The sequence below is a fragment of the Pseudomonas fluorescens genome, from assembly GCF_004683905.1.
Lineage (GTDB): Bacteria > Pseudomonadota > Gammaproteobacteria > Pseudomonadales > Pseudomonadaceae > Aquipseudomonas > Aquipseudomonas putida_A.
Window position 1 is genome coordinate 169,192 of the sequence record NZ_CP038438.1, and the last position, 57,671, is coordinate 226,862.

General features: G+C 62.3%; 48 protein-coding genes and 1 tRNA gene (2 of these 49 only partly in view). 39 read left to right on the forward strand and 10 right to left on the reverse strand.

The window, feature by feature from the left end:
* From E4T63_RS00745 to E4T63_RS00770, 6 genes are all read left to right on the forward strand, one after another.
* On the forward strand, nucleotides 1–546 hold the 3' portion of the coding sequence (locus tag E4T63_RS00745; RefSeq protein ID WP_027611118.1) for an ABC transporter ATP-binding protein. It extends 315 nt beyond the left edge of the window; 546 of the gene's 861 nt are visible here — the last part of the coding sequence; its start codon lies beyond the left edge, outside the window; its stop codon occupies nucleotides 544–546.
* 20 nt (nucleotides 547–566) lie between these two features.
* On the forward strand, nucleotides 567–1,433 hold the full coding sequence (locus E4T63_RS00750) for an ABC transporter permease (protein ID WP_135294694.1): 867 nt from the start codon (nucleotides 567–569) through the stop codon (nucleotides 1,431–1,433).
* A gap of 176 nt (nucleotides 1,434–1,609) precedes the next feature.
* Nucleotides 1,610–2,527: a LysR family transcriptional regulator gene (locus E4T63_RS00755; protein ID WP_098966549.1), complete on the forward strand. Its 918-nt coding sequence runs from the start codon at nucleotides 1,610–1,612 to the stop codon at nucleotides 2,525–2,527.
* Between the two features lie 215 nt (nucleotides 2,528–2,742).
* Entirely contained in the window at nucleotides 2,743–4,281 is a 1,539-nt protein-coding gene (locus E4T63_RS00760) for an MFS transporter (protein ID WP_098966551.1), read from the forward strand.
* Nucleotides 4,282–4,307: 26 nt separating this feature from the next.
* Nucleotides 4,308–5,378, forward strand: coding sequence for an HlyD family secretion protein (locus E4T63_RS00765; RefSeq protein WP_098966553.1), 1,071 nt, complete (start codon nucleotides 4,308–4,310; stop codon nucleotides 5,376–5,378).
* Between the two features lie 65 nt (nucleotides 5,379–5,443).
* On the forward strand, nucleotides 5,444–6,922 hold the full coding sequence (locus E4T63_RS00770) for an efflux transporter outer membrane subunit (protein WP_432431700.1): 1,479 nt from the start codon (nucleotides 5,444–5,446) through the stop codon (nucleotides 6,920–6,922).
* A 95-nt stretch (nucleotides 6,923–7,017) separates the two neighbouring features.
* On the opposite strand, the gene E4T63_RS00775 is transcribed toward E4T63_RS00770, so the two are convergent.
* Nucleotides 7,018–7,323, reverse strand: a complete 306-nt coding sequence (locus E4T63_RS00775; RefSeq protein ID WP_098966556.1) for an XRE family transcriptional regulator — start codon at nucleotides 7,321–7,323, stop codon at nucleotides 7,018–7,020.
* Nucleotides 7,316–7,681: a type II toxin-antitoxin system RelE/ParE family toxin gene (locus E4T63_RS00780; protein WP_047290723.1), complete on the reverse strand. Its 366-nt coding sequence runs from the start codon at nucleotides 7,679–7,681 to the stop codon at nucleotides 7,316–7,318. Before E4T63_RS00780 ends, E4T63_RS00775 begins: the two co-directional genes overlap by 8 nt.
* Nucleotides 7,682–7,850: 169 nt before the next feature.
* On the opposite strand from E4T63_RS00780, the gene E4T63_RS00785 reads away from it, so the two are divergent.
* Genes E4T63_RS00785 through E4T63_RS00800 form a run of 4 tightly spaced genes read left to right on the forward strand, consistent with a single transcriptional unit; the run spans nucleotide 7,851 to nucleotide 12,549 of the window.
* Nucleotides 7,851–8,630 carry an efflux RND transporter periplasmic adaptor subunit gene (locus tag E4T63_RS00785; RefSeq protein WP_135294695.1) on the forward strand — a complete coding sequence of 260 codons (780 nt, stop codon included), beginning with the start codon at nucleotides 7,851–7,853 and terminating at the stop codon, nucleotides 8,628–8,630.
* Nucleotides 8,627–9,946, forward strand: coding sequence for an efflux RND transporter periplasmic adaptor subunit (locus E4T63_RS00790; protein WP_135294696.1), 1,320 nt, complete (start codon nucleotides 8,627–8,629; stop codon nucleotides 9,944–9,946). The genes E4T63_RS00785 and E4T63_RS00790 overlap by 4 nt, the downstream gene beginning before the upstream one ends.
* Entirely contained in the window at nucleotides 9,947–12,043 is a 2,097-nt protein-coding gene (locus E4T63_RS00795) for an efflux RND transporter periplasmic adaptor subunit (protein WP_135294697.1), read from the forward strand.
* A gap of 11 nt (nucleotides 12,044–12,054) precedes the next feature.
* Nucleotides 12,055–12,549, forward strand: a complete 495-nt coding sequence (locus tag E4T63_RS00800; RefSeq protein ID WP_098966563.1) for a GNAT family N-acetyltransferase — start codon at nucleotides 12,055–12,057, stop codon at nucleotides 12,547–12,549.
* Nucleotides 12,550–12,558: 9 nt separating this feature from the next.
* Here E4T63_RS00800 and E4T63_RS00805 read toward each other — a convergent pair whose 3' ends face one another.
* Together E4T63_RS00805 and E4T63_RS00810 are read right to left on the reverse strand one after the other, a co-directional pair.
* Nucleotides 12,559–12,870, reverse strand: coding sequence for a DUF6916 family protein (locus E4T63_RS00805; protein ID WP_135294698.1), 312 nt, complete (start codon nucleotides 12,868–12,870; stop codon nucleotides 12,559–12,561).
* Nucleotides 12,871–12,926: 56 nt separating this feature from the next.
* Nucleotides 12,927–13,514, reverse strand: coding sequence for a phage tail protein (locus E4T63_RS00810; RefSeq protein WP_098966567.1), 588 nt, complete (start codon nucleotides 13,512–13,514; stop codon nucleotides 12,927–12,929).
* 242 nt (nucleotides 13,515–13,756) lie between these two features.
* Here E4T63_RS00810 and E4T63_RS00815 point away from each other — a divergent pair, with 242 nt between their 5' ends.
* From E4T63_RS00815 to E4T63_RS00845, 7 genes are all read left to right on the forward strand, one after another.
* Nucleotides 13,757–15,352: a glycosyltransferase family 39 protein gene (locus tag E4T63_RS00815; protein WP_098966569.1), complete on the forward strand. Its 1,596-nt coding sequence runs from the start codon at nucleotides 13,757–13,759 to the stop codon at nucleotides 15,350–15,352.
* A 138-nt stretch (nucleotides 15,353–15,490) separates the two neighbouring features.
* Nucleotides 15,491–16,336 carry a sulfotransferase family protein gene (locus E4T63_RS00820; protein ID WP_135294699.1) on the forward strand — a complete coding sequence of 282 codons (846 nt, stop codon included), beginning with the start codon at nucleotides 15,491–15,493 and terminating at the stop codon, nucleotides 16,334–16,336.
* Nucleotides 16,337–16,473: 137 nt separating this feature from the next.
* Complete coding sequence (locus E4T63_RS00825; protein WP_245223447.1) at nucleotides 16,474–22,785, forward strand: Ig-like domain-containing protein; 6,312 nt, start codon at nucleotides 16,474–16,476, stop codon at nucleotides 22,783–22,785.
* A 46-nt stretch (nucleotides 22,786–22,831) separates the two neighbouring features.
* Nucleotides 22,832–24,349 carry a TolC family protein gene (locus E4T63_RS00830; protein WP_135294701.1) on the forward strand — a complete coding sequence of 506 codons (1,518 nt, stop codon included), beginning with the start codon at nucleotides 22,832–22,834 and terminating at the stop codon, nucleotides 24,347–24,349.
* A complete protein-coding gene (gene cysC, locus E4T63_RS00835) occupies nucleotides 24,333–24,938 on the forward strand; it encodes an adenylyl-sulfate kinase (protein ID WP_134785134.1) in 606 nt (201 codons plus the stop codon). Before E4T63_RS00830 ends, cysC begins: the two co-directional genes overlap by 17 nt.
* Entirely contained in the window at nucleotides 24,935–25,720 is a 786-nt protein-coding gene (locus E4T63_RS00840; RefSeq protein ID WP_135296899.1) for an aspartyl/asparaginyl beta-hydroxylase domain-containing protein, read from the forward strand. Before cysC ends, E4T63_RS00840 begins: the two co-directional genes overlap by 4 nt.
* Complete coding sequence (locus tag E4T63_RS00845) at nucleotides 25,708–26,688, forward strand: sulfotransferase family protein (RefSeq protein WP_135294702.1); 981 nt, start codon at nucleotides 25,708–25,710, stop codon at nucleotides 26,686–26,688. The genes E4T63_RS00840 and E4T63_RS00845 overlap by 13 nt, the downstream gene beginning before the upstream one ends.
* Here E4T63_RS00845 and E4T63_RS00850 read toward each other — a convergent pair.
* Both E4T63_RS00850 and E4T63_RS00855 read right to left on the reverse strand, forming a co-directional pair.
* Entirely contained in the window at nucleotides 26,654–27,412 is a 759-nt protein-coding gene (locus tag E4T63_RS00850; RefSeq protein ID WP_041070974.1) for a slipin family protein, read from the reverse strand. The two genes, E4T63_RS00845 and E4T63_RS00850, sit on opposite strands and share 35 nt — an antisense overlap.
* A 2-nt stretch (nucleotides 27,413–27,414) precedes the next feature.
* Nucleotides 27,415–27,945, reverse strand: a complete 531-nt coding sequence (locus E4T63_RS00855) for an NfeD family protein (RefSeq protein ID WP_245223416.1) — start codon at nucleotides 27,943–27,945, stop codon at nucleotides 27,415–27,417.
* Between the two features lie 175 nt (nucleotides 27,946–28,120).
* Here E4T63_RS00855 and E4T63_RS00860 point away from each other — a divergent pair, with 175 nt between their 5' ends.
* The 13 genes from E4T63_RS00860 (at nucleotide 28,121) to pgaD (ending at nucleotide 43,286) form a co-directional block, all read left to right on the forward strand.
* A complete protein-coding gene (locus E4T63_RS00860; RefSeq protein WP_098966580.1) occupies nucleotides 28,121–28,582 on the forward strand; it encodes an aminoacyl-tRNA deacylase in 462 nt (153 codons plus the stop codon).
* A 127-nt stretch (nucleotides 28,583–28,709) separates the two neighbouring features.
* Entirely contained in the window at nucleotides 28,710–28,955 is a 246-nt protein-coding gene (locus E4T63_RS00865; RefSeq protein ID WP_135294704.1) for a DUF2789 domain-containing protein, read from the forward strand.
* Nucleotides 28,956–29,113: 158 nt separating this feature from the next.
* Entirely contained in the window at nucleotides 29,114–29,542 is a 429-nt protein-coding gene (locus E4T63_RS00870; RefSeq protein WP_007961473.1) for a MarR family winged helix-turn-helix transcriptional regulator, read from the forward strand.
* Nucleotides 29,539–31,602 carry an FUSC family protein gene (locus E4T63_RS00875; protein WP_135294705.1) on the forward strand — a complete coding sequence of 688 codons (2,064 nt, stop codon included), beginning with the start codon at nucleotides 29,539–29,541 and terminating at the stop codon, nucleotides 31,600–31,602. Before E4T63_RS00870 ends, E4T63_RS00875 begins: the two co-directional genes overlap by 4 nt.
* Nucleotides 31,599–31,808 (forward strand): DUF1656 domain-containing protein, encoded by a 210-nt coding sequence (locus tag E4T63_RS00880; protein WP_098966584.1) that lies wholly within the window; start codon nucleotides 31,599–31,601, stop codon nucleotides 31,806–31,808. The genes E4T63_RS00875 and E4T63_RS00880 overlap by 4 nt, the downstream gene beginning before the upstream one ends.
* On the forward strand, nucleotides 31,805–32,692 hold the full coding sequence (locus E4T63_RS00885; protein ID WP_097086795.1) for an efflux RND transporter periplasmic adaptor subunit: 888 nt from the start codon (nucleotides 31,805–31,807) through the stop codon (nucleotides 32,690–32,692). The genes E4T63_RS00880 and E4T63_RS00885 overlap by 4 nt, the downstream gene beginning before the upstream one ends.
* A complete protein-coding gene (locus tag E4T63_RS00890) occupies nucleotides 32,689–34,131 on the forward strand; it encodes an efflux transporter outer membrane subunit (protein WP_135294706.1) in 1,443 nt (480 codons plus the stop codon). Before E4T63_RS00885 ends, E4T63_RS00890 begins: the two co-directional genes overlap by 4 nt.
* Before the next feature lie 93 nt (nucleotides 34,132–34,224).
* A complete protein-coding gene (locus tag E4T63_RS00895) occupies nucleotides 34,225–34,860 on the forward strand; it encodes a hypothetical protein (RefSeq protein WP_025113416.1) in 636 nt (211 codons plus the stop codon).
* Nucleotides 34,861–35,152: 292 nt separating this feature from the next.
* Nucleotides 35,153–36,658 (forward strand): YdgA family protein, encoded by a 1,506-nt coding sequence (locus tag E4T63_RS00900; protein ID WP_097086798.1) that lies wholly within the window; start codon nucleotides 35,153–35,155, stop codon nucleotides 36,656–36,658.
* A 247-nt stretch (nucleotides 36,659–36,905) separates the two neighbouring features.
* Nucleotides 36,906–39,389, forward strand: a complete 2,484-nt coding sequence (gene pgaA, locus E4T63_RS00905) for a poly-beta-1,6 N-acetyl-D-glucosamine export porin PgaA (RefSeq protein WP_135294707.1) — start codon at nucleotides 36,906–36,908, stop codon at nucleotides 39,387–39,389.
* A 12-nt stretch (nucleotides 39,390–39,401) separates the two neighbouring features.
* Nucleotides 39,402–41,399, forward strand: a complete 1,998-nt coding sequence (pgaB, locus tag E4T63_RS00910) for a poly-beta-1,6-N-acetyl-D-glucosamine N-deacetylase PgaB (RefSeq protein WP_135294708.1) — start codon at nucleotides 39,402–39,404, stop codon at nucleotides 41,397–41,399.
* A gap of 1 nt (nucleotide 41,400) precedes the next feature.
* The gene (pgaC, locus tag E4T63_RS00915) at nucleotides 41,401–42,756 is read left to right on the forward strand and encodes a poly-beta-1,6-N-acetyl-D-glucosamine synthase (protein ID WP_007961454.1); all 1,356 of its coding nucleotides are present in this window, start codon (nucleotides 41,401–41,403) and stop codon (nucleotides 42,754–42,756) included.
* Nucleotides 42,753–43,286 carry a poly-beta-1,6-N-acetyl-D-glucosamine biosynthesis protein PgaD gene (gene pgaD, locus E4T63_RS00920; RefSeq protein WP_135294709.1) on the forward strand — a complete coding sequence of 178 codons (534 nt, stop codon included), beginning with the start codon at nucleotides 42,753–42,755 and terminating at the stop codon, nucleotides 43,284–43,286. The genes pgaC and pgaD overlap by 4 nt, the downstream gene beginning before the upstream one ends.
* 103 nt (nucleotides 43,287–43,389) lie before the next feature.
* Here pgaD and E4T63_RS00925 read toward each other — a convergent pair whose 3' ends face one another.
* Nucleotides 43,390–44,913 (reverse strand): FAD-dependent oxidoreductase, encoded by a 1,524-nt coding sequence (locus tag E4T63_RS00925; protein WP_135294710.1) that lies wholly within the window; start codon nucleotides 44,911–44,913, stop codon nucleotides 43,390–43,392.
* 139 nt (nucleotides 44,914–45,052) lie between these two features.
* Here E4T63_RS00925 and E4T63_RS00930 point away from each other — a divergent pair, with 139 nt between their 5' ends.
* From E4T63_RS00930 to E4T63_RS00950, 5 genes are all read left to right on the forward strand, one after another.
* A complete protein-coding gene (locus E4T63_RS00930) occupies nucleotides 45,053–45,613 on the forward strand; it encodes a YbhB/YbcL family Raf kinase inhibitor-like protein (RefSeq protein ID WP_098966595.1) in 561 nt (186 codons plus the stop codon).
* Nucleotides 45,614–45,701: 88 nt separating this feature from the next.
* Nucleotides 45,702–47,387, forward strand: a complete 1,686-nt coding sequence (locus E4T63_RS00935; protein WP_135294711.1) for a vWA domain-containing protein — start codon at nucleotides 45,702–45,704, stop codon at nucleotides 47,385–47,387.
* 29 nt (nucleotides 47,388–47,416) lie between these two features.
* Entirely contained in the window at nucleotides 47,417–47,998 is a 582-nt protein-coding gene (locus tag E4T63_RS00940) for an RNA polymerase sigma factor (RefSeq protein ID WP_372241215.1), read from the forward strand.
* On the forward strand, nucleotides 47,995–48,594 hold the full coding sequence (locus E4T63_RS00945; RefSeq protein ID WP_135294712.1) for a hypothetical protein: 600 nt from the start codon (nucleotides 47,995–47,997) through the stop codon (nucleotides 48,592–48,594). Before E4T63_RS00940 ends, E4T63_RS00945 begins: the two co-directional genes overlap by 4 nt.
* A 56-nt stretch (nucleotides 48,595–48,650) precedes the next feature.
* Nucleotides 48,651–48,881, forward strand: coding sequence for a hypothetical protein (locus E4T63_RS00950; protein ID WP_007963505.1), 231 nt, complete (start codon nucleotides 48,651–48,653; stop codon nucleotides 48,879–48,881).
* A gap of 76 nt (nucleotides 48,882–48,957) precedes the next feature.
* On the opposite strand, the gene E4T63_RS00955 is transcribed toward E4T63_RS00950, so the two are convergent.
* Nucleotides 48,958–49,034: transfer RNA gene (locus E4T63_RS00955), tRNA-Arg, on the reverse strand.
* A gap of 443 nt (nucleotides 49,035–49,477) precedes the next feature.
* Here E4T63_RS00955 and gabD point away from each other — a divergent pair.
* The 3 genes from gabD to E4T63_RS00970 all read left to right on the forward strand — a co-directional run bounded on the left by gabD (nucleotide 49,478) and on the right by E4T63_RS00970 (nucleotide 53,735).
* A complete protein-coding gene (gene gabD, locus E4T63_RS00960) occupies nucleotides 49,478–50,920 on the forward strand; it encodes an NADP-dependent succinate-semialdehyde dehydrogenase (protein WP_007963502.1) in 1,443 nt (480 codons plus the stop codon).
* A gap of 185 nt (nucleotides 50,921–51,105) precedes the next feature.
* The gene (gene gabT / locus E4T63_RS00965) at nucleotides 51,106–52,383 is read left to right on the forward strand and encodes a 4-aminobutyrate--2-oxoglutarate transaminase (RefSeq protein ID WP_003220503.1); all 1,278 of its coding nucleotides are present in this window, start codon (nucleotides 51,106–51,108) and stop codon (nucleotides 52,381–52,383) included.
* Between the two features lie 140 nt (nucleotides 52,384–52,523).
* Nucleotides 52,524–53,735, forward strand: coding sequence for a response regulator (locus E4T63_RS00970; RefSeq protein WP_135294713.1), 1,212 nt, complete (start codon nucleotides 52,524–52,526; stop codon nucleotides 53,733–53,735).
* Nucleotides 53,736–53,874: 139 nt separating this feature from the next.
* Here the strand turns inward: E4T63_RS00970 and E4T63_RS00975 are convergent, their stop codons facing one another.
* Both E4T63_RS00975 and desA read right to left on the reverse strand, forming a co-directional pair.
* Nucleotides 53,875–54,864, reverse strand: coding sequence for a GGDEF domain-containing protein (locus E4T63_RS00975; RefSeq protein WP_135294714.1), 990 nt, complete (start codon nucleotides 54,862–54,864; stop codon nucleotides 53,875–53,877).
* A 247-nt stretch (nucleotides 54,865–55,111) separates the two neighbouring features.
* A complete protein-coding gene (gene desA, locus E4T63_RS00980; RefSeq protein ID WP_135294715.1) occupies nucleotides 55,112–56,296 on the reverse strand; it encodes a delta-9 fatty acid desaturase DesA in 1,185 nt (394 codons plus the stop codon).
* A 146-nt stretch (nucleotides 56,297–56,442) separates the two neighbouring features.
* On the opposite strand from desA, the gene dibA reads away from it, so the two are divergent.
* Nucleotides 56,443–57,671, forward strand: the 5' portion of a protein-coding gene (gene dibA, locus E4T63_RS00985) for a phosphodiesterase DibA (RefSeq protein ID WP_135294716.1). It continues 691 nt past the right edge of the window; only the first 1,229 of its 1,920 coding nucleotides appear in the window; the start codon lies at nucleotides 56,443–56,445; its stop codon lies off the right edge, out of view.

Here is a 57,671-nt window from a genome sequence, read left to right on the forward strand (position 1 = left end):
CCGCCGTGGAAAACCGTGAAACAGAACGTGATGTTTCCGCTGCTGGCCTCGCGAACCTTGAACAAAAAAGACGCCGAAGAACGTGCACTGCACTACCTGGAAAAAGTCGGACTGGCGGCATTCGCCGACGCCTATCCCCACACTTTGTCCGGCGGCATGAAGGCACGGGTGGCGATTGCCCGCGCGCTGGCGATGCAGCCGAAAATCCTTCTGATGGACGAGCCGTTCGCCGCGCTGGACGCCCTGACCCGGCGCAAGATGCAGGAAGAATTGCTGCTGCTCTGGGAAGAGGTGCGCTTCACCTTGCTGTTCGTCACCCACTCGATCGAAGAGGCGCTGGTGGTCGGCAATCGCATCCTGCTGCTGTCGCCACATCCGGGGCGGGTGCGCGCTGAAGTGCACAGCCATCAATACGATCTGCAAAGCCTCGGCGGCGTGGCGTTTCAGGAATCGGCGCGGCGCATTCACCGTTTGCTGTTCGATGAGGGCCAGTCGCCGGAAACCGAGCGTGACCATGACTTCAACGACATTCGTATCGCTTATTGAGCGTTCTGGAGGATTGCCCGATGAGCCAGCCATCGTCTCTACGACAAGAGTTTGAAACCGTCCTTGAACCACTGACCAGCGTGCCGCTCGAGCGCGAACTGCCGCTGGGCCAACGCCTGTGGCAACAGGGCTGGTTGCGTAAGAGTGTGATCCTGATTCTGCTGGCGATTCTCTGGGAAGTGATCGCCCGGGTGCAGAACAACGACCTGCTGCTGCCAGGTTTTCTGCAGACCAGTCACGCGCTGTACGACGGCCTGCTCAGCGGTGAGTTGCTGGGCAAGGTGTGGATATCGCTGGTGGTGCTGATCAAGGGTTACCTGATCGGCATCGTGCTGGCGTTCGCCCTGACCACGCTGGCGGTGTCGACCCAGTTTGGCCGGGATCTGCTGAGCACCCTGACCTCGATGTTCAACCCGCTGCCAGCGATTGCCTTGCTGCCACTGGCGTTGCTCTGGTTCGGGCTGGGGCAGAACAGCCTGATTTTCGTGCTGGTGCATTCGGTGTTGTGGGCGCTGGCGCTGAACACTTACGCAGGCTTTCTCGGGGTCTCGGAAACCCAGCGCATGGCCGGGCGCAACTATGGGCTGAAGGGCATGCGTTTTGTGCTGTTCATCCTGATTCCGGCTGCGCTGCCGTCGATCCTCGCCGGGCTGAAAATCGGCTGGGCGTTTGCCTGGCGCACGCTGATCGCCGCCGAACTGGTGTTCGGCGCTACCAGTGGCAAGGGCGGGTTGGGTTGGTACATCTTCCAGAACCGCAATGAGCTGTACACCGACAAGGTGTTCGCCGGGTTGGCGGTGGTGATTCTGATCGGGTTGTTGGTGGAGAATCTGGTGTTCGATACGCTGGAGCGGGTGACGGTGAAGCGTTGGGGCATGCAGCGCTGAGATTTGTGTTGGCAGGACCGGCGCCTTCGCGAGCAAGCCCGCTCCCACATTTTGAAATGCGTTCCCCTGTGGGAGCGGGCTTGCTCGCGAAGGCTTCCTTTCAGCCGCCGTCAAATTTGAAGGATGTTTGCTAGCATTGCACCCAGATCAATCCAGATCAGCCAAGAGTGCTCAGCATGCAACTCCCGGACATGAACCTTCTGGTCGCCCTCGACGCCTTGCTCGACGAGGGCAGTGTGGTCGGCGCCGCGCGGCGGATGAACCTCAGCCCCGCCGCCATGAGCCGCACTCTGACGCGGATCCGCGAGGCGATCGGCGATCCGATCCTGGTACGCGCCGGTCGCGGCCTGGTGCCAACCCCCAAAGCCCTCGAATTGCGCGAGCAGGTGCGCGATGTCGTCGAGCAAGCGGCGCTGCTGTTTCGCTCCGCCGACAGCGTGGATCTGGGCACCCTGCGCCGGCGCTTCAGCATTCGCGCCAACGACTTTTTCATTGGCGTATATGGCGGCAAGCTGTTCGATACCCTCGACCAGCAGGCGCCACACTGCGAGTTGCGCTTCGTCCCCGAGGGCGATGGCGACGACGAAGCGCTGCGCGAAGGTCGGATTGATCTGAGTGTCAGCAACACCCGTCCGGTAACCCCGGAAGTCAAAGTGCAGAACCTGTTCTCCACGCATTTCGTCGGTCTGGTGCGTGAGGATCATCCGTTGCTCGACGGCGAAGTCACCGCCGAGCGCTATGCCGGCTACTCGCATATCAGCATGTCGCGCCGTGGCATTGCTCGCGGCCCCATCGACACCGCGTTGAACGCCCTGGGTCTGGAGCGGCGGGTGGCGGTGATCGCTCCGAGTTTCCACGCGGCGATGTTTGCCTTGCCCGATTCCGACCTGATCCTGCCGGTGCCCAAGGAAGCGTTGCTCAGCGTGCGCCGACTGGGCCTGAAACTGCGTTCGTTCAATCTGCCGATACCGTTGCCGACGCTGATGCTGACCCAGGCCTGGCACCCGCGCTTCGACAAGGACCCGGCGCACCGCTGGCTGCGTGAAACGCTCAAGGCGTGTTGTGACGAGACGTGGCTGGCCGCGCAGCCCTGACACCGAATCAATGTGGGAGGGGGGCTTGCTCCCGAAGGCGTCGTGTCAGGCAATGCATAGGGTGAATGACCCACCGCTTTCGCGAGCAAGCCCGCTCCCACATTGGATATTCATTGCTGCACTGAGCGCACTTATAACCTGCCAATAAGTCAATTTTCGTCAGCAGTAAGCCTTACTAAAATGCTCCGGTATTTTTCCTTCCGGAGTGTGTATCCATGACATCCCTGTCGGTTCCGGCGCCCATTGCTGCGGCCAGTCCGGCGACGGCGGCTGCGCCACCGGTGTTCGGGGCGCGAATCATCGCCGGCCTGGTTGGTGTGCTGCTGGCGGTGCTGGTCTCGGGCCTCAACGAAATGGTGACCAAAGTCGCACTGGCCGACATTCGGGGCGCGCTGAACATCGGTTATGACGAAGGCACCTGGCTGGTGTCCTGCTACGCCGCGACCTCGGTCGCCGCGATGGCATTCGCCCCTTGGTGCTCGGTGACCTTCTCACTGCGTCGTTTTACCCTCTGCGCGATCAGCGTCTTTACGCTGCTCGGCGTGCTGTGCCCATTCGCCCCGAATTACGAAAGCCTGCTGCTGATGCGCACCCTGCAAGGTCTGGCCGGCGGCGCGTTGCCGCCGATGCTGATGACCGTCGCCCTGCGTTTTCTGCCGGCCAACTTCAAGCTCTATGGTTTGGCCGGTTATGCGTTGACGGCGACGTTCGGCCCAGGACTCGGCACGCCGCTGGCCGGGCTGTGGAGTGAGTATGTCGGCTGGCAATGGACGTTCTGGCAAATCATCGTGCCGTGCCTGATCGCCATGGCGATGGTGGCCTGGGGGATTCCGCAGGATCCGCTGCGCCTGGAGCGCCTCAAGACCTTCAACTGGAAGGGCCTGCTGCTGGGCTTCCCGGCGATCTGCATGCTGGTGATCGGCTTGCTCCAGGGCAATCGGCTGGACTGGTTCGAGTCGAGCCTGATCTGCGGTTTGCTCGGCGCCGGTTCGCTGTTGCTGGTGGCGTTTCTGATCAATGAATGGTCGCAGCCGATTCCGTTTTTCAAGTTGCAGATGCTCGGCATCCGCAACTTGTCGTTCGCGCTGATGACCCTGGCCGGGGTGCTGGTGGTGTTGCAGGCGGTGGTGCTGATTCCGTCGAGCTACCTGGCGCAGGTCCAGGGTTATCGCCCGGTGCAGACCGCGCCGATCATGCTGATCGCCGCGTTGCCGCAGTTGATCGCGCTGCCGCTAGTGGCGGCGCTGTGCAACTTGCGTTGGGTCGATTGCCGCTGGGTGCTCGGCATCGGTTTGAGCATGTTGACCCTGTCCTGCCTGGGCGGCTCGCTGCTGACTTCGGAGTGGATCCGCGACAATTTCTACGTCCTGCAATGGCTGCAGATTTTCGGTCAGCCAATGTCGGTGCTGCCGCTGTTGATGCTCTCGACCGGCAGCATCCAGCCGCAGGACGGGCCGTTCGCCTCCGCATGGTTCAACACGGTGAAAGGCCTGGCGGCGGTGATCGCCACCGGAGTCATTGAGGCGCTGACCACCGCGCGCCTGCATTTCCACTCGACCATGTTGATCGACAACCTCGGCAACTCACCGCTGGCCGATCGCAGCGACCCGGGGCTCGCCCATCGCCTGCATGAACAGGCCGTGGTGCTGACTTCCTCTGATCTCTATGTGTGCATGGCCGGCGTCGCGGTGGCGCTGATCCTGCTGATTTTCTGGCTGCCGACGCGGATCTTTCCGCCCCGTGCGCCGACCTGATTGCTTCACTGATACCGAAGGTTTTTATGACGACTCAAGCAAAGCAAAAACTCGCGGTGGCCGTGGCGGCCGCACTGGCGGTCGGCGTGTTGCTGTACCTGGCGGTGCCGGGACTGTTCGGCAAGCGCACCCAGCAAAACACCAACGATGCGTTTGTTTCCGCCGACTTCACCCTGGTGGTGCCGCGCGTGGCCGGATTCATCAAGGAAGTGCTGGTGGAAGACAACCAGCAGGTCAAGGCCGGGCAGTTGCTGGCGCTGATCGATGATCGCGATTTGCGCGCCGCCGCTGAAGCGGCCGATGCGCAAACTTTGGTCGCCCGCGCTCAGCTGCAAAACGCCAAGGCGACGCTGGAGCGGCAGACCTCGGTGATTGCTCAGGCGCAGGCCTCGGTGGTTTCGGCCAAGGCAGAAATGGCCTTCGCCCAGCAGGAACTCAATCGCTACAACCACCTCGCCGGTGTAGGTGCCGGCACGGTGCAGAACGCGCAACAGGCCCGCACGCGTATTGATCAGGCAACCGCTCGGCTCGATACCGCCAGCGCGAAGCTCGCGGCTGAACGCAAGCAGGTCGAGATTCTCACGGCGCAGCGCGATGCCGCCGAGGGCAATCTGAAGCACGCGCAAGCGGCGCTGGAAATCGCCAGTTTCGAGTTGTCCTACACCCGGATCACCGCGCCGCAGGACGGCATGATCGGCGAGCGTGCTGTGCGCGTCGGCGCTTATGTCACGCCGGGCAGCAAGCTGCTGGCGGTGGTGCCGTTGCAGCAGGCGTATGTAGTCGCCAATTTTCAAGAAACCCAACTGACGGACGTGCAGCCGGGCCAGCACGTGCAGGTGCGCGTCGACAGCCTTGGTGGCGAGGCCTTGAGCGGTCGCGTCGAAAGCATCGCCCCGGCGACGGGCGTGACATTCGCCGCTGTGAAGCCGGACAACGCCACCGGTAATTTCACCAAGGTTGTACAACGGATTCCGGTGAAAATCGTGCTTGAGCCGGGTCAGCCGTTGGCCGAGCGTTTGCGTGTGGGCATGTCGGTGGAGGCGAGTATCGATACTCGCCGTTCGGCGTCGGCGGAACGTGAGGTGACGCAGCGATGAACAGTTTTGATAGAACTGACGCCTTCGCGAGCAAGCCCGCTCCCACCGGGGGAACGCATTACCCAATGTGGGAGCGGGCTTGCTCGCGAAGAGGCCAGTGGCAGCAACTCACCCTCGGTGCATTGCTCGCTATTGGCCTCAGCGCCTGCACCGTCGGCCCGGACTTCCGCAAGCCCGAAGCCACAAAGATCGCCGACTGGGCCAAACCCGCCAAATCCGCCCCCAGCCAAGCCGTCAGCGAACCGCTGAACGAACGCTGGTGGGAGGTTTTCCACGACCCGCAACTCTCAGCCCTGACCCAGCGGGCGATGAACAGCAACCTCGATCTGCAACTGGCCAGCAGCCGCTTGCAACAAAGCCGTGCCGCGCGACAAGTGATCACCGCGGATCGCTACCCGAACACCGCCGCTACCGGCAGCTACGCGCGTAAACGCAACAGTGGCGAAGGCCTGAATGACCCGTCCGGGCACAACGGCGATTCCGCCTTCAACCTGTGGGACGCCGGTTTCTCCGCGTCCTGGGAACTGGATTTCTGGGGCCGCGTGCGCCGTGAAACCGAAGCCGCCGATGCCAACCTCGAAGTCGCCGAAAACGACCGTCGCGGTGTGCTTCTGGCGGTGCTCGCCGACACCGCGCAGAACTACATCCAGCTGCGCGGTGTGCAGAACACTCGCGCGGTCACCGAGCAGAACCTCGACGTCGCCCGGCACAGCCTCAAACTGTCGCAGCTGCGCCTGAGCGATGGTGTGGCAACCGATCTGGACGTCGCCGAAGCCGCCGCGCAGGTTTCCGCCATCGAATCGCGCCTGCCGGCCCTCGAGCAGCGTCAGTCGCAATTGATCAACGCGATCAGCCTGCTGATGGGCGAACCGCCGCAGGCCCTGGCCAAGGAGTTATCCACAGACGGCGCGGTGCCGCAGTCACCGCTGCAAGTCGCCATCGGCCTGCCGTCGCAGCTGGCCGAACGCCGGCCGGACATCCGGCAGGCCGAGGCGCGCCTGCATGCCGCCACCGCCAACATCGGCGTGGCCAAGGGCGATTTTTATCCGCGCATCACCCTGTCCGGCAACCTCGGCTCGCAAGCGATGCAACTGAGCGACTTCGGCTCCTGGGGCTCGCGCGCGTTCGGTATCGGCCCGCAATTCAGCCTGCCGCTGTTCGACGGCGGACGCCTGCGCGGCATGTTGCAACTGCGCGAGGCCCAGCAACAGGAAGCGGCCATCGCCTACCAGCAGACCGTGCTGCGCGCCTGGCATGAAATCGACGACCAGTTGACCGCCTACAACGCCAGCCAGCGTCGCCGCGACAGCCTCGCCGAAGCCGTGCGGCAGAACCAGATCGCCCTGCGCACCGCACAACAGCAGTACGTCGAAGGCGTGGTCGATTTCGTCAACGTCCTCACCGTTCAAGGCGCGTTGCTGGCGACTCAGGAGCAGTGGGTGGAGAGCTCGACCGGGGTGTCGCTGGCGATGGTCGGGTTGTACAAGGCGCTGGGTGGGGGATGGGAGGCGGTGTATCCGGTGGGGGAGGTGGCGCGGCGCTGAGATTGCGCCTGAGGGAGCAAATCGGCGAATTCGATTGGCCACTATACGGCTATTGCACAGTGGAAGATTCACAGGTTGAAGCGGGTTATGGCTGTTCAGCCTGCGAAATTTTCGATTTTGATTTGCCCGTCGGGAAAGGTCGCGATGATTTCAAGTTCGCCACCCATTGCCCGGATATAGTTGCGCAGCGTGCTGATGTACATATCGGTACGGCGCTCCATTTTCGAGATGGCCGCTTGGTTGACGTGCAGCATTTCAGCCAGCGTGGCCTGGCTCAAGGCCTTGGCTTGTCGCAGTTCGTTAAGCGGCATTTCCTTGATGTGTTGTTCGTAGATCGAATCGGCAAGCGCCCGTGCTTCGGGTGTCATGCGTGCTTCGAGGTCGGCGAATTTCTTAGCCATTGTTGCAACCCTCTTTGCGCAATGTTTCGAGATGCTCATCGTACAGTCGATCGGCGAGCGGGACGTTGAGTTCATACCAGCGGTCCTGACCGGTTTTATCTCCACCGATCAAAAGCAACGCGCAGCGTCTTGGATCAAACGCATAGAGCACGCGATACGGTCGCCCGCCATGCTGGACGCGCAATTCCCGTAAATGACCATGCCGCGCGCCATTGATTGCACTGCTATGCGGAAAACGCAGGCCTGGGCCGAATTGCCCAAGCAGTTTGACGCTTGCCGCCACAGAACTCTGCTCGCTCTCAGTCAGTTCTTCCCACCAGTTGCCGAACTCGTCGGTGTATTCGATATCCCAATTCATGGGCACTAATATGAGTGTTATGGAATATTCCATCAAAGTCATATTTTCGATGGGTTGACCATAGCGCTTCGGTCGGATTACAGCAAGCGTAACGGCACAGTGATGGCCTTTCGCTTGACGCTAATCCCCGCTGTCGTAGACTCCGCTCATCCGTCAGGGAGTAGCGGTTATGCAGCGTTTGCGCGGTTGGGTTATCGGATTGACCTTTGTCACGTGTGCAGTTCAGGCGCAAACGCCCGGGCCAGACGATCCGCTGCTGGATAACGCAGCGCCTGCGGCAACCACGGCGAGCAGTGAGGCGCGGGGGGTGTTGCGGGCGCGGGATCAGGCGGTGCTGGCCAGCGAGCTGTCGGGGCGGATTGTCGAGTTGCCGTTCAGCGAGGGCGAGTCGTTCAAGAAAGGCGATGTGCTGGCGCGCTTCGACTGCTCGGCGTATCAGGCTCAGCTCAATGCTGCGCAGGCGGCCAATCGCGGTGCCGGTGAGGAGTTGGCGCACAACCGGCAGTTGGCCGCGCTCAATTCCGTCGGGCGTTTCGAAGTGGCGCGGGCCGAGGCCAAGGTCAGCGAAACCCAGGCGCAATCTCAGGTTTATCAGATTCAGGTCAAACGCTGCAGCGTGGTCGCGCCATTCGACGGGCAAGTGGTCGAGCGCAAGGTCCAGCGTTTCGAAAGCGTGGCGGCCGGCGCGCCGCTGCTGGACGTGGTGGACAACCGCACCCTGGAGATCCACTTGTTGGTGCCGTCGCGCTGGATGGCCAGGCTTAAACCCGGCCAGACCTTCAGCTTTGTCCCCGACGAAACCGGCCAGCCGCTCGATGCGACGGTCAAACGCCTCGGTGCGCGCATCGACGAAGGCAGCCAGACACTGTTGCTGGTCGCCACACTTCCCGAAGCCAAGGGCTTGCTCGCCGGCATGAGCGGCACGGCGCACTTTGCGGAGCTTAAATGAACGCCCCGGTAGCCGGCGCTGCCGAGCAGGTGTTCGCGCGGTTCCTTGACCTCGAACGCCAGACCCGCGCCGCCCGCGATGCCTCGCAACTGGCCTACAGTCTGGTCAATGACGGCCAGTCGTTGTTCGGCTTTCGTCATGCAGCGCTGCTGATCGCCGGCAAGGTACAGGCGGTGACCGGCGTCAGCGCGGTGGAGCCGAATGCGCCGTTCGTGGCGTTTGTCGAGCAAGCCGTGGCGCAGTTGTTCCAGCAGGATGTGCTGAAGCAGGCGCGGGTGATTACCCCGCAACTGCTTGCCGAGTCGATTCAGGCCGACTGGCGCTCGCTGTCGGCGGCGCAGGTGTTCTGGCTGCCGCTGATCGACCGCCAGGGCGAGGTGTTCGGCGGTCTGTGGCTGGCCCGCGATGTGCCGTGGAATCCTTCCGAACAAGTGCTGCTGTCGCAACTGGGCGACACCTACAGTCACGCCTGGCTGGCGCTGCAGCCGCGCAAACCGTGGCGCCTGCGCTGGACGCGCAAGCGTCAGGTGGCGTTGGTGGCGTTGCTGTTGCTCGGGTTGCTGATCCCGGTGCGCCAGTCGGTATTGGCTCCGGCGGAGGTGGTGCCGCAGGGCGGGCGCGTGGTCGCGGCGCCGCTGGACGGGGTGATCGCCGAGTTTCTGGTCAAGCCCAATCAACCGGTGAAAACCGGCGACCTGTTGCTGCGGTTTGAAAGCACCACCCTCAAGGCCCAGGCCGATGTGGCCGAGCGTGCCTTGGGCGTGGCGGAAGCGGAACTGAAATCCAACTCGCAACGTTCATTTGCCGATGCCGAATCCAGTGCCAGGGTCGATTTGCTCGCCGCCCGTGCCGAGCAAAAACGCGCCGAGCGCGATTACGCCCGCGAGTTGCTGGCGCGCAGCGAAGTGCGCGCGGAGCGTGACGGCATTGCAGTGTTCGCCGATGCCGAGCGCCTGACCGGCAGACCGGTGCAGACCGGCGAGCGGTTGATGGAAATCGCCGACCCGAATCAGGCCGAACTGCGCATCGAGCTGGCGGTGGGCGACGCGATTGCGCTGGCGCCGGGTGCCGAAGTTGCGCTGTTTCTCGACAGCGATCCGTTGCAGCGCCACCTCGCCACGCTGGAGCGCTCGGCTTACGAGGCGCAACCGACGGCGGGCGGGCAACTGGCTTATCGACTGGATGCCAATTTTGCTGATGCGCCACCGCGTATCGGCCTGCGCGGCACGGCAAAAATTTTCGGTGATCGCGCCCCGCTGGCCTTGTACCTGCTGCGCCGCCCTCTGGCCGGTCTGCGCCAGAGCGTGGGCCTGTAAATGAATCTGCCGAGCCTGCGTGCCGACCTGCAACTGTCGCCCGCGGCGCCGGCACTGGACGGTTCACCGCGCTGGACCCTGGCCGATCCGGTGCGCGGTCGCTATTTCAAACTCGGCACAGCGGCGATGCGTCTGCTGCGCCATTGGTCGCTGGGCGATGCCGAACAGGTGCTGCGCGCCGCCAACCGCGAACCGGGCTTGCCGCTGGACGTTGTCGAGCTGGAGCAACTGCTGACATTTCTGCGGGGGCATGATCTGATCAGCGCCCTCGACGATCAGCAGCGTGTCAGTTACTCGCTCAAGGCCCTCGCGCAACGCCAGAGCCTGTGGAAAATCCTGCTGCATCAATACCTGTTTTTCCGTATTCCGCTGTGGCGCCCGGACGCCTTTCTCAACCGCGCCTGGCCCTGGCTGGAGCGCTTCGGCCCGCGGGTGTTGCGCTACGGTTTGCCGCTGACGCTGGGTCTGGGAGTGTTTCTGGTGTCGCGGGACTGGCAGCGCTTTGTCGGTACTTTCCCGCACCTGTTCAGCCTTGGCGGCGCATTGGCGTTCGGCGTTGCGTTGTTCTTTGCCAAGCTGTGCCACGAGTTCGGCCATGCATTCATGGCCAAGCGTGCCGGGTGTCGGGTGCAGAGCATGGGCGTGGCGTTCATGGTCTTGCTGCCGATGTTTTACACCGATGTCAGCGATGCCTGGCGGGTCAACGATCGGCGTGCGCGGCTGCTGATCGGTGCCGGTGGGGTGCTCGCGGAACTGCTGCTGGCGTGCATCGCGCTGCTGGCCTGGTCGCTGTTGCCCGATGGCCCCGGGCGCACGGCAGCGTTCATGCTCGCCAGCGCCACGTGGATCACTACGCTGGTGGTCAACCTCAACCCGTTCATGCGTTTTGATGGCTATTTTCTGCTCAGTGATCTGTGGGAGGTCGACAATCTTCAGGGGCGAGCCTTTGCCCTGTGTCGCTGGCGGTTACGCGAATTTTTGTTCGGCTATGGCGCTCCGGCGCCGGAGCCTTGGTCGCCGAAGATGCAACGGCGTTTGCTGATCTGGGGGTATGGCTCGTGGTTGTGGCGCGCGGCGTTGTTTTTCGGGATCGCGCTGGCGGTCTATCACCTGTTCTTCAAGGTGTTGGGGATTTTCCTCATGCTGGTGGAACTGGTCTGGTTCATCTTCCTGCCAATCATGAATGAGTGGCGCCAGTGGTGGAGCCGCCGCGAACAGGCCCACGGTGCGCGTGTGCTGCTCAGCAGCCTGGCTGTGCTTGGTCTGCTGCTGGTGCTGATTGTGCCGTGGCGCAGCGCGGTGGAACTGCCGACGATGCTTGAGAGCGGCCGGGCCAGTGCGTTGCATGCGCCGGTGGCGGCGCGGGTCAAATCAGTCAAGGTCGCGGATGGCCAGAAAGTCGCTCAGGGCGATGTGCTGATCGAACTGGAGTCGCCGGACCTCGATTCGCAACAGGCCATCGTCCGTCGGGAAATCCAGATCCAGCAATTGCTGATGCGCCGACAGGCCGGTCGCAGCGAAACCGCTGCCGACGCCAGTATCATCGAGCAACGCCTCGCCGAAGCCGTGGCGCAATATCGTGGTCTGAGCGCTCGACGCGAGCGCCTGCTGTTGCGCGCGCCCCATGCCGGCACTGTGCGTGATCTGCTGCCGAATCTGACGCCGGGGCGCTGGCTGTCGAGCAAGGATGCGCTGGCGCGGGTGGTCGAGGATGGTTTGCGCCTGCGCGGCTATATCGCCGAGGCCGAGTTGTGGCGGGTCAAACCGGGTGCAACCGGGCGGTTCATCGCCGATGATCCGATGCATCCGGCGATCAGCGTAAAACTGGATGAAATCGATACCAATGGCGTGGCCTATGTCGATCAGGAGGCGCTGACCTCCGATCATCACGGGCCGATTGCCGTGCGCCGTGATCAACAGCAACGAGCCGAGCCTGTACAGGCGCAATATGGCGCGCGATTGACAACGCTGGATCAGCCACCAGCCCCGGTTCAGCCGTTGCGCGGTGTGGTGGTGTTGCAGGGCAGGGGCGAGTCGGTACTCGGCGTGGCCTGGCGCCGGCTGGCGGCGCTGGGGGTCAGGGAAAGCGGTTTCTAGGGAGCGTGAACATGGCGAGCAACGCAGATGTGACGGCAGACGGATTGGTGGTGCGACCTGCGCGGGCCACCGACGAGCCGTTTTTGCACCACCTCTATCAGTCGGCGCGCCCGGATCTGCAATGGATCGACGGCGAGCAGGAAGTGGTGCAGCAAGTGATCGCCCAGCAATTCCAGGTGCAGGAACAGGGCGTGGGTGAAAACCATCCCAACGCCATGCACTACGTCGTGGAAAAACTCGGCACGGCCATCGGTGCACTGAGCACCGACTTCGGCCCCAATGAAATCCGCGTGTTATACATCGCCTTCATCCCCCAGGCGCGGGGCAAGGGTTACGGCCGCGCGGTGTTGCAAGGCGTGCAAAAGGCTGCGCAGCAGGTCCGTTGCCCGGTGGCAACGGTGGTCTGGGCCAACAACCCCCACGCGCGGCAACACTACCTGGCGTTGGGATTTGCGGTGGAGGAGCGTAATCCGGCGGCGGAGCGGCTGGTGTGGTATCCGCAATGAGGCGGGATTTCAGTTGAAGGAAATACAGAAATAACCCAGTTGCGGATCCCGCCCCATTGCTGGCACTCGTGACACGAAAATATCCTCCACTCGCCCCAGTTCCGGCAGTTCCAGTGCGCACAGGCCGTCGACGAACCCGGTCGGCACCAGACTGTTGAATTCGAGGCAGAACGGCATGCGCTCGCTGTAGCGCGTCTTCGCGGCGGGGACTTCGTCGAGGTACTCGATGTGGATCGGCAGCGCCGTGCCATCCGGCAGGTGCAGCGTGTGTTGCTGGCCCAGCAATGCCTGGACGTGTTGGATCTTAACCGTTTGCAACATGGTCTGACTCCAGTGAAGAGAAAAACGGTCGGGGGCCCGAGGCCCCCGACAGTGGTTCAGTTGCGCGAAGGGAACAGCCCGTTCAGGGCAATGCTGAAGTTGACGACCAGAGAGGGGTTGACGATGGGCAACGGCTGACTGCCGCCCGTGGAGGAAATGTCCCCGGTGACAGTCGTGGTCAGGCCTTTGATGGGAACCGGCGTGGCACCTTGGGCATCGGAATAGATGTTCGCCGAGCCAGGGCCGCCGCCGGACGCGCCGATGTACGAGTTGGTGGCGGTCGGCACGGTCGCCGGATTGCTTGCAGGCACAGCCAGTTGCAGGGCGGTGTTGGCAGAAAGGCCGGTCATCGCGTGGGTGTGGTTAGGCATGTTGGCGATCGTGGCCGTGACGTTTTCCGTGCCATACACCTGACCGATGACACGCGGCGTAAGCCCCTGTCCGTTACCCTGTGCCACGGGTACGCGACCTTGCAGGTCAGGCAACTGAAAATTGGTCGTGCCGTTGCCGCCGTAGAAGGTGCCCAGCAAAGCGAACAATGCCTGGTATTGCGAGATGCTCAGGATTTGTCCGTTGCACAAGGCCCAGCCACTGGGGGCGAAGTTGAAGGCGAACGGTTGAATCGTACCCATAAAGACTTCCATGGTTCCTCATCCTTCTGTTATGTGGTCGGCGCGCCGCGCGTTAGCCTTGGTTGCAGGACAGGCACAGATGCTGTGCTGACGCCTTGCGTTTGCGCGGGCAGGTCACGCCAAGCGGTAGCGTAGACCCGGATCGGCGGACTTGCCGGACGTCGTCGTGGCCGCGCGTCGACTTCGACTCTGGCCTACAGTGTGCGCAATGAATGGCGCTGGTTTTTACTCGGTAAATCTGTAAGGGAAGGTTGATGGAAGCGCGTCGCGAGACTCCGCTGGGGGATACCCAGGACCCGTTTGCCGCACCGAATGCCGGTGTCCGGCGTTTATGGCGCTGGGCTCGCCGGCAGTGGCTGATACCGATTCTGTTGTTGGCGACGGTGGTGCGTTTTTATGACCTGAACGCCGCCGCGATCTGGGGCGACGAAGGCTCAAGCCTGTTGCTGGCGAACTATTCGCTGAGTGGTATCTGGGAGCACGCGGCGTTCGACGTGCATCCGCCGTTGTATTTCATGCTGCTGCACGGCTGGATCGGGTTGTTCGGCGACACGATTCTGTCGATCCGCAGCCTCAGCGCGCTGGCCGGCATCGCCACGGTCGGGCTGGGTGTGTGCCTGGTCGATCGCCTGGCCACTCGTCGCGCCGCAATCATTGCCGGGGTGCTGCTGGCGTTGCTGCCGACGGCGGTGCGCTACAGCCAGGAAGTGCGCATGTACTCGCTGCTCGGCCTGCTCCTGATCGGTTCCACACTGGCGCTGATTTGTTGGGTCAGGCGTCCGCAGCGCCACCGGTATCTGCTGATCTATGCATTGCTGATGAGCGCCGCGTTGTATACCCACTACTTCGCCGTGCTGGCGGCGCTGAGCCATTGGCTGTATCTGGGGCTGATTCGCCTGCTGCCTGGCTATCGCCTGCGGCATATCCAGCGCAAGGACTGGTGGCTGGCCAATCTGGCCATCGTTGTGCTCTACCTGCCGTGGTTGCCGAACCTGCTTGATCTGACGCAACACATGGAAGAACTCAAGGTCGGTGGCGATGTGGGCTGGGAAGATCCAGTGACCCTGTCCTCGCTGCCGTCGATGATCTGGCTCTGGTTGATCCAGGACGAGGGCGAGCATCTGCCATTGCTGCTGTTCTGCGGCGTACCGCTGGCTCTGCTGGCGCTGGCGGGCGTGGCCGTGGCCCGCGACCGCAGCGTGAACCATGGCAGCGTTTTGCTGGCGCTTTACACCGGTGTGCCGTTGTTGCTGGTGTTCGCGGTGTCCTTCATCAGTCCGGTGTTCATCGAGCGTTACCTGACAGCCTATGCGCTGGGATTGCCGATGCTGGCGGCGCTGGCCATCGACCGGTTGTACCGCCGCGCTCGTGTGCTGGCAGTGGCGGTTCTGGTGTCATGGGTCGGGGTTGAGCTGGTGGGCGTAAACACCAACGCCACGGTCGACCCGCACGATCAGTTCAATGTCATGGTCGATTACATCAACCGGCATTTCGTCAGCGGTGACCGGATCGTCACCAGCGACATGCTCTGGTATCTCAGTTACGTCTACTACAACCGCACTGACGCTCAGGTGCGCCTGTTTACCCCGCCCGCCGCCGATGGTCGTTCGACGCGCCCGAATCACTACGGTTTCGGCACCCTGGTGTCTGAGGAGGTCTATCTGGATCGACTCGACGACCTGCCCAAGGGCAGTGCTCGCGTCTGGTTGATCGGTGATCTGGATGTGGACGTGCCCGATCCGTTCCGACCCTTGCCGAAGAACTGGCAGTTGCGTGATCAGACCCATGCCGGCGGCGCGAATGCGCGACTTTTTTCGTTGACCACCGATAACGGGACAGCGATGCAATGACTTAAACGGTTCACCTTTTCTTTGGCGATAAAAACAGATCTTCATAGTCCGTTTTGCTCTGTTTTGATATCAAAACACTACTAGTCGAAAGGGTATTGTTGGACTACGCTCGTCGGACAAAAGGACTTACAAAGTAGGGTGAAGGGATTGCAGCAGTTCCACTTTATCTCCGGCTTGCCGCGCTCAGGCTCTACCCTGCTTTCTGCGATTCTTCTGCAGAACCCGCGCTTTCATGCCGGCATGACCAGTCCGGTCGGCGCACTCTTCTCCGGTGTCCTTGAACAGTGCGGCGCCGGCAGCGAATTCGGCGCGGTGATCGACACCGAAATGCGCCGGCGCCTGCTGCGCGGGCTGTTCGATTCCTACTATGCCGACAAGGCTGACAAACCGGTGGTGTTCGACACCAACCGGCAGTGGAGTTCGCGCCTGCCGGCGATCAGCGATCTGTTCCCTAAAGCCAAAGTCATTGCCTGCGTGCGCAACGTCGCCTGGGTGATGGACAGCCTGGAACGGTTGTACCGCGCCAATCCTTATGAAAACACCAAGCTGTTCGGCGATGCTGTCGAACGCAACACGGTCTACAGCCGCTGCGAAACCCTGGCCCAGCGCAATCGTCTGGTTGGTTTTGCCTGGGCAGCGCTCAAAGAAGCCTATTACGGCGAGCACGCCGATTCGCTGCTGATCGTCGATTACGACTTGTTGACCCAGGCCCCGGAGCGGGTGCTGCGGCTGGTCTACGACTTCATTGGCGAACCCTGGTTCGAGCACGATTTCGAACACCTGGCCTATGACGCGCCGGAGTTCGACCAGGCCCTGGGTGTGGCCGGCCTGCACAAGGTCAAACCCAAGGTCGCCCTGCAGTCCCGACGCACGATTCTGCCGCCGGACCTGTTCAAGCAATACGCCGATCTGTCCTTTTGGCTCGATGGCTCAGCCAGCGCTGCCAATGTGATTCGTATGAAGTCCGACGCCGCGATCAGTTGATCGCGGCGTTTTTCATTGATGCGTTTACAACTGTTCGAGTCCGGGTGAGCAACATGTGGTGGAGCAAGCAAAAGTCGCGGGTAACCGAAGGCCAACGGACGCTGGCTGCGCCGCTGATCATGTCGCTGGAACCGCGCATGCTGTTCGACGGCGCTGTCGCGGCCACCGTGGCCGATACCGCTGCGGCCCAGCCCGACAGCCACCCCACTGCCGATGCAGCGAAGGCGCCCACGGCCGATCATCCGTCGGTCAGCAAGGACACCCACGGCCAGGCCGATGCCACGCCGGCTGCCAGCCCTGTCGCCGTACCGGGCCAGAGCGTGGTGTTCGTCGATGCCCGGGTCAAGGATGCCGACAGCCTGCTCAAAGGCGTTGCTCCCGGCGCGCAGGTGGTCAAGCTCGATGCCAGCAAGGACGGCTTGCAGCAGATCGCTGATTACCTCGACCAGCATTCGGGTGTCAGCTCGGTGCAGATCATCGCTCACGGCAACGCCGGTGACCTGTGGCTCGGCAACAGCTATCTGTCGGCGGACAACGTCGCGCAACGCAGTGCGGTGCTGGCGGAAATCGGCAAGGACATGAACGTCGGCGGCGACATTCTCATTTACGGCTGCTACACCGCCGAAGGTGACCGCGGCCTGAGTTTCGTCGACTCGCTGGCACAATTGACCGGCCGCGATGTGGCCGCCTCGAACAACCGCACCGGGGTGGGCGGCGACTGGGATCTGGAAATCGCCACGGGCAGGATCGAGAGCGCCAACGTGCTGTCGACCCTGTCGATGAGCGAGTACCAGTGGGGCCTCGCCACCTGGACTGCCACCAACAATGCGAACACCGGGGTCGGCTCGCTGCGCGCAGCGCTGGCGTCGGCGCAGAACGGCGACATCGTGACCTTCAGCAGCGGCATGACGGTGCAGCTCACCTCGGAATTGCTGATCAACAAGAACATCACCGTTGATGGCGACCTGAACAACGACGGGGTGGCGGACGTCACCCTCGATGGCCAGTACCGGACGCGGGTGGTGGAAATCACCTCCAGCAGCACGGTGACACTCGATGGTCTGGTCATTACTCGCGGATTGGTCTCGGGCAATGGCGGAAATGGCGGCTATGGCGCAACCGGGGCCATGGGCGGGGGGATTTTCAACGCCGGCGTCCTGACCTTGAACAACGTTTCGGTCACCGGTAACGCGGCGGCCGGTGGTGGCGGTGGTGGGGGGGTCACGGGAGCCAACTACGGCGGCGGCGGTGGCGGTGGCGGCGGCCTCGGTGGTCAGGGCGGCGGCCATGGCGGTACGGCCGGGCCGGGCACCGGGACGTTGGGCGGCCAGGCCGGCAGTGGTGGCGTCGGTGGCTACGGCGGTGGCTACGACGCCACGCACATGGGCGGCCGCGGCGGCTCCACCGTCGGCGGTGCCGGCGGCGTGGGCGTGTCCTATTACAGCAACGGCGGCAATGGCGGCACCGCGAACAACGGCACCATTTCGATTGGCGGCGGCGGTGGCGGCTCCGGCTGGGACAAGGTGGGCGGCGTCGGCGGCAATGCGGCCGGCGGCATTTACAACGCCTCCACCGGCACCCTGAAAATTGTCGGCACCTCGGTCATCAGCAACAACCTCGGTGCGGGCGGCGGTGGCGGCGGTGGTAGCGGCCAGGGCAGCAACAACCTGAACGGCGGCGACGGCGGACGGGGTGTCGGTGCGATCTGGAACCAGGGCGGCACGGTACTGATCACCGCCGCCAACTTCAGCGCCATCAGCGGCAACGCGGCCGGCAGCGGCGCCGGCGGCGCAGAACTGGGCGGCGGCGTGACGGGCTCTGTACCGTTGGCCTTCGCGGCGATCTACAACAATGGCGGCACACTCAATACCGCTTATGTGGAACCACCCACCGCAACCATCGTGATGTCGGACACGGCGTTGAAAATCGGCGAAACCTCGCTGGTGACCATCACCTTCAGCCGCGCGGTCACCGGTTTCACCAACGCCGACCTGACCATTGCCAACGGTACGCTGACAGCGGTCAGCAGCAGCGACGGTGGCCTGACCTGGACCGCGACCTTCACTCCGACCAACAACATCACCGACGCCACCAACCTGATCACCCTCGATAACACCGGGGTCAATGCGATCAGCGACGGCGTGGCGGGCGTCGGCACGACCAGTTCCGTCAACTATGCGATCGACACCGTGCGGCCGACCGTGACCATCGTGATGGCCGACACGGCGTTGAAGATCGGCGACACGTCGCTGGTGACCTTTACCTTCAGCGAAGCGGTCACCGGTTTCACCAACGCCGACCTGACCATCGCGAATGGCACACTGTCAGCAGTCAGCAGCAGTGACGGTGGAATCACCTGGACCGGAACGTTCACCCCGACCGCCAGCATCACCGATACCACCAACCTGATCACTCTGGACAACACTGGTATCGCCGACCTCGCCGGCAACGCCGGCAGCGGCACGACTGATTCGGCCAACTACGTGATCGATACCGTGCGGCCAACCGCGACCATTGTCGTGGCCGACAGCAATCTGGCAGCGGGTGAAACCTCGCTGGTGACCATCACCTTCAGCGAAGCGGTCAGCGGCTTCACCACCGCCGACCTGACGGTGGCCAACGGCACCCTGAGCGGTCTGAGCAGCAGCGACGGCGGCATCACCTGGACCGCCACGCTCACCCCGACCACCAACATCACCGACACCACCAACCTGGTCACCCTGGACAACACCGGGGTCGTCGATCTGGCCGGCAATGCCGGCAGCGGCACCACCAATTCCAACAACTACGCCATCGACACTGCGCGGCCGACCGCGACCATCGTGGTGGCCGACAACAACCTGCGGATCGGCGAAACCTCGCTGGTGACCATCACCTTCAGCGAAGCCGTGACCGGCTTCACCAATGCCGACCTGACCATTGCCAACGGCACGTTGTCGGCGCTCAGCAGCAGCGATGGCGGCATCACCTGGACGGCGACCTTCACGCCGACTGCCAGCATCACTGATGCGACCAATCTGATCACGCTGAACAATACCGGCATCGCTGACCTGAACGGCAACGCCGGCAGCGGCACCACCGACTCCAACAATTACGCCATCGACACCGTGCGCCCGACCGCGACCATCGTGGTGGCTGACAACGCTCTGAAAATCGGCGAAACCTCGCTGGTGACCATTACTTTCAGCGAAGCGGTGTCCGGTTTCACCAACGCCGACCTGACCATTGCCAACGGCACGCTGAGCGCAGTCAGCAGCAGCGACGGCGGCATCACCTGGACCGCGACGTTCACTCCGAGCGCCAGCGTCACCGATACCACCAACCTGATTACCCTGGACAACACCGGCATTGCCGACCTGGCGGGCAACGCCGGTAGCGGCACCACCGACTCCAACAACTACGCCATTGACACCCAGCGCCCGACCGCAACCATCGTGGTCGCCGACAGCAACCTTACGGCCGGCGAAACCTCGTTGGTGACCATCACGTTCAGCGAAGCGGTGAGCGGTTTCACCAACGCCGACCTGACCATCGCCAATGGCACGTTGACGGCGGTGAGTAGCAGCGATGGCGGCATCACCTGGACGGCAACATTCACGCCGAACGTGGGCATCAACGACGCAAGCAACCTGATCACGCTGGCCAATACCGGTATCGCCGACCTGGCGGGCAACGCCGGCAGCGGCACGACCAACTCCAACAACTACACCATCGACACCGTGGTGCCGACCGCGACCATCATCGTGGCGGACTCCAGTCTGAAGATCGGCGAGTCCTCACTGGTGACCATCACCTTCAGCGAAGCGGTGACCGGTTTCAGCAATGCCGACCTGACGATAGCCAACGGCACATTGTCGGCAGTCAGCAGCAGCGACGGTGGCATCACCTGGACAGCGACCTTCACGCCGACCAGCAACATCACCGACGCCACCAACCTGATCACCCTGGACAACGCCGGCGTACAGAACCTGTCGGGCAATGCCGGCAGCGGCACCACCGATTCCAACAATTACTCGATCGACACTCAGCGCCCGACCGCCACCATCGTGGTGGCTGACACCGCGCTCGGCGTCGGCCAGAGCAGTCTGGTGACCATCACCTTCAGCGAAGCGGTGACCGGTTTCACCAACGCCGACCTGACCATCGCCAACGGCACGCTGAGTGCGGTGAGCAGCAGCGACGGCGGCCTCACCTGGACGGCGACGTTCACGCCGGCGGCGGGGATCACCGACACCACCAACCTGATCACCCTGGACAACACCGGCATCGCCGATCTGGCGGGCAACGTCGGCAGCGGTACCACCGATTCCAACAACTATGCGGTCGACAGTCAGCGTCCGACGGCGACCATTGTCATGACCGACAGCGATCTGCGTCCCGGTGAAACCGCGCAGGTGACCATCACCTTCAGTGAGGCCGTGACCGGATTCGACAACTCCGATCTGAGCGTCGCCAACGGCACCCTGAGCAATGTTTCGTCTAGCGACGGCGGCATTACCTGGACGGCCACGTTCACGCCGAACATCGGTATCACCGACCTCACCAACCTGATTGTCCTGAACAACACCGGCATCACCGACCTGGCCGGAAACACCGGCACCGGCACCACCAGTTCGGCCAACTATCAGATCCAGACTCAGGTGCCGACCGCCACCATCGTGGTTGCCGACACGTCGCTCAGGGCCGGGGAAACCTCGCTGGTGACCATCACCTTCAGCGAAGCGGTCAGCGGTTTTGACAACAGCGACCTGACCATCGCCAACGGCACGTTGAGCAATGTCAGCAGCAGCGACGGCGGTATCACCTGGACGGCCGCCTTCACGCCGACAGCCAATGTCACCGACGCCACCAACCTGATCACCCTGAACAATGCCGGGGTGGCCAACCTGTCGGGCAACAGCGGCATCGGTACCACCGATTCCAACAACTTCGCCATCGACACCGCGCTGCCGACCGCTACCATCGTGGTTGCCGACAACCGTCTGGGCATCGGTGAAACCACCACAGTGACCATCACCTTCAGCGAGGCGGTGAGCGGGTTTGACCTGTCGGACATCAGCGTTGCCAACGGTGCGCTGTCGAACCTGACCAGCAGCGACGGTGGCGTGACCTGGACGGCGACTTTCACCCCGACAGCCGGCGTCAATGACGCGACCAACCTGATTCTGATCGACACCGCCGGTGTTCAGGATCTGGCCGGCAATGCTGGGGCGAGTATCGCCATCTCCAACAACTACATCCTCGATGCAACCCGGCCGACGGTGGACATCGTGGTCGCCAATCCGCATCTGGGCATCGGCCAGACCACCACGGTGACCTTCACCTTCAGCGAGGCGGTGAGCAATTTCGACCTGTCCGACCTGAGCGTGACCAACGGCGACCTGAGCAATCTGACCAGCAGCGATGGCGGCAAGACCTGGACCGCGACGTTCACCCCGACCGCGAATGTCACCGACCCGAGCAATTTCATTGCGCTGGACACCAGCAACGTCAGCGACCTGGCGGGCAACGCCGGCAGCACGGTGGCGGTGTCGAACAACTACGCCCTCGACAGCGAACGGCCGACCGCCACGGTGGTGGTTGCCAATCCGAATCTGGGTGTGGGCCAGACCTCGCAGGTGACCATCAGCTTCAATGAGGCGGTGACCGGGTTTGATCTCAGTGACATCAATGTCGGCAACGGCACCCTGTCGAACCTGAGCAGCAACGACGGCGGCAAGACCTGGACCGCGACGCTGACCCCGGGCGCCAACATCAACAGCGCCAGTAATGCGATCAGCGTCAACAGCGCCGGGGTCAGTGACCTGTCCGGCAACAGCGGCAGCGGTGTCAGCAGCTCCAATAACTACGCGATCAATACCGTGCCGCCGGTTATTCCGCCAACGGTGCCGACTACGCCGACCAATGGGGTGATTCCCGATCCGCTGTCCCGCAGCAGCGATCCGGTCGCACCGCCGCCGGCCCCGGACGTGCCGTTGCAACCGTTCGTATTTACGCCACCGACCGGCAATCTCGGCTCGCCGCTGACCTTCCCGCCGCTGTTCGAGCAGCGTGTACTGGGCGACGGCATCCGGCCGCTGGGGGACATTTTCATCAATCACGGTGCTCTGAGCCCGAGCTTCATCGCCCAGGTATTCAGCAGCAGCGACGGAAGCGGTGACGGCAGCGGGCACGGCTTCCTCGGTTTCGGTGGCGGTGATGGCGGAGTCTTCGCCAGCAGTACGCTGTCGAGCCTGTTCCACCAGAACGACGGCGCCGAGCGGGAGGCGCTGAACGCCTTCGACAGTCACTCGCTCAAGGCCGGTGACATTTCCCAAGGGCTGCGCGGGGTATTTGGCGCGCCGACCCTCGGGCAGCAATTGCAACAACTCAAGGACAGCGATCAGCACCGGGTCGACGACCTGGCAGCGGCATTGCGCCAGGTCGGCATCAGCGAAATGCAGGCCTGAACACACAACTACTCAACACGGTGCGGCACCTAGGGGCGATCCAGGGATGAAGAAAAGTCAGAAGTTGTTCGGCGCCAGCCTGCTGGCGCTGGCGATCAGCGGATGTGCAGTGACCAGTGAGCCGATCGAACGCAGCGTCAGTGAGCAGCGGGCCAGAACCGACCTGCAGAGCATGTACAAGGATCAGGAGCCGCTGCGTGGCCCGCTGACCCTGCATCAGGCCATGGCCCGCGCGGTGAAATACAACCTCGAAGGCCGTTTGAAGATCATGGAGGAAGCGCTGGCCAAGCGGCAGCTCGACCTCGCCAGTTTCGACATGCTGCCGCGCATGGCGCTGGACGCCGGTTACGTCGGGCGCAACAACGTCAACGCCTCCAGCAGCCAGAGCGTGCGCACCGGCACTCAGTCTCTGGAACCCTCGACCTCGCAGGACCGCGACCGCGATGTCGCCGACCTGACCATGGTCTGGAACGTCCTCGACTTCGGCGTCAGCTACATCAGCGCCAAGCAGCAGGGCGACCAGCGCCTGATCGTGCAGGAACGCCGGCGCAAGGTGATCAACACCATCGTTCAGGACGTGCGCTCAGCCTATTGGCGCGCGATGGCTGCCGAACGGTTGCTCAAGCAGATCGACAGCCTGATGGCCCGCGTCGACACCGCCCGGCGTGACAGCCAGAGCCTGAGCGATCAGCGCATCGGCGACCCGGTGCAGGCACTCGGTTACCAGCGCTCGCTGATCGAAGCCACGCGGCAACTGGAAGAACAGCGCCGCGCCCTGTCGCTGGCGAAAACCGAATTGGCAACGCTGATCAACCTGCCGCTGGGCACCAACCTGACGCTGGCGACCGATGACGGTTATCAGATTCCCGAACTCAAGGTCGCCATGGCCAAACTCGAGCAGGAAGCCCTGACCAGCCGTCCGGAACTGCGCGAGCAGGATTATCAGAGCCGCATCAGCGCCGCCGAAACCCGCAAGGCGATGTTGCGCCTGCTGCCGGGTCTGGAGTTTTCCGCCGGCGGGCATTACGACAGCAACTCGTTCCTCGTCGAACAGGGTTGGGCCGACTACGGCGTGAAAGTCACCTGGAACCTGTTCAACGTGATTTCCGCTCCGGCGGCCATCGACGTCGCCAAGGCGGGTGAGGAAGTCGCCACCGCCCGGCGTCAGGCGATGTCGATCGCGGTGCTGGCGCAGCTGTATGTGGCGAACGCCAACTATCAGGAGGCGCTGCGGCAGTTCAAGACCAATCAGCAACTGTCGGACATCGACGGGCAGATCGTTGGCCAATTGCGCAATCGGCATCAGGCCGCCGGTATCGGTGAACTTGAACTGATTCAGGGCGAGCTGAACAACCTGCAAGCCGACCTGCGCCGTGACTTGTCGTATGCCGATCTGCGCAACGCCTATGGACAGATCTTCGCCAGCGCTGGTCTCGACCCGCTGCCGGATCAGGTGCAGTCCACCGAAGTGCAGTCGATCGCCACGGCGTTGGCCAACCGCGAGTCCGCGTGGGCGTCGGGGGATATCTCGGTGCCTGTGGTGGCGCATGCCGCTGCCCGATAATCTGCTGGCGCCTGTCGCCAGCGTCAGCCGCTCGCAACGCGAAGCCCGCAACGGCCATCGCGGTGCGGCGATTTTGTTGACTGGCCTGCCGGCGGCGGGCAAATCGACGCTGGCTCAGGCGTTGCACGCCGAGCTATTCGCCCGTGGATTGCACAGCGTGGTGCTCGATGGCGACGGCTTGCGGGTCGGGCTCAACCGCGATCTGGGGTTCAGCGACGCCGATCGCCTGGAGAACATTCGCCGTGCCAGCGAGCTGGCAGCGCTGCTGGTGGAGAACGGGCAGATCGTGATTCTGGCGATGATCGCGCCGTTGCTGGAGCTGCGCGAAGTGTTCGCTCGGCGTTTGGCTGCGGACTATCGCGAGGTCTGGTGCAGCGCGTCGTTGGCGGTGTGCGAGCAGCGTGATCCGAAGGGGCATTACGCCCGCGCACGGCGTGGCGAAATGGCCGGTTTCACCGGGGTTTCGGCACCGTACGAGCCGCCCGCGCAGCCCTCGCTGGTGCTCGACACCGGCGTGCAGACTGTGGAGGCCTGTCTGGATCGGCTGCTGACCTGGCTTGGCGAATGCGCGGTGTTGCCCAAGGCATGAGCCGCCCGGCCTGTTCACGTCTGCCGGTGGCGGTGGACTTGCCGCTGCTGTTGCAGGCGCTGCAGGCGATTGCCGAAGATGCATGGCACGGCCACTTCAACACGGATTACTTCACGGGCGACTGGAGCGGTGTGGCACTGATTTCCGCCGCCGATGCGCTGACCGAGTTATCGCCCGGGCGCGGCGAAACGCTGCAGCGCACGCCTTGGCTGTGCGATGAACGCTGGCGGTTGGGGCTGCGCGATCTGACGCTGGATATCGTCTGTGCGCGCTTGTTGCGACTGGGGCCGGGCGGGCGAATTCACGAGCATCGTGATTACGACCTGGAAGGGCCGGATACCGATCTGCGCCTGCATATTCCGTTGCTCAGCCCACCTGCAGTGGATTTCTGGCTCGATGGTCAACGGGTGCCGATGGCGGCGGGGGAGTGCTGGTTTCTCGATCTTGCTCGTGCGCATCGGGTTGATAATTTCGATACCTGCGCGCGGATTCATCTGGTGCTCGACTGCCGGCCCGGGGCCTGGCTCAAGCGGAAGATCGCCGAAGGTTTGCGCGACACTCCTGCAACGCAACCGGCCGATTCGGCGTTACAGCAATTCCAGCGACTGGTTGCAGGTGACGCAGCGTTGGCGGCGACTCTGCAGCACATGGCGGAGCCTGAGTCGTTCATCGAGCGCACTCTGGAGCTGGCCGCCGAACACGGCTTGCCATTCTCCCGCGAAGAACTGCGCGCCGCGATGCGCAGCGGTCGTCGGCAATGGAACGAACAATGGAGCGGCTGAATCTGCACGGTTGGTTGCCGATCCGGATCTGGCCGCTGGCGGGGCAGTGGCAAGTCGACTGGTGCTGGTTTGGTGAAACGCCACTGCATCAGCCTTTTTTTCGTGACGCCGTCGAAGAGGCGCTGCGGTTACCGTTCAATCAGGCTTTTCGCCGGCAGACATCGCTGTCGGTGCTGACCGAGTGGCAAGCGCAAAGCCAGGGGTTGGCGCCGAGTGCCTTTATCCTGCACGCCTCGCGTTGCGGTTCGACGTTGATCAGCCAGATGCTCGCGCGGCTCGATGACCATATTGTGGTCTCGGAGCCACCGCCGCTTGATGCGCTTTTGCGAGGTGAGCTGCCCGAAGTCGAGCGGCGTGCAGCGATCCGTGGATTGCTCTCGGCCTACGGTCAACGTCGACGCGGTGTCGAGCAGCGACTGGTGATCAAGCTCGACGCCTGGAACATCGGCGAGTGGCCGCTGTTGCAGGCATGCTTTCCCGATACGCCATGGTTGTTCGTGTACCGCGATCCGCTGGAAATCGCCGTGTCGCACGTGCGCCGTCCGGGGATGCACATGGTGCCGGGGATGCTTGGGAACTGTGTGCTCGACGATGGTTTGCCGTTTACCGGCAGTGAAGACTTCATCGCACGACGGCTTGGTCGCTTGCTGGCGTCGGCTTATCTGCACTGCCGTGAGGGTGATGGACTGCTGGTGAACTACAGCGAATTGCCCGAGGCCATGGCCGGCCGATTGGCGAATTTTTTCCGCTTGAATGCCGAGCAGCGGCAGCAGGTGTTGGCGGCGACGGTGCAGCACGCCAAGCAGCCGTTACAACGCTTTGTCGCCGATGGCGAAGACAAGCGCCGCGAGGCTTCGCCGTGGTTGCGCGAGCGGGTTCGGCAGTGTGCCCAGGATGCCTTTGTGAATCTTGAGTTGCTGCGATCTTTTGCTGTCAGGTTTTTCCCGACAGATCCGCCATCCCCTTGAGCAACTCGATCGGCAACGGAAAGACAATCGTCGAGCTCTTGTCACCGGCAATCGAACTCAGCGTCTGCATGTAACGCAATTGCATGGCACCGGGCTGGCGGCCGAGCATTTCGGCGGCTTGCATGAGTTTTTCCGAGGCCTGCAGTTCGCCTTCGGCGTGGATCACCTTGGCCCGGCGTTCGCGTTCGGCTTCGGCCTGTTTGGCAATCGCACGCACCATCGATTCGTTGAGGTCGACGTGCTTGATCTCGACGTTGGCGACCTTGATGCCCCAGGCGTCGGTCTGGGCGTCGAGCACCTGCTGGATGTCGATGTTCAACTGCTCGCGTTCGGCCAGCAGTTCATCCAGCTCATGTTTGCCGAGCACCGCGCGCAGGGTGGTCTGCGCCAGTTGGCTGGTGGCCGAGAGAAAGTCTTCGACCTGAATGATCGCCTTCTGCGGGTCGAGCACGCGGAAGTACAGCACCGCATTGACCTTCACCGAGACGTTGTCGCGGGTGATCACATCCTGTGGCGGCACGTCGAGGACCACGGTGCGCAGGTCGACCCTGACCATTTGCTGCACCACCGGAATCAGCAGGATCAGCCCCGGGCCCTTGACCTGCCAGAAGCGTCCGAGCTGGAACACCACGCCGCGCTCGTATTCACGCAGGATGCGGAAGGTCGACCCGGCGAGGGCGATCACCAACAGCAGCAGTGCAACGAAACCGATTTGCAGACCCATGATCACTCTCCGTGTCGCACCGCGTCAGTCGCGGCGACTTTCAGCAGTAAGCCTTTACGCCCGACCACGCGCACCGATTGCCCGGCGTGCAGCGGTGTCGTGCTGTGCACTTGCCAGTGTTCACCCTGCAATTGCACCCAGCCGTTATAGGCGTTTTCCGCTTGCACGGTGGTCACCGCCGTCACGCTGCCGACCAGCCCGGCATCGCCGCTGACGGCGTGGCGCGGGCGGGTTTTCAAGGCGCGGACGATCAATGCGATCAGCAGCAGAGCGCTGAGCAGGCCGAGGCCGATAATCATCGGTACCGGCAAATCGGCATTGCTCAGAATCAGCGCGCCGATGACGAACATGATGATTCCGCCCAGGCCGATCACCCCGTAGTTGGGCAGCGCGGCTTCGGCAATCAGAAAGGCAATGCCAAGGGTGATCAGCCACAGGCCGAGCGGATTGACCGCCGTCAGCGGGATGTCAGCCGCGAGGGCTGAGCCGCTGGTCAGCAGTATCAGGAAAAACGTGCAACATCGGCTGTTCACGTGACCCTCCGGGAGAGTCATGGGGGTGTTTCCTTAAGTCTAGTTGAGCCTGGCGCCGGATGAATTTTGATCAATAAGCGGATGTGTCCAATGAGCGGATTTCCCTTCATCAGCAACTGGCCGAACTAGACTCAGCAGAACAGGCATAACGTTCAGCGGGACACCGAGGTGCAGCATGCGTATGGCAAAAAAAGTGCAGAGCAGCCTGAACCGGGCGCATTGCGAATATGACATCGTGGCCCACCGCCACTCGGCCAGCAGTCTGGAAACCGCACGGGTTTCCGGGGTGCCCGCCGAACGCGTGGCCAAGTCGGTCATTCTCGACGACCATCACGGGCATTACCTGATGGCCGTGCTGCCGGCCAGCCGGCATCTGGACTTGAGTAAAGTGCGCATTCGCGGCGCATGGCAGATCACCCGGGAGAGCAACCTGGCGCATATCTTCGATGACTGCGAACGCGGTGCGGTGCCGCCGCTCGGTGATTCCTACGGCCTGGACATGGTCATCGACCCGCTGCTGACCCGGCAGAAAGACATTTACCTGGAAGCCGGCAACCACAACTACCTGCTGCACATGAGCATGCCCGAGTTTCTGAAAATGGTGCCGCATGCGCAGGTGCAGGAGTTGAGTCATTAGGTTTTGTGGTGTGGCCACTGACACCTTCGCGAGCAAGCCCGCTCCCACAGGTTGACCGCAATCCCCTGTGGGAGCGGGCTTGCTCGCGAATAATCGCCCATCCACCGCATTCTTTAAGGAGTCCTCCATGGAGCAGCCCACCCACAGCCTCCCATCCCTGTTCAAGCAACTGGGACTGGACAGCGACCCGACCGGCATCGAGCAATTCATCGCCACCCATTCACCACTCAAACCCGAATTGCACCTCGCAGACGCGTTTTTCTGGAGCAAAAGCCAGGCGGATTTTTTGCGCGGCGAGATTCTTGATGATGCGGATTGGGCGGAGGTGGTGGATCAGTTGAATGTGTTGTTGCGCAAGGGGCGGGAGGGATAACCATTATTTTGCGAACGGCCACATCTGTTTACGGTGCGCACGACCAGCGGGCAGATTTGTTTCAAAACTTGACTGAAATTCCCTGCCAATGCGATATTGATAGTTAGCAAACTAACAGTATGCATTTTCCCGTGGCGAATTCCCTCGACGCTCTCCAGATGAACATCAGCAGTGCCATGGTGGTGGCCGCCAGGCATTGGCGGAAGATCTGCCAGACCACGCTGGTCAACTATGGCATCTCCGAAGCCTGCGCCGTGCCGTTGCTGATGATCGGGCGGTTGGGCGAGGGTGTGCGTCAGGTGCAGGTGGCACAGGCGGCCGGGATGGAGAGTCCGTCGCTGGTGCGCCTGCTCGATCAGTTGTGCCACGCCGGCTATGTCTGCCGCACCGAAGATGCGCAGGATCGCCGGGCCAAGTGCCTGAGCCTGACCGACACCGGCCGTGAACTGGTGCAAGCGGTGGAGATCGAACTGGTGCGTCTGCGTCATGAAGTGCTCGAAGGCATCGACCAGAGTGATCTGGAAGCTACGCTTCGGGTACTGCGAGCTTTTGAGGCGGCCAATCCGCCTGTGGTGATCAATTCTTGAACGGTTTTTTCTCTGGCATTCCTCCGGCCCGGGACTGGTTCTACGGGGTCCGTACCTTTGCAGCGTCGATGATCGCGCTGTACATCGCCTTGCTCATGCAAATGCCGCGTCCGTATTGGGCGATGGCCACGGTGTATATCGTCTCCAGCCCGTTTCTCGGGCCGACCAGTTCCAAGGCGCTGTACCGCGCCATCGGTACCTTTCTCGGGGCGGCGGCGGCGGTGCTGTTCGTGCCGATGTTCGTGCAGAGTCCGTACGTGTTGGTGGTGGTGATTGCCTTGTGGACGGGGATTTTGCTGTTCCTGTCGCTGCACCTGCGTACCGCCAATAACTACGCGCTGATGCTGGCCGGCTACACCCTGCCGCTGATCGCCTTGCCGACCGTGGATAACCCGCTGGCGGTGTGGGACGTGGCGGAAGCGCGCACCGAAGAGATTTTTCTCGGCATCGCTGTGGCGGCGGTGGTCGGCGCGATGTTCTGGCCGCGTCGCTTGGCGCCGGTGTTCAACGACGCGGTGGGCAAGTGGTTCGCTGACGCCACCACCTACAGCCTGAAGTTTCTCAGCCGCGACGTGCAGCCGGAACAGATCGCCGCGCTGCGCATGGCCATGGTCGCCAATTTCAACAGCCTCGAATTGATGATCGGCCAGTTGCCCCACGAAGGCGCTCGACCGCAAACCGTGCGCAACACCAAGGAGCTGCGCGGGCGGATGATCCACCTGTTGCCGGTGATCGACGCGCTGGAAGACTCGCTCTACGCGCTTGAACGGCGCACACCGGAACTGGTGGAAAAGTTTGCCCCGCTGTTGACCGCGACCCAGCAATGGCTCGGCCATAACGACGCCGATCTCGAACGGTGGCAGGCGCTCAAGGATCAACTCCAGGCCCTGCAGCCAAGCTGCGAGGCGCTGGAAGATCGCAAGCAATTGCTGTTCTCCAACGCGATTTATCGCCTCGGCGAATTCATCGATCTGTGGCAGGACTGCCGCAGTTTGCAGGACGCGATTCTCTGCGAGCGCCAGGACAGCTGGCGCGCGGTGTACCGGCACTGGCGCCTCGGGCGGCTGACGCCATTTCTCGACCGCGGGATGATGCTGTATTCGGTGGCCTCGACCGTTCTGGCGATCATCGTCGCTTCGGTGCTGTGGATTCTGCTCGGCTGGCCGGACGGTGGCAGTGCGGTGATTCTGGCGGCGGTAGCGTGCAGTTTCTTCGCCCCGATGGACGACCCGGCACCGCAGATCTACCGGTTCTTTTTCTGGACCGGGATGTCGGTGCTGTTCGCCAGTCTCTATCTGTTTCTGATTCTGCCGAACCTGCACGATTTCCCGATGCTGGTACTGGCGTTTGCGGTTCCGTTCATCTGCGTCGGCACCCTGACGGTGCAGCCACGCTTCTTCCTCGGCATGCTCCTGACGCTGGTCAACACCTCGTCGTTCATCAGCATTCAGGGCGCGTACGACGCGGACTTTTTCGCCTTTGTGAACTCCAACCTGGCCGGCCCTCTGGGCCTGTTGTTCGCGTTCATCTGGACCCTGATCGCCCGCCCGTTCGGCGTCGAGCTGGCCGCCAAACGTCTGACCCGCTTCAGCTGGAAAGACATCGTGCGCATGACCGAGCCGGCCAACCTTGCCGAACACCGGCATCTGGGCGTGCAGTTGCTCGATCGTCTGATGCAGCACTTGCCGCGTCTGGCCATGACCGGCCAAGACACCGGGATTGCCATGCGTGAAGTGCGCGTCGGCCTGAACCTGCTCGATCTGCTGGCTTACACGCCACGTGTCAGCGGCGCGCCGAAGGCCCTGCTGCAGCAAGTGGTGGCTGAGGTCGGCGAGTATTTCCGCGCGTGTCTGAAGGCCGGCGAACGCTTGCCTGCGCCGAGTCCCTTATTGATGACCATGGACCGTGCGCGCCGCGCGCTCAAAGGCCACGGCGACGAAGAAACCCGGCTAAACCTGTTGCATGCCTTGAGCGGTTTGCGCCTGGCGCTGCTGCCCGGCGTGGAATTCGTCAGCACCAGCGATGCCGAAGAACCGCTGCCCGATGGAGCGCCCCTATGATTGGTGATCTGGATATCAGCGGGATTTTCCTGCCGACCCTGCTGGTGTTGATGGGCATCACCTATGTGTTGTTTCTGCTGGTGCATGGCGTGCTCACGCGCCTGCACTTTTACCGTCTGGTCTGGCACCGGGCATTGTTCAACGTGGCCCTCTACGCCGTGATGCTGTACGGCGTGGACTCACTCAGTCGATACCTGATGACATGAAAAAACCGTTTCTGACTATCGGTCGCGTGGTACTGACCCTGCTGATCGTGACTTTTGCCGTTGTCCTCGTCTGGCGCATGGTGATGTATTACATGTTCGCGCCGTGGACCCGTGACGGCCACATCCGTGCCGACATCATCCAGATCGCTCCGGACGTGTCCGGGCTGATCCAGCAGGTCGAGGTCAAGGACAACCAGTTGATCAAGCGCGGTCAAGTGCTGTTCAGCATCGATCAGGACCGCTTCAAACTGGCCCTGCGTCAGGCTAAAGCGGCGGTTGCCGATCGCGAGGAAACCCTGGCTCAAGCCCAGCGCGAAGCCAAGCGTAACCGTGGCTTGGGCAATCTGGTGCCGGCCGAACAGCTGGAAGAAAGCCAGTCGAAAGTCGCCCGGGCGCAATCGGCGCTGGCCGAAGCGCTGGTGACGGTGGACAGCGCGCAGCTCAACCTCGACCGTTCGGTGATCCGCAGCCCGGTGGACGGCTACGTCAACGACCGCGCGCCGCGTGTGCAGGAATTCGTCACCGCCGGGCGTCCGGTGTTGTCGGTGGTCGACAGCAACTCGTTCCACATCGACGGCTATTTCGAAGAAACCAAACTCGACGGCATTCATGTCGGGCAGTCGGTGGATATCCGCGTGATCGGCGACAAAGCCAAGCTGCGCGGGCATGTTGAAAGCATTGTCGCCGGTATCGAAGACCGCGACCGCACCAGCGGCAACAACCTGCTGCCCAACGTCAACCCGGCGTTCAGCTGGGTGCGCCTGGCACAACGGATTCCGGTGCGTATCGCTTTTGACGAAGTGCCGGAAGACTTCCGCATGATCGCCGGGCGGACCGCCACCGTGTCGATCATCGACGACAAAACACAGGAGCCCGCGCAATGAACAAGGCCCTGATGATCGCCGGGTTGGGCGTGATGCTCTCGGCCTGTCAGATGGTCGGGCCGGACTATCACCTGCCCGCTGACGCGGCGGTACAGCGCAAGGACTTTCAGGGCGAACTGGCGGTGGAGGGCAAACCGGTGGTGTCAGCGCCGGTGCCGGCGGATTGGTGGCGGCTGTATAAGGACCCGCGTCTGGATCAACTGGTGCAGCAGGCCATGGCGTCCAACACGGATTTGCGCGTAGCGGCGGCGAACCTTCAACGGGCTCGCGCGCAAGTCGATGAGGCCGAAGCGGCGGGTGGCTGGAGCGCAGGCGTAAAGATGGGCGCCCAGCGTTTGCAGGAATCCGGTCAGGCGTTCTTGCTGCCGGAAAAAGTCCCGGTCGACAACGTCGGCGATATTGGCATCAGCGCGTCTTATCAGTTCGATCTGTGGGGCACCCTGCAACGCGGTATCGAAGGCGCGAAGGCTAACGCCGATGCGACTCAAGCAGCGGCTGACACCGCACGCATCACTTTGGTGGCCGATGTGGTTCGCGCCTACACCCAAGTGTGCGCGGCCAACGAAGAGCGGGAAATTGCCCAGCATTCCCTCGATCTGCAATCGCAGAGCACCACGCTGATCCAGCGCCTGCGCGATGCCGGGCGTGGTGATGAGACCCAAGTCACCCGTTCGCAAACCCAATTCAAGTCGTTGCGCGCCGACCTGCCGCGCTATGAGGCAGCGCGTCAGGCCGGGTTGTTCCGCCTGTCGATGCTGCTGGCCAAACCGGTCGAGCAATTGCCGGCCGGTACCGCCACTTGTGCCGAACTGCCGAAAATTGCCCAACTGGTGCCGGTGGGCGACGGTGCGGCGCTGCTCGAGCGTCGTCCCGATATCCGTCAGGCGGAACGTCGCTTGGCGGCCTCGACAGCGGGCATCGGCGTCGCCACGGGCGAGCTGTATCCGGACATCAGCATCGGCGCGACCATCGGCACCGTCGGTCTTATTGACGACTTGGGCGATCCGTCGACCAACCACTGGGGCTTCGGCCCGTCGTTGAGTTGGAAGGTGCCGACCAACGGCGCCCGTGCGCGGATCCGTGAAGCCGAGGCCAACACCCAGGCCGCACTGGCGCATTTCGACGGCGTGGTGCTCAACGCCATCCGCGAAACCCAGACCGGTCTGGCCCAATACAGCGCGCTGCTGCAACGCCGCGACGCCCTGGCCGATGCCGAGCAGTCGGCGAAACTGGCGGCGGACCAGACCCACCGCTTCTTCCAGGCCGGGCGCGAGTCGTTCCTCGCCGACCTGCAGGCGACCCGCACCTACACCGACGTCACCGCGCAACTGGCCGCCGCCAACACCCAGGTCGCCATGAGCCAGATCGATTTGTTCCTCGCCCTCGGTGGCGGTTGGGAAAGCGGACGAACGCAAGCCTCGAGCGCCAGCAAACCCTGAAGCCGTTGCTATGCTTTGAAGTGTTGAAGGGGTGCCACGTGCAACGCACCCTTTCAGCGCACATTGCTAGCGCTGGTCTAGGGGAAACCAATAATGAAAAACCCTTACGCTCTCGGCTTCTGGTGCGCCCTTGTAGCGCTGGTGCTGCTATCGGCCACCTATTTCTACGGCATCATGCTGGCCCATCAGATCGACAAGGCCATGGTCTTCCTCGACAGCGCCACCGCGTTGATCGCGGTGATGGCAATCGTGGTGGTGGCCTGGGCGTCGATCCAGGTGCAGCGGGTCAAGAAAAGACAACTTGAACAAGGCAAGACCCTGGTGCTGATCTGGGACACCAAAGTCGCCCTGCGTCGGGTCGAAACCGTGTTCGACCGCTACTTCTGGGGCAGCTACTGGCAACCGGGACGCACCTTCGCCGAAGTCATGGGCGAACTCACCGGCACCCCGCTGGAAAAAAGCCTCGAAGCCTTGAAAAAACAGTGCCTGGAACTCGACAAGCAGATTGCCGACGAAGGCTGGCACTGGCTCAACAATGCCCGCGAGCTGTCGGATGTCGCCACGGCCATGGCCCGCGAGCGCTATCAGCTGGATTTCTGTGACCCGCGCGCTGACGGGCCGGGCGGGGCGGTGATCGATCGCGACTTTGAAGTGCTGGTGTATACCTGGACGGCGCGGTTGAAGAGCTTCGATCATCAACTCGATGAGATCGAGGTTCAGTATTCCTGATCTTCTGGGAATCCAGTGGCCCTATCGCGAGCAGGCTCACTCCTACAGGGGAACGCATTTCAATTGTAGGAGTGAGCCTGCTCGCGATAGCGTCCTCAAAAACACTGCAACTCTCCCCGCCTGTCAGCTGTCCACACTCCCCATAGACACTCTTTAACCTTTAAACATTGGGCCGCCTCGCGCTGCCAGTGCTAATCTCCACCGCTAATTTCAGCGGAGTCGAGCCGCGACCCGGTCACGGGTTCAGGGAAGACGACGACACTTACAGCCACGGACATTGATCAGGTCATTCATGAATAAATCAGCAGGCGTGCTTCTCGGGATTGTTGTTGCCATCGGTGCGATCAGCGCCGGCGGGGCCTGGTACACCGGGACCAAGATCGAAGGCGTACTGAACAACGCCGTCAGCAACGCCAACAAAGAGCTGCAGACCGCGATGGCCGGCTCCAATGGCACCGCGTCGCTGGAGCTGGTGTCGCTGGAGCGTCACACTTTCACCAGCACCGCGCACTACCGTCTCAAGGGCGAGGGCGAGATGTTCGGCGACCAGCCGGTCGAGCTGCTGTTTGTCGACCACATCGAGCACGGCCCACTGCCGTTCTCGCGCCTGGTGTCGCTGAAGTGGCTGCCGGTCATGGCCACCAGCAATTACGAGCTGGAAAAGAGCCCGGCCACCGAAAAATGGTTTGCCGCCACCAAGGGCGCCGCGCCGCTTAAAGGTGTGACCAACATCGGCTACGACGAATCCACCACCAGCAGCCTCGAGTTGCTGCCGCTGGAAACCGCGCTGGACGAGCAGTCGAGCCTGAAATTCTCCGGCCTGACCATGAACATCTCCGCCAGTGCCCAGGCGCAGAAGGTCAAGGCTGACGGCTACATGGACAACCTGAAACTGGTCACCGTGTCGCAGGATCAGGCGCCGGTGCAGGTCGAACTCAACGGTCTGACCCTGGCCAGCAACCTTACCAAGAGCAGCTACGGCTACTACACCGGGGAAAACACCCTGGAGCTGACCAACAGCAAAACCACTTTCGGTCCCAAGCAGTCGGTACTCGGCGTGAAGAACTTCGAAATGAAGAACCTCACTGAAGAGAGCGGCAGCAATGCCTCGGGCCGCGCTGATTACAAGGTGGGTGAAGTCACCCTCAACGACAAGAAAATCGGTTCGGCCAACATGGCCATGAGCCTGAAGAACCTCGACATCCCGTCGACCATGTCGCTGATGCAGATCTACCAGACCAAATTGCAGCCGTACGAGAAGGAAGCGGCGGCCGCTGCCGAAGCCGGCCTGCCGGCACCGGAACTGAACCTGACCGAAGCCGAGTCGGCACAGGTCAAGGCTGACCTGCAGAAACTGCTGGCCGCCAGTCCACAGATCGCGCTGGAAAACCTGTCGCTGAAAACCGCCAACGGTGAAAGCCGCGCCAGCCTGGTGATTGATCTGACCAAGCCACAGTCGATGGATCTGCCGCCGGATCAACTGGGTAAACAGTTGGTCGCGCTGCTGGACCTGAACATTCAGGTGTCCAAGCCGATGCTGATCGATCTGCTCAGCGTGCAGGCGCAGCTCGACGGTCAGACTGACGCCAAAGCCATCGTCGACCAGGCGAGCGCCGGTGCCGACATGTTCTCCGGCATGGCCGTCGGTTCGCAGTTGGCGACCGTCGATGGCACCAATGTCGTGACCAAGCTGCATTACGCTGCCAATCAGGTGGAGTTCAACGGCCAGAAGATGACCGTTGAGCAGTTCGTCGGCTTCCTGATGAGCAAGTTCGCTGGCGTCACGCAAGTGCAGTAATCCTGCGTTCTAAATAACAACGCCCGGCCTCTGATCCACAGACGCCGGGCGTTTTGCTGTCTGGTGTGCGGGTTTTCGTCTGAGCCGGCGCCGCGATTCTGAACAATTATTGCGTTCTGGATATTCGACTACGCTTGCATGCAAGACTGCCTGACTAAGCTTGGCTGGGTCTCTTTTGACTCGGTCTCCGTTACGAATGGGCAAGGGGGGCATTGCGACCCGGCTGGCCATGTAAGGATGCTGACGAATGCCGCGTATAGATGTTCCTGTTTTACATCGTGGTTTACGCCCGTTGTTTCGCGTTGCGCTGTGCAGCCAGTTGCTCTGGCCGGCACTGGCGTTTGCCGATACGGCCTATGATCAGATGGTGCGTGATGCCCGTGCCGGGCAGACCACGCCTGCGCTGAACGTGCTGCGCCAGGTGCCACCGGGGCAATCGACCACCGGCCAGATCAGCGATCACCTGCAAATCGCCAGTTGGGCCGGCCTCGATGCCGAGGTGGTGCAGGTCTATGAGACCCAGGGCCGTGACCGGGTGCTGCCGGTGCAGGCACTGACCGCCACCGCACGCGCCTATCGCAACCTCAAGCGTTGGGAGCAGGCGACCCAGGTTTACAACAAGGCGCTGGCGCTGGAGCCGGACAACGCTGACCTGCAACTGGGGCTGGCGCTGACTCAGGCTGACGCGGGTAAACCCGACGAAGCCGTGACCCGCGCCAAGGCTCTGGTTGCCGCCAAACCCGACGATCCCTCACGCCGTCTCGCACTGGGCTATGCCCTGACCCGCGCCGGCAAGCAGTACGACGCATTGTTTGAATACGATCAGGCGTTCATGCGTGCCGGCAGCAAGCCGGAAGTCGCCCGTGAATACGTGGTCGCTCTGCAAAAGGCGCGGCTGCCGGAACCGGCGCTGCGCCTGGCCAACCAACGTCCGGGGCTGATCGACCCGGTCACCTTGCGCCGCCTCGAAGGTGATCTGGCTGCCGAACGCGTGCGTCTGGCCGAACTCGCCACCCGCAGCGAAAAAGAACGCTATGTGATCGCCGACCGCGCCTTGGCCGATTACGACAAGCTGCTCGCCACCTGGACTCCGGACGCCAGCGCCCACGATGACGTGATTCGCTGGCGCATCGACCGCATGGGCGCACTGAAGGCCCGGGCGCGCACCGCCGACGTGATCAATGAATATCAGAAGCTGCAAGGCGAAGGCGTGAAGATTCCGACCTACGCCATGCGCTGGGTGGCGGCGTCGTATCTGGATCAGCGCCAGCCGGAAGTCTCCACTGACCTGTATCGCCAGGTGCTGTCGGCGCCGGACGCCGATGTCGGTGATCGTCTCGAAGACACCACCGCGTTGTACTACTCGCTGCTGGAAAGTGACCGCGCCGATGAAGCGCGCAAAGTCGCCGAGGATCTGGCCAAGACCCAGAAGCCGCGCGTCGAACTCAAGGGCTTGCCGATCGGCAACCCCAACGACGAATGGATGGACGCCCAGCAGCTCGCGGCGCAGGCCGGTACCTACGGCTCCGACCTGCCGCACGGCGAGGAACGCCTGCAGACCCTGGTCGATCAGGCCCCGGGCAACCTCGGTTTGCGTCTGGCCCAGGCCGATCTGTACCTGGCCCGACAGTGGCCACGCCGCGCCGAAAACCAGCTCAAGGAAACCGAGAGCATGGCCCCCCGCGACATGGGCCTGGAGCTGGCTCAGGCGCGTACCGCGATGACCCTGCAGGAATGGCGGCAAATGGATGCGCTGACCGATGACGTGGTCGCGCGTTTTCCCGACAACCGTCAGGTGCAGCGCGCGGCCCGTGAGCGTGAAGTGCACGACATGTCCGAACTGCGTGTCGAAGCCTACGGCGGCAAGGCCAACGGAGGCGGCGGCAGCGGTGGTGCGGGCGCGGTCAGTGGCAGCCGCGATTTCGGCATCCAGAGCACCCTGTACAGCCCGCCGATCGATGAAGACTGGCGGGTGTTCGTCGGCGCCGGTTATGCCACCGGCGACTTCGCCGAAGGCACCGGTACCGACCGTTTCCAGCGCGTGGGCCTGGAACGGCGCACCCGTGACATGAGCCTGGAAGCCGAAGTTTCCAATCACGATTACGGTTACGGCGCCAAACAGGGCGCACGCATCGCGATTGCCCGCGACATCAACGACCACTGGCAGTACGGCGGCAGCTTCGCCTACCTGTCGGCCGAGACGCCGTTGCGTGCGCTCAACAGCGACATCAAGGCCAACGGCGGCAACGCGTTCATCCGCTGGCGCGCCAACGAGAGCCGCGAGTGGCGCCTGTCGGTCAGCCCGTCGCACTTCAGTGATGGCAACAACCGCGTCGAGGCCTTGCTCACCGGGCGCGAGGGCGTCTACAGCGCGCCGAACGTGCAGGTCGATGCCGGTCTGGAGGTCGGCACCAGCCACAACTCCAATTCCGAGGATGTGCCGTACTTCAACCCGAAGTCGGACTTCAGCGTCATGCCGACGGTCAACGTCAACCATGTGCTTTACCACCGCTACGAAACCTCCTGGAGCCAGCAATTCCAGGCCGGTGCGGGTACCTACAGCCAGCGTGACCACGGCACCGGCGGCATGGCGATGCTCGGCTACGGCCAGCGTTATGCCTGGAACGACGTGTTCGAGGTGGGCGGCTTGTTCAGTGTGATCAACCGGCCCTACGACGGTGATCGGGAGACCGATCTGCGTCTGCTCGTCGACCTCACTTTCCGCTTCTAGAAGAGTTTGAAGATGCCTTTGATGACGCGTTTCATCCTTCTGCTGGGAGTGCTGCTGATCAGCGCCTGCGCCCAGCAAGCCCCGGCCTTCGCGCCGCCGTCGCAACGTCCGGTGGCGGCCAGTGAAAAACCCTGGCCGAAAAACCATGTGCTGGGCATCGCCTATCACGACGTCGAAGATCGCGACCCCGATCAGGCCGTGGTGGCCGTGCGCACCGAGCGCATGATCGAACAGTTGGCCTGGCTGCGCGAGAACGGCTACCAGCCGGTCACCGTCGATCAGATCATGGCCGCGCGCAAGGGCGGCCCGGAATTGCCGGCAAAGGCGATCCTGCTCAGCTTCGACGACGGTTACTCAAGCTTCTATACCCGCGTGCTACCGGTGCTGCGCGCCTACAACTGGCACGCCTTGCTGGCGCCGGTCGGCACCTGGATCGACACGCCGCTCAATCAACCGGTGGATTTTGCCGGCGCACCCCGCGCACGCTCCGACTTCCTGGCCTGGGATCAGGTGCGGGAAATCTCGCAGTCGGGTCTGGTGGAAATCGCCGCGCACACCGACGCCAGCCACAAAGGCATCCTCGCCAACCCGCAAGGCAACATGCAGCCGGCGGCGGCAACCCGCCGTTACGATCCAGTCACCAAACGCTATGAGTCCGAAGAGGATTTCCGCGCCCGAATCCGCAATGACGTCGCGACCATTTCGGAAAAGATCCGCAAGGTCACCGGCAAGAAACCGCGCATCTGGGTCTGGCCGTACGGTACGGCTGACGGCACATCCCTGACCGTGGTCGGCGAGCAGGGCTACGAGATGGCCCTGACGCTGGATGACGGTCTGGACGCCCTCGACAACCTGATGAGCAGCCCGCGCTTTTTGGTCGCCTCCGATCCTGATGGCGAGCATTTCGCCAACAGCATCGTCGCGGCGCAGTCGGATTTCACCATGCGTGTGGTGCATGTCGATCTGGATAACGTCTACGATCCGGATCCGGCGCAACAGGAAATCAACCTCGGCAAGCTGATCCAGCGCATGGCCGACATGGGCGCCAACACCGTGTTCCTGCAGGCCTTCGCCGATCCGAAGGGCGACGGACTGGTGCACTCGCTGTACTTCCCCAACCGTCACCTGCCAGTGCGCGCCGACATTTTCGATCGCGTTGCCTGGCAACTGCGGACTCGGGCGCACGTGAAAGTGTTCGCGTGGATGCCGGTGCTGAGTTTCGGCCTCGATTCGAAGCTGCCGCGTGTTACGCGCTGGGATCCGAAGACCGGCAGCACCTCGGTCGATCCGGGCCAGTATCAGCGCCTGTCGCCGTTCGATCCGCAAGTACGGCAGATCATCGGTGAAATCTACGAAGACGTGGCGCGCCTGACCTCGGTCGACGGCATTCTCTATCACGACGACGCGGTGCTCTCGGACTTCGAAGACGCCAGCCCTGAGGCCCTGAAGGCGTATGCCGCGCACGGCTTGCCGGGGTCCATTGCTGCGCTTCGCGATGATCCGGCAGCCATGCAGCGCTGGACGCGGTTCAAGAGCAAATACCTGATCGACTTCACCAATGAGCTGACCGCCAAGGTACGTGCGATCCGTGGCCCGCAAGTGCTGACCGCACGCAACATCTTCGCCGAGCCGGTACTCAATCCTGAGAGCGAAGCCTGGTTTGCGCAGAACCTCGACGACTTCCTCGTGACCTACGACTGGACGGCGCCGATGGCCATGCCGCTGATGGAAAAACAGACCCAGGCGCAATCCGGCCCGTGGCTTGAAGAACTGGTGGCGAAGATCAAACAGCGCCCCGGTGCACTGGATCGCACAGTCTTCGAACTGCAGGCCCGCGACTGGACGAAAAAGGATCAGGCCGACATCGACGGCGCCCAACTGGCCGACTGGATGGGCCGGCTCAAGCGTCAGGGTGCGACCAGTTTCGGTTACTACCCGGACAACTTCCTCGACAACCTGCCGGACCTGAAAACCGTAAGGCCTGCGCTCTCCAACAAATGGAACCCATGACATGCTGGATAGACTGTTAGCCCTGCTTGTTCTGGCGCTCGTCCTCGGCGTGCCGCTGGGGTTGATCTTCCTGGTCACCGGGCAGTTCCTGATGGACTTCGTGTTCTTCTACCCGTTGTTCATGTCCGGGCTGTGGATTGCCGGCGGCCTGTATTTCTGGCTGCACTGGGAACGCCACTGGCCATGGAAGGACGACACTTTGCCGCCGCCACTGGAAGGCGAGCCGCTGATCTCGATCCTGATCCCTTGCTACAACGAAGGCGAAAACGCTGCCGACACCATTCACGCGGCGCTGGCCCAGCACTACCCGAACATCGAAGTCATCGCGATCAACGACGGCTCCAAGGACAACACCGCCGAAGTGCTCGACCGGCTCGCCCAGGAAGACCCACGCCTGCGCGTGCTGCATCTGGCAGAAAACCAGGGCAAGGCTGTGGCCCTGCGCATGGGTGCGATTGCTGCGCGCAGCGAATATCTGGTGTGCATCGACGGTGACGCGCTGCTGGCGCCGAACACGGCGGCCTATCTGGTGGCGCCGATGCTCGACAACGCGCGGCTTGGCGCAGTGACCGGCAACCCACGGATTCGCACACGTTCGACCCTGGTCGGGCGGGTGCAGGTCGGTGAGTTCTCGTCGATCATCGGTCTGATCAAGCGTACGCAACGGGTGTTCGGGCGGATCTTCACCGTGTCCGGGGTGATCGTCGCGTTCCGTCGTACCGCGTTGAACCGGGTCGGCTACTGGAGCCCGGACATGATCACCGAAGACATCGACATCAGCTGGAAGCTGCAACTCGATCACTGGAGCATCTTCTACGAGCCGCGCGCGCTGTGCTGGATCCTGATGCCGGAAACCCTGCGCGGTCTGTGGAAGCAGCGACTGCGCTGGGCCCAAGGCGGTGCCGAGGTGCTGTTCAAGAACATTCGCGGCATCTGGCAGTACCGCCATCGTTACTTGTGGCCGCTGCTGTTCGAATACTGCCTGTCGACCGGGTGGGCCTTCACCTTCCTGCTGTCGGTGATCTTTTGGGGCGTGGGCAAGTTCGTGGTCATGCCGGAATCGATTGCCGTGCATCACTTGATGCCCCCGGCGTTCACCGGTCTGTTGCTGGCCTTCGTCTGCCTGGTGCAATTCGCGGTCAGCATCATCATCGACCGGCGCTATGAACCGGGTCTGGGCCGAACCATGTTCTGGGTGGTCTGGTATCCGATCGCGTTCTGGCTGGTCAGCCTGCTCACCACCTTGGTCAGTTTCCCCAAAGTGCTGTTTGGTCAGCATCAGAAGCGTGCACGCTGGGTCAGCCCTGACCGCGGCATCAAGCCGGTTGGCGACGACGAAGAGGAGGTCATCAAATGAAAATCATCCGGACCCGGCAGCGGCCCTTCCTGGTGGTGGTCGATGTGGTCCTCACCGTGCTGGCCTGGGTCGGCCTGCTGTTTCTGCTGATTCGCGGACTGTGGCCGTTGATCGAGACCCACGCCGGTGGGCCGCGCATCGACAATTCGGCATTCGAGGCTCTGGGTACGTTGCAGATCTACCTGTGGGTGGCGCTGGTCAACGCAGTGATCCTGATTGGTTGGGCGCGTTATCAGCAGCGCAAAAGCAGAAGCTTCGCCCAGCGTCGCTTGCCGGCACCGGTGGTCGATGATGAAGGGCTGAGCAAGAGCTTCCGCCTGTGCGATGACCGCCTGGAGAAGCTGCGCACGCCCGGGGTGATGACCATTCATAACGATCAAGAGGGTGACATCAGCCATGTGGTGCTGAACTTCCGTCCGCTGCAGCCAGCGGAGTTGCCGCCACCACTGGCGCCGCCGGAACACCCACGGGTGATCTTTCTGCACGCCGAGGATGATGACAATCGCGACCCGGTGAATCGCCCCACCTGAACAACGACTCCCCTGTAGGAGCTGCCGAAGGCTGCGATCTTTTGATCTTGATTTTAAAGATCAAAAGATCGCAGCCTTCGGCAGCTCCTACATTGTTCAGCATTCAGCAGCGAATCAGTTCCCACGCGTCTTCCATCGTCAGCGGCTGTTTCATCCGCTCGGCCAGCATCGCCATGGCCCGCTCTTCCTCGCATGCCACAGCGCCAACAACCACGCCGTTGTGGCCGAACAGGCCAATAAAGGGCGGATGCTCGGGCTCGCCCTTGAACTCGATTTCATCCCACTGACTGGCGTGGCCCAGGTAGTCGTAGTTCCTGCCGAAGTGCCAGGTCCAGAAAAACGGCACATCCAGATAATGCTCATCGGCGTCCAACATGTTGGCGGCAGCGATGCGTGCGTGCTGCTGGGCCAGGCGCCAATGCTCAATGCGTTGCGGCTGGCCGCTCAGGGTGAACGTGGCGATATCGCCAATCGCCCATAGACCTTCGCAGACCCGCAGACCGGCATCGACGCGCAGTGACTGGTCTTTCTCCCTTGGCAGCGAAGCGAACGCTTCTGTGGCCGGATGCACACCAACCCCCGCCAGCACCAGATCCGCCGAAACGCGCAAACCGTTGTCCAGCAGCACCGCCTCGACTTTGCCATCACCGGTGATTTCCCGGGCTTCGTGATCGGTGATGAATTTCACCCCGTGTTGTTCGTGGAGCGCGCGGATCGCCCTGCCCACTGCTTCGCCAAATTGCGCGGCAAACGGAATGGCGTGGCGGGCGATGACCGTGACGTCGAGGCCGAACTGACGCAGGGCCGAGGCGCATTCGAGGGCGATAAAGCTGTCGCCGATGATCAGCGCCCGCTGCTCGGGTTTGGCGGTGCGCATGATCTGTTCGGCCTGGGCTTTCGAGCGCAGAACGAACACCTGCGGCAGGTCGGCGCCGGGTAGTTGCAGCGGATTGGGCTCGGCGCCGGTGGCGAGCACTGCCGCGTCGAAGCGCAGGGATTGGCCGTCGTGCATATGCAGGGTTTTCGCTGAGGCGTCGAGGGCAGTGATTTCGCCTTGTTGGCGTTCGATGCGCTGCTCTTGATAAAAATCTTCATCGCGCAGCGGCGGGGTTTCCTGCGCCGGCATCTCGCCGGCGAGGACGAATTTGCTCAGTACCGTGCGGTCGTAACCGGCCTCCGCTTCGCGGTCGAGCATGATGATCCGGCCACCGAAACCTTTCTCCCGCAGAGCCGCCGCACATGCCGTGCCCGCTGCACCTGCGCCGACAATCACAAAGATGCGCGGATCATCGGCCGGCGGCGTGTGCGCATCCGGCAGCGGTTGATCATCGACCCAGACCTCATCGCCACGTAACTCCAGCGGATAACGCTTGAGGCTGTCGAGGGCCGGCGGCTCGCACAGCGCACCGTCTTCGACACGAAACGCAGCTTTGTGCCACGGGCAGATCAGGCGTCCGTTGCACAACGCGCCGTCAGCCAGTGGCGCCCCGGCATGTGGGCATTCGCCTTGAAATGCGCGCAGTTGGCCATTGGCATGGAGCAGAACAATCTTGCGCTCGCCGATTTCGACTTGCAGGCCACGGTCTTCGGGGACATCGGCGACACGGGCGACACGGTGCAGGCTCATGTTCGTGCTCCTGACAGGCATTTCTCTTACGAGTTTGCGCCGCCGTGCGAGGTTCAGCCAATTGCCACTGCCAAGCTACGAACGGTACAGCTATAGTTTGCAGGCCGACGAAGGCCCAACTGCACAAGGTACTCCCGGAATGACCCGATTGACCTCTCTCAACCCTTGGCTGGCGGCCGTCGCCGTCGCCCTTTGCGTGCAGTTTCCGGCGCAGGCGGCCGAGCGCTTTACCCTCGACATCCCCGGTGTCTCGGACAACCGCCTGTTCACCTCGGCCGCCGCGAGTGATGCGGCCGGTTGCGGTGGCAAGAACCAGTCGCCGGCGCTGGCCTGGAATGCGGGCCCTGCCGGCACCCTGAGCTACGCGATCGTCATGCACGACCCGGACGGTCAGAAAGGTGCTGGCGTCGATCACTGGATTCACTACGGCATCAAGGCCACCACCCGGCAGATCCCTGCTGGCGTCGGCGCCAAATCCAATCTCGAAGGCATGGGCGGTACCAACACCAAAGGCACCACCCATTACATCGGGCCGTGCCCACCGGTTGGCGACAGCGCCCACCACTACATCATTCAGATTTACGCCCTGGATCTGGCCCCGGACGCCTTGCCAGCCGGCCTGACCCGCGCCGAACTGATGGACAAAATCAAAGGCCACGTATTGCGTAACAGCAGCGTGGTACGGCGTTATCACCGCTGAAAAAATTTTCAGCGGGGTTTAACCCGATCTGAAAGGGCTGCCCGTCTCAGTGGATGAATGGATCACTTTCATCCCGAGGTCAGCCCCCATGTCCCGCTCCCTGCCTTTTCTGCGACCCGTTGCCGTCGGTGTGTTGTTGACCGTCGCCGGTTGCGGCGTGTCTTCCAATCCCGAATCGGCTGCCGTTCCGGCGCCGGCCCAGCCACAGGCGTCGATTCAGCATGAGGCGCTGATCGCCGATGGCGCCATGGCCAAGCGCAGTGCGCGACCGGCGCCGATGGCCAGTTTCGCGGCGATGCCGGCCCCGGAAAGTTATTCACAAGGCTATCGTGACGAACAGCGCGAGCAATATCAGGCGCTAGCCGACAACCCGATCCACAGCGTGGACGAGGCTCCGGTCTCGACCTTCAGCGCTGACGTCGATACCGGCGCCTACGCCAATGTCCGGCGTTTGCTCAATCAGGGACGCCTGCCGCCGGAAGGCGCGGTGCGGCTGGAAGAGTTGGTCAATTATTTTCCCTACAACTATGCGCTGCCGACCGATGGTTCGCCCTTCGGCGTAACCACCGAACTGGCCGCCACCCCGTGGAATCCGCACACCCGCCTGCTGCGCATCGGCATCAAGGCCTCTGACCGGGCTGTGGCGGAGCTGGCCCCGGCGAATCTGGTGTTTCTGGTGGATGTGTCCGGCTCGATGGATCGCCGCGAAGGGCTGCCACTGGTCAAAAGCACATTGAAACTGCTGGTCGATCAGTTGCGCGAACAGGATCGGGTGTCGCTGGTGGTGTATGCCGGCGAATCCCGTGTGGTGCTGGAGCCAACGTCCGGACACGAGAAAGCCAAAATTCGCACAGCCATCGAGCAATTGACCGCAAGCGGTTCAACCGCTGGCGCGTCGGGCATCGAACTGGCCTATCAAATGGCGCAGCAGGCGTTCATTCCCAAAGGCATCAACCGCATCCTGTTGGCCACCGACGGTGACTTCAACGTCGGCGTCAGCGACTTCGACAGCCTCAAACAAATGGCTGTGGATAAACGCAAAACCGGGATTTCCCTGACCACCCTGGGTTTCGGTGTGGATAACTACAATGAACACTTGATGGAGCAACTGGCTGACGCCGGCGACGGCAACTACGCCTACATCGACAACCTGCGCGAGGCACGCAAAGTGCTGGTGGATCAACTCGGTTCGACCCTGGCGGTGGTGGCAAAAAACGTCAAATTGCAGGTGGAATTCAACCCGGCGCAGGTCAGTGAATATCGCCTGCTTGGCTACGAAAACCGCGCCTTGAAGCGTGAGGATTTCAGCAATGACAAAGTCGATGCCGGTGAAGTCGGCGCAGGACACACGGTGACCGCGCTGTATGAAATTGTTCCGACAGGTGAGAAGGGCTGGCTGGAACCGCTGCGCTACGGTAAATCGGAGAAGGTGGTTGCTGCGAAGGATGGAGAATTGGCGATGCTGCGTGTGCGTTATCAGCAGCCTGAAGGTGGGAAAAGTCTGCTGATCGAGCGGCCGATTGCCAATCAGGTCGCACCGGCCAGTGAGGACCTGCGTTTCGCGGCGGCGGTGGCGGCGTTTTCCCAGCAGCTCAAGGACGCTCGCTACACCGGCGACTTCAGCCTCAAGGACACCGAAACCCTGGCCCGTGGCGCTCGGGGCGACGACCGCTTCGGCTTGCGCAACGAGTTCGTGCAACTGGTGGAACTGGCGCAAAGCCTGCGCGCCTCAACCGCATCGAATGCGATGCCCACTGAGCGACGGATTGAATAGTGAGCCGATTGAAAGGCTTCATCAGTCAGCTGTTTGCTACGCCAGACAGCGCGGCCGCCAGCAGCGATGAAACGCTGCTGGCGCGTTATCGCGAGGGCGACGGCGCGGCGTTCGAGATTCTGTACGCGCGCCATCGTCAGGGTTTGTATCGGTTTCTGCTTGGATTGAGCGGCAAACCGGAACTGGCTGACGAAGTCTTTCAGGACACCTGGCTGAGCCTGATCCGCAGCACCAGTCAGCCACAGGGCCGGGCGACGTTTCGTACATGGCTGTTCCAGATTGCGCGCAATCGGCTGATCGATCACTGGCGCAAACACGGCGCACATCAGTCGCTGCACGACAGCTACGACGAACAGCTGCATGAGATTGGCGACGAGACCCACGATCCCGAACAATTGCTGAACCTCAGCCGCGACAGCCAGCGCCTGGAAAGCGCTCTGCAAACCTTGCCTGCCGATCAGCGCGAAGTGTTCCTGCTGCGTGCCCACGGCGACCTCGACCTGGCACAAATCGCCAGCCTCACCGAAACACCGCTGGAAACCGTCAAGAGCCGCTTGCGCTACGCCCAGCATAAACTGCGTCGGCTGCTGGCCGAGGAGGTACTGACATGACTGACGCCCGCCAGACACCCGAAGAATCTGTGATCAAACATGTACGCGAACAGCACAATGTTGAACCGCCGGCGCACCTTGATGCGTTCATCCTCAAGGCTGCTCTCCGCGAAACACCGGTGCCCAAGCCAGGCCTGTGGCAACGCTGGCTGCGGGCCTGCCAGAAACCGCGTTGGCAGGTCGCATTTGCTAGCCTGGTCGGTGTGGCACTGATGTTGTCGCTGGTGCAACGTGCCCCCGAGCCGCAAGCGCAATTCGACTTCGCCCCGGCGGCCAAACCGGCTGCACCACTGGCGCGCAAACAAGCCCCCGAAGCGCAATCACTGCCCGCTCCACCCGCTGCGGCCATGTCGGCGCCGGCGCCGATGATGGAAATGGCCGCGCCGATGCAAAGCGACTCGATCAGCGCCGATGAAGCCAGCCTCGGCAAACGCGCCGCCGCCCCGGCCAACGGCCTCGACACGCAACTGCGCGAAGTCCTGCGCCTGCGCGACTCCGGTCAGTCGCAAGCCGCTGACGCGCTATACAACAACCTGCACAAACGCTACCCCGGCGTGGACCTCGACCGGCGACTCGAAAAAATCCGCCAGAACTGACCGCTTGTTCACCCAGCCATTTGGCATTGCCCGGCAAAAACGCGCACTATCGGGCCATGGCTGAAGCGCTGGAGAACAAAGTGGCAGCAAAAATCGACCGCATCGCCCAACTCCTCAACTGCCCGCAGAAGGGCGAGGAGATGCGGCGCGCGATTACCGAGGCGCGCAAGGAGTTTCTGCTGAACCAGTCGGAAGAAGACGTCGTGGAAGAAGACGAGGTTTTTGAGGAGGTTGGGGAAGAAGAGGAAGACGACGATTACGATGAGTTTGACTGGACGACGGAGTGACCGTCGTCGCATGAAACACTGCGCCCACAAAAAAGCCCCGGAACATCACAGTCCGGGGCTTTCTCGTTTCAATTCATGGCGCACCAGGCGGGATTCGAACCCACGACCCCTGCCTTCGGAGGGCAGTACTCTATCCAGCTGAGCTACTGGTGCAGCGGGCGACATCATACCTAGGTCGGCTCGGGGCGTCCATGCCGGGTTTTGGCGGGTTTTGTCAGTGCGCGTGTCGGTGTGAAACGCTGCATTCCTTAAAGCTGTAACGTCCTGCAAAACCCTCGCTTGGCGCTTTTTCCTGGCTGATCTATGGTTTGGCTGCGGCCGGGGCTTTTTGCGCGTTGATCTGAAAAAACCAGCAAACGCTGGGTTTTTGTTCTTTTTTTCGAACGACCTATTGTCCTTTACCCCCTTTGCTCCTACGATCCGTTTGAGATTTCAAACGCTCTTTGACGGGGTGTGGATGCGCAGATGCTGTGAATAACGCACGATCGCTGCGCCTCACCCGGTAGATGATTTCCCTGACGGCAGCCTTGCGAGGCGCCTTTCTACAATCATAATTTTGCTCCGCGCAGGCCGCGGTGCTGTTAAGGAAAGCCGACATGCAGCTTAAAGACACCCAGTTGTTCCGCCAGCAAGCCTTCATTGATGGCGCTTGGGTCGATGCGGACAACGGTCAGACGATCAAGGTCAACAACCCGGCCACCGGCGAAATCCTCGGCACCGTGCCGAAGATGGGCGCTGCCGAAACCCGCCGTGCCATCGAAGCCGCCGACAAGGCGCTGCCGGCCTGGCGTGCACTGACCGCCAAGGAGCGTGCAGGCAAGCTGCGTCGCTGGTTCGAACTGATGATCGAGAACCAGGACGACCTCGCGCGCCTGATGACCCTCGAGCAGGGCAAGCCGCTGGCCGAAGCCAAGGGCGAAATCGTTTACGCCGCTTCGTTCATCGAGTGGTTCGCCGAAGAAGCCAAGCGTATCTACGGTGACGTGATCCCGGGCCACCAGCCGGACAAGCGCCTGATCGTGATCAAGCAGCCGATCGGCGTAACCGCCGCGATCACCCCGTGGAACTTCCCGGCGGCGATGATCACCCGTAAAGCCGGCCCTGCGCTGGCCGCCGGTTGCACCATGGTGCTCAAGCCAGCGTCGCAAACCCCATTCTCCGCTTTCGCCCTGGCCGAACTGGCGCAGCGGGCCGGCATCCCTAAAGGTGTGTTCAGCGTGGTCTCCGGCAGCGCCGGCGACATCGGCAGCGAGCTGACCAGCAACCCGATCGTGCGCAAGCTGTCCTTCACCGGCTCGACCGAAATCGGCCGTCAGCTGATGTCGGAATGCGCCAAGGACATCAAGAAAGTCTCGCTGGAACTGGGCGGCAACGCGCCGTTCATCGTGTTCGACGACGCGGACCTGGATAAGGCCGTCGAAGGCGCGATCATTTCCAAATACCGCAACAACGGCCAGACCTGCGTCTGCGCCAACCGTCTGTACATTCAGGATTCGGTCTACGACGCGTTCGCCGAGAAGCTGAAAGTGGCCGTCGCCAAGCTGAAGATCGGCAACGGTCTGGAAGAAGGCACCACCACTGGCCCGCTGATCGACGAAAAAGCCGTGGCCAAGGTGCAAGAGCACATCGCTGACGCCGTGGCCAAAGGCGCCACCGTGCTGGCCGGTGGCAAGCCGATGGAAGGCAACTTCTTCGAGCCGACCATCCTGACCAACGTGCCGAAAGACGCGGCTGTCGCCAAGGAAGAAACCTTCGGCCCGCTGGCGCCGCTGTTCCGCTTCAAAGACGAAGCCGAAGTGATCGCGATGTCCAACGACACCGAGTTCGGTCTGGCCTCCTACTTCTACGCTCGTGACCTGGGCCGCGTGTTCCGTGTGGCGGAAGCCCTGGAATACGGCATGGTCGGCGTCAACACCGGGTTGATCTCCAACGAAGTCGCGCCGTTCGGCGGCATCAAGGCGTCGGGCCTGGGCCGTGAAGGCTCCAAGTACGGCATCGAGGATTACCTGGAAATCAAATACCTCTGCCTGGGCATCTAAGCCGGGACAGGGATCGCTGTAAACGCAAAGGGCACGAGAGCGCTGTCACTTTGCGTCGTTTCAAACCGGAATTTTCTCTGCGGCCGGGAACGCCGTGGCAGTCGATCATCGCATGCTGCCACCGCCGATTTCTCCCGCTTAATCCTTGAACCACGCCGCCCGATGAGCGGTGAATGAGGACTGTAATGAGCAAGACTAACGCTGAACTGATGGCCCGTCGTACCGCAGCTGTTCCACGTGGTGTTGGCCAGATTCACCCGATCTTCGCTGAGTCGGCGAAGAACGCTACTGTGACTGACGTTGAAGGTCGTGAATTCATCGACTTCGCCGGCGGTATCGCTGTGCTGAACACCGGCCACGTGCACCCGAAAATCATCGCCGCCGTGACCGAACAGCTGAACAAGCTGACCCACACCTGCTTCCAGGTACTGGCCTACGAGCCGTACGTTGAGCTGTGCGAAAAGATCAACGCCAAGGTGCCAGGTGATTTCGCCAAGAAAACCCTGCTGGTGACCACCGGTTCCGAAGCCGTGGAAAACGCCGTGAAAATCGCCCGTGCCGCCACTGGCCGTGCCGGTGTGATCGCCTTCACCGGCGCTTACCACGGTCGCACCATGATGACCCTGGGCCTGACCGGTAAAGTCGTGCCTTACTCGGCCGGCATGGGCTTGATGCCAGGCGGCATCTTCCGTGCGCTGTACCCGAACGAACTGCACGGTGTGAGCATCGACGATTCGATCGCGTCCATCGAACGCATCTTCAAGAACGACGCCGAGCCGAAAGACATCGCCGCGATCATCATCGAGCCTGTGCAGGGTGAAGGTGGTTTCTACGTCGCGCCGAAAGAATTCATGAAGCGTCTGCGTGCCCTGTGCGACCAGCACGGCATCCTGCTGATCGCTGACGAAGTGCAGACCGGTGCTGGCCGTACCGGGACCTTCTTCGCCATGGAACAGATGGGCGTTGCTGCCGACCTGACCACTTTCGCCAAATCCATCGCTGGCGGCTTCCCGCTGGCCGGTGTCTGCGGCAAGGCCGAATATATGGACGCCATCGCTCCAGGCGGCCTGGGCGGCACCTACGCCGGTAGCCCGATCGCTTGCGCTGCGGCGCTGGCCGTGATGGAAGTGTTCGAAGAAGAGCAGCTGCTGGACCGCTGCAAGGCTGTCGGCGAGCGTCTGGTAACCGGTCTGAAGGCCATCCAGGCCAAGTACCCGGTGATCGGCGAAGTGCGTGCGCTGGGCGCGATGATCGCGGTCGAGCTGTTCGAAAACGGCGACAGCCACAAGCCAAACCCGACCGCCGTTGCGGCTGTGGTGGCCAAGGCGCGCGACAAGGGCCTGATCCTGCTGTCCTGCGGCACCTACGGCAACGTGCTGCGCGTTCTCGTACCGCTGACCTCGCCGGACGAGCAACTGGACAAAGGCCTGGCGATCATCGAAGAGTGCTTCTCGGAGCTGTAAGCCCCGGCGCTGTGTGATCCGTTCGACAAAAAACCCGCTTCGGCGGGTTTTTTTATGCCCCTGATACACATCAAACGCTTTTGCGCTGTATCGATAGGCCAGCATTGGCTAAGGTTCAGGCATTGCAAGGGAGAGCGCGCATGACCGCCGTTGATTTACCCGCTGTACCCCGAGTGCTGATTGCCGAGGCCGATCCATGGTCTCGTGACCTGCTTAAACAAGTGTTGCTCAACGTGCGCTGTGATGCGCGGCTGGACTTGTGTGCCGATGGCCAGCAAGCCATGTCGTTACTCAGCGAAGTGCCTTATGACCTGGCCATTGTCGATTGGGAGTTGCCGGGCATTGATGGTTTGAGCGTGCTGCGCAGCGTGCGCCAGCGCAAACGCAATCCGCCGCTGCCGTTCATTCTGATGAGCAGTCGCAACGACAGCGCCAGCGTGCGCGAAGCCATCCCGTTGGCCCCGACGGCCTATCTGACCAAACCGCTGAACATGGAAAGTCTGACCGAGCGGCTGCAGGGTTTGCTGCTGAATGCGGGTGAAGAGGTGTTCTGCGAAGTGCCGACGCTGGCGCCGGGCATGACCTTGTCGGTGTTCCTTGAGCGGCGTCGTGAGCAGGCCGATGGCGCGCCGTTGATGACCGATGTGCAAGTGGCGGTCAAACGCAGCCTCAACCCCAATGGCCTCGATCTGAAGCTGCTGGAAGAAGAGATCCGCACCGATCCGCAGATCACCGCCGTGCTGATCGCCGCCGCCAACAGTGCGGCGCAGCATCATGGTGTGGCGGTGCAGACCCTGGGGCAGGCGCTGCACCGCCTCGGCACCGGGCAGAGCATGAACCTGATCCTCGGCCTGGCGCTCAAACGCAGCGCCAGACTCAGTGACCCGTGCCTGGCGGATTACGCCGAGCGCTATTGGGGGCTGTCGCTGCACACGGCGGAATACGCCCGCACCCTGGCGCGCCTGCTCGATCTGGATCAGGAGCGCTGCTACTGCGCGGGCATGCTGCATCGTCTCGGTGACCTGGCGTTGCTGCGTTGTTTGCAGGAGTGGAAGCAGGCTGGCGGCGAGCTGGATGAGTGGGAAGAGGTCGGTGACGCGCTGGCGGAGTTTAGCGCGGCCTACGGTTCGGCGCTGCGTACACGCTGGCGCCTGCCGCTGGAGCTGCGTGAGTTGATTGCGTCGGTCTACCAGCTCGGTGGTGGGGTCTATTCCCGTGAGGCGCTGGTGATGAACATGGCGGCGCAGATGGCCCGTCTGACCGAGCATGAGGGCGTTGAGGAACTGGCGAGGAGTCGTACGGCGCGACTGCTGAAGATCGGGCTGCCGGAATTGATGCGGATGCGTAAGTAATCTGACTTTTCACAAAACCCTGTGGGAGCGGGCTTGCTCGCGAAGGCGGTGTATCAGCCAACATAAATGCTGAATGACCTACCGCCTTCGCGAGCAAGCCCGCTCCCACATTGGATATTTGGGTTGCTGAAATTCTGGATCAGGCAGAAATGATCCGGTTCTTGCCCTGCCGTTTTGCCTCGTACATGGCCGCATCCGCTCTGGCGAACAGGCTCTCGAGACTGTCGTCGCCATCCCTGAGGCTGGTCAGGCCCTGGCTGACGGTGATGCCGAATGTCTGCCCCTCGTGGTTGAAACTCAGGCGCTGAATCTCCTGCTGCAGCCGCTCGGCCACTTGCAGCGCCATGTCCGGTGCGCAACCGGGAAACACCGCAGCGAACTCCTCGCCGCCGATACGTCCGAACAAATCACCCCGGCGTAACGAAGCGCGCCCGCATTCGGCAATCCGTTGCAGCACGTTGTCACCCGCCGGGTGGCCGTAGCTGTCGTTGATCAGCTTGAAATCATCGATGTCCAGCAGCAGGAAGGCCAGTGGTGCACCTTGCAGGCGTGCCTCTTCGAACTCGCGGTTGGCGCATTCGAAGAAGTGTCGGCGGTTGCTGCTCTGGGTCAGTACGTCGGTGGTCGCCAGGCGATGCAGTTCGGTTTCCATGTGCTTCTTGTCGGTGATGTCTTCGGCGATGCCGACGATGATCACCGGTTGCCCGGGTTCGTCCTGACGGTTGATGAAGCATTTGTCGCTGAGCCAGCGCACCTGACCGTCGGCGGCGATGATCCGGTACTCGCGGTCTTCCACCGCGCCCTTGTGCAGCACTTCGGCAAGACTGCGTTCGGCGTAATCCAGGTCGTCGGGGTAGATGCTGTCGCGCCACTGGTTGTAGTCGGCCAGCAACAGGCCTGCGGAGCGACCGAAAATCCGCTCGTAGGCAGGGCTGACATACAGCACCTGACGGGTTTCCCAATTGAACGCCCAGAGCACCGCGTTGACGCTCACCAGTAATGAACTGAACAGTTGTTCGCGCTCGCTCAGCCGGGCGACTTCGCCTTGAGCGTGCATCAGCGCCATCAGGGTTTGCGCGGCCTCGGGCCACTGCGCAAGGGATGAGTCTTTTTGATTGTTGTTGACCATCGGCACATTTCTCAAAAGGTGTGCCGCAATTTCGACAACGGCCACAGTACAGCCCGCCGGGGTGGCGAAGTGTCTTTGAGATAGGGCTTTCGGTGCTAAGTTCCGCGCTTTTGTAGAGAGGGAGCCTGCTCCCGCCGGGCGGTAGAGATGACGCGTTTCAGCAATGAGAACGCGTCGACAAATTTGCGGTAGCTGCGCTACCGATCGGGGATGAATCCCCTCGCCACAGGGGATTCGTTCATGGCGGTCAGGCTGCGGCGGGGCGCAGCGAGTAGGTTTTCAGCTGGTCGGCAAATTCACGCAGGGACTGGATGCCGCTGGCTTCGGCCTCGTGCACCCATTCCTTGATGGCGGCGAGCATGTCGTGGCCATTGGCGCTGGTCTTGACCCAGATCTGCTGCAGGGCCAGGCGTTTTTCGTAAATGACCTTCAGCGCCTGGCTGTGCTCGAGCATGTTCTGGATGCGCAAGTGATGACGGTCTTCCAGCAGGCTGGTTTCCCGCGACAGCAGGCGTTTGGCCCGGTGGAATTGATGGCGTACCGAATGATCGACCTTGTCCAGCTCCTGCTTGACCAGTGGGCCGATCACCAATTTGCGGTACTGGGCCATGATCTGGAAGCGGTTGTTGAGGATCGCCATGGCGGTGTCCATGTCCAGATTGCCCTTGCCTTCGACGCGGTGGGCGATTGGTGCCACGCGCTGCACCTTGGCCAGTCTGAAGAAGCTGAAGACCTTGATCCACGCCCAGCCGAGGTCGAACTCCCACTTCTTCACCGACAGCTTGGCCGAGTTGGGGTAGGTGTGATGGTTATTGTGCAGTTCTTCGCCACCGATCAGGATGCCCCACGGCACGAGATTGGTCGCCGCGTCGCGGCATTCGAAGTTGCGGTAGCCGATGGCATGGCCCAGACCGTTGACCACGCCGGCGGCCCAGACCGGGATCCACATCATCTGGATCGCCCAGATGGTGATGCCGATGGTGCCGAACAGCAGCAGGTCGATGACGCCCATGATGGCGACGCCCAGCAGCGGGTAGCGGCTGTAGACGTTGCGCTCGATCCAGTCTTCGGGGCAGTTCTTGCCGTAGATGCGCAGGGTCTCGGGGTTCTCGGCTTCGGCGCGATACAGCTCGGCGCCTTTGCGCAGCACGGTGGACAGACCCTTGACGACCGGGCTGTGCGGGTCATCTTCGGTTTCGCATTTGGCGTGGTGTTTGCGGTGGATGGCGGTCCACTCGCGGGTGTTCTGCGCCGTGGTCAGCCACAGCCAGAAGCGGAAAAAGTGTTTCAGACCAGCGTTCAGCTCAAGCGAACGGTGGGCCGAATAACGGTGCAGATAGACCGTGACGGCGACAATTGTCACGTGGGTCATCAGCAGGGTGACCGCGACCAGAGACCAGGCCGACAAGCCAAGAAAACCTTCGTACCACATAGGCTATAGGGCCCTCGATAAAGATAAAAACAGCCGTTGCATTATCACCAAGCACACAGATAAAACCAGTCGCCCTTTCAGATAAGAGTCGCTGGATGTTTCTTGACCTATAATTCCAACCTTTTTGTAGGGACATGGACAGCCGAATGTCTGCCACTTATCGCGATGCCTTGCGTGCAGCGCTGCTCTATCTCGTGCTTGCCGCCGTCTGGCTGCAAGGTACTGGTTATTTATTAAACAATTTCTTCGATGAGTCCGTCGATCAACTGCGCTGGCAACTGATCAACGGTTACGTCTGGGCGGCGCTCAGTGCCGGGCTGATTTTTCTCGCCCGCGTGCGCTTGTGTGAGTTTCTCGGCATCGGCGCGCGGTTGCGTGAGCGCCAGGCCGATCGTGAGCGCCTGCGTCAGGCGGCAGCGGTGTTCGATTGCACTCGAGAAGGGGTGCTGGTGACCAACCGTCAGGGCCTGATCGTGCACGTCAACCGCGCGTTCATGGAGATCACTGGCTATCAGCGCGAAGAAGTCCTCGGGCATCAGCCGAGCCTGTTCAAGTCCGGCCACCATCCGCCGGGCTTCTATCAGGCAATGTTCGCCACGCTGGAGAGCGAGGGCGAGTGGAGCGGGGAGATCTGGAACCGGCGCAAGAGCGGCGAGATTTATCCACAGTGGCAGACCATCCGCGTGATTCACGATGATCAGGGCCGGCTCAGTCACTACGTGGCGGTGTTTTCCGACATCAGTGCGATCAAGCACTCCGAACACGAACTCAAGCACCTCGCCCACCACGACCCGCTGACCGACCTGCCCAATCGCCTGTTGTTCAGCGACCGCGCCGAGCAGGCGCTGGCGTCGGCGCAGATCCACAAGCGCGGCTGCGCGCTGCTGATGATCGACCTTGATCACTTCAAGATGATCAACGATAGCCTCGGGCACAACGTCGGCGATCGCCTGCTCAAAGCGGTGGCAGCGCGCCTGCACGAGCTGTTCGGCCCCGGGATCACCCTGGCGCGGCTTGGCGGTGACGAATTCGCGGTGCTGGCGGAAAGTTGTCCACAACTGGTTCAAGCGGCGGCCCTGGCCCAGCGCATTCTCGATGCGCTGAAGGAGCCGTTCGGCATCGACCGGCATGAGCTGTTCATCAACGCCAGTATCGGTATCAGCCTGTTCCCCAGTGATGCGTTGAGTGCCGATCAGTTATTGCGCAACGCTGACGCGGCGCTGTTCAAGGCCAAGAGTAGCGGCCGCAACGGTTATGCGTTGTACACCGAAGAGCTGACCGCGCATGCGCAGCAGCGGGTCGAAATCGCCTTCGAACTGCGACGCGCGCTGGAGCAGCAGGAACTGCGGGTTTACTACCAACCGGTTCACGATTT

What these genes read in the sequence shown, in the direction of transcription:
- pgaC (WP_007961454.1), top strand. Translation starts at nt 41,401, where the DNA reads ATGCTGGATAGACTGTTAGCCCTGCTTGTTCTGGCGCTCGTCCTCGGC.
- E4T63_RS00860 (WP_098966580.1), top strand. Translation starts at nt 28,121, where the DNA reads ATGCGTATGGCAAAAAAAGTGCAGAGCAGCCTGAACCGGGCGCATTGC.
- E4T63_RS00950 (WP_007963505.1), top strand. Translation starts at nt 48,651, where the DNA reads ATGGCTGAAGCGCTGGAGAACAAAGTGGCAGCAAAAATCGACCGCATC.
- E4T63_RS00760 (WP_098966551.1), top strand. Translation starts at nt 2,743, where the DNA reads ATGACATCCCTGTCGGTTCCGGCGCCCATTGCTGCGGCCAGTCCGGCG.
- E4T63_RS00800 (WP_098966563.1), top strand. Translation starts at nt 12,055, where the DNA reads ATGGCGAGCAACGCAGATGTGACGGCAGACGGATTGGTGGTGCGACCT.
- E4T63_RS00845 (WP_135294702.1), top strand. Translation starts at nt 25,708, where the DNA reads ATGGAGCGGCTGAATCTGCACGGTTGGTTGCCGATCCGGATCTGGCCG.
- E4T63_RS00755 (WP_098966549.1), top strand. Translation starts at nt 1,610, where the DNA reads ATGCAACTCCCGGACATGAACCTTCTGGTCGCCCTCGACGCCTTGCTC.
- E4T63_RS00895 (WP_025113416.1), top strand. Translation starts at nt 34,225, where the DNA reads ATGAAAAACCCTTACGCTCTCGGCTTCTGGTGCGCCCTTGTAGCGCTG.
- gabT (WP_003220503.1), top strand. Translation starts at nt 51,106, where the DNA reads ATGAGCAAGACTAACGCTGAACTGATGGCCCGTCGTACCGCAGCTGTT.
- E4T63_RS00785 (WP_135294695.1), top strand. Translation starts at nt 7,851, where the DNA reads ATGCAGCGTTTGCGCGGTTGGGTTATCGGATTGACCTTTGTCACGTGT.
- E4T63_RS00830 (WP_135294701.1), top strand. Translation starts at nt 22,832, where the DNA reads ATGAAGAAAAGTCAGAAGTTGTTCGGCGCCAGCCTGCTGGCGCTGGCG.
- E4T63_RS00790 (WP_135294696.1), top strand. Translation starts at nt 8,627, where the DNA reads ATGAACGCCCCGGTAGCCGGCGCTGCCGAGCAGGTGTTCGCGCGGTTC.
- E4T63_RS00900 (WP_097086798.1), top strand. Translation starts at nt 35,153, where the DNA reads ATGAATAAATCAGCAGGCGTGCTTCTCGGGATTGTTGTTGCCATCGGT.
- pgaD (WP_135294709.1), top strand. Translation starts at nt 42,753, where the DNA reads ATGAAAATCATCCGGACCCGGCAGCGGCCCTTCCTGGTGGTGGTCGAT.
- E4T63_RS00865 (WP_135294704.1), top strand. Translation starts at nt 28,710, where the DNA reads ATGGAGCAGCCCACCCACAGCCTCCCATCCCTGTTCAAGCAACTGGGA.
- E4T63_RS00750 (WP_135294694.1), top strand. Translation starts at nt 567, where the DNA reads ATGAGCCAGCCATCGTCTCTACGACAAGAGTTTGAAACCGTCCTTGAA.
- E4T63_RS00825 (WP_245223447.1), top strand. Translation starts at nt 16,474, where the DNA reads ATGCTGTTCGACGGCGCTGTCGCGGCCACCGTGGCCGATACCGCTGCG.
- E4T63_RS00815 (WP_098966569.1), top strand. Translation starts at nt 13,757, where the DNA reads ATGGAAGCGCGTCGCGAGACTCCGCTGGGGGATACCCAGGACCCGTTT.
- E4T63_RS00935 (WP_135294711.1), top strand. Translation starts at nt 45,702, where the DNA reads ATGTCCCGCTCCCTGCCTTTTCTGCGACCCGTTGCCGTCGGTGTGTTG.
- E4T63_RS00810 (WP_098966567.1), bottom strand. Translation starts at nt 13,514, where the DNA reads ATGGAAGTCTTTATGGGTACGATTCAACCGTTCGCCTTCAACTTCGCC.
- E4T63_RS00805 (WP_135294698.1), bottom strand. Translation starts at nt 12,870, where the DNA reads ATGTTGCAAACGGTTAAGATCCAACACGTCCAGGCATTGCTGGGCCAG.
- E4T63_RS00885 (WP_097086795.1), top strand. Translation starts at nt 31,805, where the DNA reads ATGAAAAAACCGTTTCTGACTATCGGTCGCGTGGTACTGACCCTGCTG.
- E4T63_RS00775 (WP_098966556.1), bottom strand. Translation starts at nt 7,323, where the DNA reads ATGGCTAAGAAATTCGCCGACCTCGAAGCACGCATGACACCCGAAGCA.
- cysC (WP_134785134.1), top strand. Translation starts at nt 24,333, where the DNA reads ATGCCGCTGCCCGATAATCTGCTGGCGCCTGTCGCCAGCGTCAGCCGC.
- E4T63_RS00930 (WP_098966595.1), top strand. Translation starts at nt 45,053, where the DNA reads ATGACCCGATTGACCTCTCTCAACCCTTGGCTGGCGGCCGTCGCCGTC.
- E4T63_RS00970 (WP_135294713.1), top strand. Translation starts at nt 52,524, where the DNA reads ATGACCGCCGTTGATTTACCCGCTGTACCCCGAGTGCTGATTGCCGAG.
- pgaB (WP_135294708.1), top strand. Translation starts at nt 39,402, where the DNA reads ATGCCTTTGATGACGCGTTTCATCCTTCTGCTGGGAGTGCTGCTGATC.
- E4T63_RS00890 (WP_135294706.1), top strand. Translation starts at nt 32,689, where the DNA reads ATGAACAAGGCCCTGATGATCGCCGGGTTGGGCGTGATGCTCTCGGCC.
- E4T63_RS00765 (WP_098966553.1), top strand. Translation starts at nt 4,308, where the DNA reads ATGACGACTCAAGCAAAGCAAAAACTCGCGGTGGCCGTGGCGGCCGCA.
- desA (WP_135294715.1), bottom strand. Translation starts at nt 56,296, where the DNA reads ATGTGGTACGAAGGTTTTCTTGGCTTGTCGGCCTGGTCTCTGGTCGCG.
- E4T63_RS00880 (WP_098966584.1), top strand. Translation starts at nt 31,599, where the DNA reads ATGATTGGTGATCTGGATATCAGCGGGATTTTCCTGCCGACCCTGCTG.
- pgaA (WP_135294707.1), top strand. Translation starts at nt 36,906, where the DNA reads ATGCCGCGTATAGATGTTCCTGTTTTACATCGTGGTTTACGCCCGTTG.
- E4T63_RS00870 (WP_007961473.1), top strand. Translation starts at nt 29,114, where the DNA reads ATGAACATCAGCAGTGCCATGGTGGTGGCCGCCAGGCATTGGCGGAAG.
- E4T63_RS00770 (WP_432431700.1), top strand. Translation starts at nt 5,444, where the DNA reads ATGTGGGAGCGGGCTTGCTCGCGAAGAGGCCAGTGGCAGCAACTCACC.
- E4T63_RS00925 (WP_135294710.1), bottom strand. Translation starts at nt 44,913, where the DNA reads ATGAGCCTGCACCGTGTCGCCCGTGTCGCCGATGTCCCCGAAGACCGT.
- E4T63_RS00795 (WP_135294697.1), top strand. Translation starts at nt 9,947, where the DNA reads ATGAATCTGCCGAGCCTGCGTGCCGACCTGCAACTGTCGCCCGCGGCG.
- E4T63_RS00780 (WP_047290723.1), bottom strand. Translation starts at nt 7,681, where the DNA reads ATGAATTGGGATATCGAATACACCGACGAGTTCGGCAACTGGTGGGAA.
- E4T63_RS00850 (WP_041070974.1), bottom strand. Translation starts at nt 27,412, where the DNA reads ATGGGTCTGCAAATCGGTTTCGTTGCACTGCTGCTGTTGGTGATCGCC.
- E4T63_RS00945 (WP_135294712.1), top strand. Translation starts at nt 47,995, where the DNA reads ATGACTGACGCCCGCCAGACACCCGAAGAATCTGTGATCAAACATGTA.
- E4T63_RS00975 (WP_135294714.1), bottom strand. Translation starts at nt 54,864, where the DNA reads ATGGTCAACAACAATCAAAAAGACTCATCCCTTGCGCAGTGGCCCGAG.
- gabD (WP_007963502.1), top strand. Translation starts at nt 49,478, where the DNA reads ATGCAGCTTAAAGACACCCAGTTGTTCCGCCAGCAAGCCTTCATTGAT.
- E4T63_RS00840 (WP_135296899.1), top strand. Translation starts at nt 24,935, where the DNA reads ATGAGCCGCCCGGCCTGTTCACGTCTGCCGGTGGCGGTGGACTTGCCG.